Here is a 55,433-nt window from a genome sequence, read left to right on the forward strand (position 1 = left end):
TCCTCCATCGTGCCACGCTTACGGCGGCGGCGCTTCTCGGCGGCGCAGGTCTGCACGAACACGATGGCCGAGGCGCCCTTGGTCTGGCGCAAGGTCTTCATGACGTTGTCGAGCTCGTCGCGATGCGCCAGCTTGACGCCCGGGGCAATGCTGTCGGCCGGATAGGCATCGGGATTTTCCGAGACCAGATAGATCTCGCGGATGCCTTCGGAATGCAGCTGGAAGGTGATCTGCTGCGGCGAAAGATCGCCGTCATGGCGCTGGCCGCCGGTCATCGCGACGGCGTCGTTGTAGAGGATCTTGTAGGTGATGTTGGCCTTGGAGGCGACCGCCTGGCGGATCGCGAGGCTGCCGGAATGGAAATATGTGCCGTCGCCGAGATTGGCGAAGATGTGCTCCTCGTTTGTGAACGGCGCGATGCCGACCCACGGCACGCCCTCGCCGCCCATATGGGTGAAGGTCTCGGTGTTGCGGTTCATCCACAGCGACATGAAGTGGCAGCCGATGCCGGCCAGCGCGCGGCTGCCCTCGGGCACCTTCGTCGACGTGTTGTGCGGACAGCCGGAGCAGAAATACGGCGTGCGCGCCACCGGCGAGACCAATTGCATCTGCGTGGCGTCGCGGCCGTTGAACCAGTCGGCCTTGGCGCGCAGCATCGCCTTGATCTCGGGATTGAGGTCGAGGCGAAGCAGTCGCTCCGTGAGCGAGGTCGCGAGCGAGGCGACGGAGAGCTCGGTCGCGAACGGCAGGAAGCGCTTGTCGTGGTCGTCCATCTTGCCGACGATGCGCGGGCGGACGTCGTCGCGCCAGTTGAACAGCTCCTGCTTGACCTGGTTCTCGACGATCTCGCGGCGCTCCTCGATGATGAAGATCTCCTCGAGACCGACCGCGAACTGCCGCACGCCTTCCGGCTCCAGCGGCCAGGGCATGCCGATCTTGTAAAGTCGAAGCCCGATCTTGGCGGCAACCTCCTCGGTAATCCCCAACTCGCGCAGCGCCTGGCGGATGTCCTCGTAGCTCTTGCCCGACGCCATGATGCCGTAGCGGGCGTTCGGTGAATCCATCGTGATGCGGTTGACCTTGTTGGCTCGCGCAAAGGCGATCGCGGCAAAGCCCTTGTAGTCCTGCAGCCGGCGGTCCTGCTCGAAGCGGTCGTCCGGCCAGCGCAGATTGAGGCCGCCCGGCGGCAGCTCGAAATCTGTCGGGATGACGAACGGCGTCATCTCGTCGTTGAGGTTGATCTCGGCGGTGGTCTCGACTGTTTCAGTGATGACCTTCATGCCGACCCAGCAGCCGGAATAGCGCGACATCGCGATGCCGAGCAGGCCCATCTCGATCATCTCGTGGATCGACGACGGATAGAGATAGGGCATCAGCGCCGACATGAAGGCGTGGTCGGACTGGTGCGGCACGGTGGAGGACTTGGCGCCGTGGTCGTCGCCGGCGAGGCACAGCACGCCGCCGTTCTTGGCGGAGCCGGCCGCATTGCCGTGGCGGAAGACGTCGCCGCAGCGGTCGACGCCGGGACCCTTGCCGTACCAGATGCCGACCACGCCGTCATATTTGCCGCCGGGCGACAGTGCGAGCTGCTGCGAACCCCACACCGCCGTGGCCGCGAGGTCCTCGTTGACGCCGGGCTGGAACTTGACGTTGTACTGCTCGAGATGCTTGCGCGCGGAGAACAGCTGCTGGTCGTAGCCGCCGAGCGGCGAGCCGCGATAGCCGGAGATGAAGCCGGCGGTGTTGAGGCCGGCGGCGCGGTCGCGCCGGATCTGGGCCATCGGCAGCCGGACCAGCGCCTGGATGCCGGTCAGGAAGATGTGGCCGGAGCTTGCGGTGTATTTCTGGTCGAGATTGATCTCGCTCTCGTTGATGCCCATTCCGCCCTCTCGCCGTGCCTCGTCGGGGTGCGCAGCTCACCGCCTTGGCGGAAGCGCGCGTTCTGCCAATCATTTATGTCCGCTTTTGAATAATGCGCATCACAAATCTCGCCTGCGCAGGGCAGCCACCCGAAATCGCAATTTCATGGCGAGGGCCAGCGGCGGCTTTTGCCGTTTATGTCGGAAACGGCCACCGGCGCGAAATGGGATGATGCGCAGCATGGCTTGGCGAGCGCACGGAAACGGTTACCGGAGCATTGCGGCAGGCACGATTCTGGCACCACTTCATTGTGCAATGCGACAACGCGGCGGCTCAGCCGCGCTCCTCGCCCGTGAAGACGAAGCGCGGCATGTTCCATTTGTAGCGGATCGCCAGCAGCCGGAACGACAGCCCGAACACGAAGGTCAGCGCCGTCAGGACGCCGCTGCCGAGTCCGAGCGACAACCCCGTGGCATAGATCAAGCCGGTCAGCAGCGACACGCTGGCATAGAGCTCGGCGCGAAACAGCAGCGGCACGTCGTTGCAGAGGATGTCGCGCAGCACGCCGCCCGCGCAGCCCGTGATCATCCCGGCGACGATGACGATGCCGAACGGCACGTTCATCTGCCAGGCGATGTTGCAACCCGACATCGTGAACACCACGAGCCCGATGGCATCGAGCACGAGAAAAGCGGTGGTCAGCCGGTGCACGACACGCGCCATCGCGATGGTGACGAATGGCGCCAGCAGGGTCAGCAGCAGATAGGACGGCCGCTCGACCCAGGCGAGCGGATAATGTCCCAGCAGAACGTCGCGCAACGTGCCGCCGCCGAGCGCGGTGATGGCGCCCAGCAGGCAGACACCCATCCAGTCCATGCTGCGGCGCCCCGCCGCGAGCGCCGCGGTCATCGCCTGCGCCGCCAGCGCCAACCAGGACAACAGATGCAACACGCTGTCAGCCGGCGGCAGGTTCCACATCGAGAGCTCCAGAATCGCAAATGCGCGCCCGGAACCTTAGCGCGCCGCGACACGATCCAGATGGGGATTTCGTAAGGTTTCGCGGAACGGAGGCAGGGCCGCGCTGGTTGTCCGCAGACAATCGCAAGGAGGATGCAATGGCCAACGAACGGCTTCCGAATGAACGTTATCCCGACGGCATGACCCGGCCGGACATGACGACGCGCCCCGGCATGGGCGCTGCCGACCCGACCGGCGCGGGCGTGACGGGCACCGAGTACGAGCGCGCGGCGCGTATGGATAGTCAGCTGCAGCCGGATCCCGAGCTGTCGGAAGGACGCGCTTCGACCGGCCGCATGGCAGCCTACGCCCTCGGCATCGCGATCCTGCTCGGCGCGGTGTTCTACGGCCTGAACAACATGTCGGCGCGCAACGACCAGGCCAGCACCACGCCGGCGTCGCAATCGGCATCGACGAAAACCGGCACCACGCCCAACGGTTCGCCTGGCGTGACCACGGGCGCTGCCGGTGATCGCACGACCCCGCCGCCGGCGGCACCGAGCGGCCAGAACAACACCGCGAAGTAATCGCGCCCAACAACTCGATCTCGCAGACGGCGACCAGCCGTCAAGACTGGCGGCGGGTGAGCAATCACCCGCCGCTCTTTTTGAGAGAGTCCTCATCAGTACCGGGCGGGCGCCGGCCTAGAATTACGTACCAACGACCTTTGGGGTGGAACCAATCACGCCTTGGCCGATTGGCCGTGCGGCACTTTGACCCACTGACTGGAGGAGACACGTGATGAAGGTTCTAGCTCTCGTAGCCGCAGCAGGCACACTGGTGATGACTGCAGCCTCGGCCGCCCCGCTCTCGCCCGACGTTTCGGCGGTCCCAAAGCGCGACGTCCAGAACGTCCGGATGGTCTGCAACGAGGACGGACGTTGCTGGCGCGAGCGCCGCGAACGTCGCGTCATCATCGAAGATCGCGACCGCGATTCCTACGCCTATTCCCCGCGGGAGCGCCACATCGAGCGCCGCACCTATGAAGATCGCGGCGGCATCGGCATCCGCGCGCCCGGCGTGAGCGTCGGCATTGGGACGGATCGCTACTGAGCGGTTGGAACTGCTGAATTGGAAAAGCCGCGGTAGGTCCGCGGCTCTTCTGCATGCGTGGATCTGATCTCAGCCGAAGATCTTGTTCAGCTCGCCGCCGGGTAAGCCTTTCGACAGCTCAGTGAAGGTGCCCTGCTCTGCCATTTCCTTCGCTGCGCGCATGAAACCAGCCCACGCCATTCGCGCCAGTGATCCGCCGACGCTGATGCGGCGCACGCCAAGTCCCGCGGCCTGCTCCAACGAGAGGCCGGACGCCCCGATCAGCAGGTTCACCGGCTTCGGCGCCACAGCCTTCACCACGGCGGAGATCTCCTCGACCGTCTTGATCCCCGGTGCATAGAGACAATCCGCGCCGGCCTCGGCATAGGCCGTGAGACGGTCGGTCACGAGCCGGAGGTCGGGCTTGCCCCAGAGAAACGCCTCGCAGCGACCGGTCAGCAGCACGTCGCCGCCATTGGCATCGATCGCCTGCCGTGCGGCGCGGATGCGCTCCACCGCCAGTTCGCGCTGATAGAGCGGATCGTCCTTGTCACCCGTGGAATCCTCGATCGATAGGCCCGCGACGCCGGTCGCGACCGCGCGCGCCACGTTGGCGGCCACCCCTTCCGGGGCATCAGCGAAGCCGCCCTCGAAATCGGCGTTGACGGGAATGTCGACGGCCGCCGACAACGCGACGAGATGCGCGAGCATCTCGTCGAGCGTCGTGCCCGTGTCGGCCTTGCCGATCGACCACGCGAAGCCGGCGCTCGTGGAGGCAATCGCCTTGAAGCCGAGATGCTGCAGCATCTTCGCCGTGCCGACATCGAACGGATTGGGCAACACGAAGCAACCGGTCTCATGCAGCTTGCGAAAGGCCGCGCGCTTGTCTGCCGTGGTGGTCACTGCCATGTCATTCTCCCATCTCGCATCAGTCGCAGCAGCATAGTGCCGCCCTCATGGCGCCGCTACGACGCTGCGCAAAAATGTTCGCTCTTCGCCCAGAATGAGCTTGTGCTCCTCGGCGAGCGCGAAGTTCGCCCTACCCTCGGCATCCCCGCGCAAGGTCGCGCGATAGCGTTCGTAAGCGGCGAGATTGTCGAAGGAAATCAGGCCATAGGCGATGTCGTTGGTGCCCTCATGGGGCATGAAATAGCCGATCAGGTTGCCGCCGCAGCGCGGAATGATCGACAACCAGCGCTGCGCGTAGTGCTCGAACACGTCGCGCTTGAACGGATCGATTCGATAGCGGATGAAGACAGTGATGCTCATGACAACCTCGAGTATGTTTGGCTTGACCGAGACTATCTGCTTGCCCGACGATAATGCTTCGGCTAGCATCGAAGTATGAAATCAGGTCCCGATATCGCAATGGTTGCAGCGCTGGTCGGCGATCCCGCCCGCGCCAACATGCTGACCGCCCTGCTCTCAGGCCGCGCCCTGACTGCGACCGAGCTTGCCCAGGAGGCCGGCGTGACGCCGCAGACGGCGAGCTCCCATTTGGCCAAGCTGGAAGGCGGCGGCCTGATCGAGCCGGAGAAGCAGGGCCGCCACCGCTACTACCGGCTCGCCGATCCCGATGTCGCGGACGTGCTGGAGAAGCTCGCCGGTCTCGCGGCGCGCGCCGGCCACATGCGAGTCCGTACCGGCCCCAAGGAGCCGGAGCTGCGGCGCGCTCGCATCTGCTACGACCATCTCGCCGGCGATCTCGGCGTACAGATGCTCGACAGCATGGTCCGGCAGAAGCTCGTTCGCCATCGCAAGCAGGAGATCATCCTCACCGAGGAGGGCGAGCACTTCCTTGCGCGACATCTGAGGATCTCGCCGGAAATGCTGACGCACCCGCGGCGGCCGGTCTGCAAGGCCTGTCTCGACTGGAGCGCGCGCCGGCATCATCTCGCCGGGACGCTCGGCGCAGCCCTGATGAAGCGCTTCACCGAGCTCAAATGGGCCGCGCGCGACACCACGGCCGGCAGTCGCGTCGTGAATTTCAGCCGCGCTGGTGAAAAGCACTTTGCGGCGCTGTTCGGAGCGGCCGGCGACTGACGATCGCGCGCTGCGATCGCCGATGCGGGTTACCTCGTGTTTCGCGAAGCGCCGGCCAGATAAGGCGCGCTGCTGCTCGACTTCCGGAGCAGGTGGATCAGGCGCCGCGGCAGGGATCGCGCTGCTACGCAACCCCTGCCCGACTGTCACGCCGAGGCGTTACCAGTTGCGGAAGCAGCGCTTGCCGTAGGGGCCGGTGTGCCACCCCCGAGGACAGTTGTAGAGCGGCCGGCAGGCGCCACGCGGGCCGCGGTGAAAGCCGGGTCCACAGCCCTGCGCCACCTGAATGATCTCGGCGGACGAGCCGCCCTGCACCATCGCCGGCGTGATCGGTGCGAGTGGCGCAGCCTGTGCGGTGGACAGGCTGAACAGGCCAACGCCGAGAGCCAAGGCAGCAGCAGCAAGAGTCTTCATCGCTCATTCCTTCCTTCAACGCGCCGCGACGCGGCTCCAACGGTAGTCTGACGGTGATGACCAAAGTTCACGCCTCCGACACCGATCACCAATGATGACGACGGTGCCAGCGGCGGCGCCAGTGCCGATGATGGTGACGCCAGCCCCAATGGCGGCGCCGCCAGCCCCAGTGACGCCGGCGCCAACCGCCATGATGACCGTGACCGTGATGACCATGATGTCCATGATGTCCGTGGTGCCCGCCGCGCACCTGCTCCGGAGCAAGCCGACCGGCCTCCTGCTGCGAGGTCACCGCGCGCTCGACATTCATGTCTCTCGCTGACGGAAGCCCACCGTTGAGGGGCGACGGCGCAAGCGGCGCGGCGATCGACTCCGTCGCGCGAAGGGCGGCCCCCGCAGCGGCCACGCAGCCGAGGCCCAATGCCAGTCTGAGGAAATTTCGTCGTTCCATCGCGCGCCTCCATGATCCACGAGCTCAGAGCATGAAGGCAGTATTCGACTGATCACCTGAACGTGAGCTGAACTGTCTCACCACATGACGTGCGGCGCGGATATGGCGCCGCCACGCTTTCGTCATGGTCGGTCGATCACGCGGCTCAGCCGTCGACGGTCTGCGCCAGCGCGAAGCTCTCGCGGGTCCGCGTCACCTCGGGCCAGTCGCGATTGAAGTCGGCGATCAGCCGCTTCATCTCGTCGCCGCCGACGGCCCGCTCCATCGCGGCGACATCGTCGAACTGATACATCGCCTGATGCACTGCGGGATCGCTCAGGCTCCACACCCGCCACGCCTTGCGCACGCCGAAGCTCCTGACAGCATCGGGCATGTGAACGTCGCGATACCAGCGGTCGAACTCCTCGCGTTTCGAAGCATCGGGCACCGTGGCGCGGACGACGAAAATGGCTGGCGTCATGGGAGGCTTCCGGATGTTGTTGGTCTTGTCACCGAGCCTAGCCGCAATCCGCGGTTCAGCGAAAGCCTGCGGCCAGCGACACCACCTGCCCGTCGAGGCCGTTGAAGCCGTGGTGACCGCGGGCTTGACAGGGATCGCCCTGCTCGGCGCCGCCCGACAGCCACTTCACGCGGGCGCGGCCGCCGGCCCATTTGATGAAGGGATCGACGCCGGCGGGCAGCGTCACCTTGCAGGCATCGCTGGTATGGTGAATGACGAGCGTCCGCGGCAGCGTCGCCGGCGAACCCAGGATCGACATCACGTTCGAGGAGCTGCCGGACTCCGGGCTGAGGAAGCCTGATGTCAGCACCAGCGCATCGGGCCGCGCGCCGCGCGCAATTCCCTCCGCCGCGCGCAAGGTGCCGCGGCTGGTGCCGATCACCGTGACCGGACGCTTGATGGCGGCCATGTAGTCGATGGCGGCCTTGAGATCGGTGTTGGCGTCTGCGATCATCACCGCGAGTCCGCGGGCGGCATAGGCGTTGCGCGTGCGCACCAGCTGGTTGCCGAGCAGGCTATGAATGTCGCCGTGATCGCCGACATTGATGGCGCCATCGCCGCCGGGCAGCAGGATCACGCTGGCGCGCACCGCCTTCGGCCTGATCAGGGCCACGCGCGAACCGCCGACCGTGACTGTCTCGTCGGCCCATGCAGCGCTCACGGCAGCGGACAGCACCACCGCCAGCCAGATGCGCACCAGCACGCGACACGACCAAGCCGTTGGTCTGATCATCGTAGCCTTCCCCCGACCGACTCGCGAATGGCGGGAGACTATCAGAAATCAACGAGGCCCGGAGTGCCTAGGAGTCCGGGCCTCGTCACCTGGCGACCTCGCGCGAGCGAGGCCGGTCGGTATTCTTCAAAACTTAGCGCCCGGTCAGGCTGCTCGCATTGAGCTGGCTCAAGACATCAATAGCAGCGCGTGATCGTCACGCTGTGATCGCCGCCGCGGCGTCCCGGCACCGTCACGGTCTGCATCGGGCAGCTCGACACATAGGGCCGGTCGGACGGCACCACGTTCGGCGGATAGCGATGCGCCCAGTCCCAGGGCACGTCGTAGGTATAGGTGTAGCGCACGTCGGCCGAGGTGTGCTCGGGGATCTGCTGAATCACGGGCTCGCCGGTGCCACCATACGCAAAGGCGCCGGCGGCCGGCAGATAGGAGCGAATGCCGCGGTGGTGGTGGCGGACGAAGGGCCGCATGCCCGGCGCCGGCGCAACGACCTGGCCCGGCCCAGCCGCAGCGACTGGCGCAGCCACCGCAGCGCCCGACCCGGCCGAGGCGGTCCCCGCGGACAGCATCAGCGCGGCGGCCCCTGCGCAGGCAACCCAAACTCGGAAAGGAAACGCCGATGTTCTATCAGCCATGATACGCGACCTCTACTCACTCACCAGCCTACCCGTCAAAGCTAGGCCAGCGGCCCAGTTCCCGCAAACCCATCGTTAAAGGTTAGTTAAGCCACGTGCTTAACGCCAGGGTGGCCGGAAGTGCCAGATTGCCGCGGCGGTGAAGATGGGCCGCCACTGGGCTTCGTCAACTCGGAAGCGGGGACGTCTCACGCGCCCGCCTCCCCCGTCGATCTCCCTCCCTCTCACAGCGGCAGGTTGTCGTGCTTCTTGGCCGGCATCTCCATCTTCTTGTCGCGCAACATCGCAAGCGCGCGTGCGATGCGGCGGCGGGTGGAGTGCGGCATGATGACGTCGTCGATATAGCCGCGCTCGGCCGCGATGAACGGCGACAGGAAGCGGTCCTCGTATTCCTTGGTACGCGCGGCGATCTTGTCGGGGTCCGCCATGTCGGCGCGGAAGATGATCTCGACCGCGCCCTTGGCGCCCATCACCGCGATCTGCGCGGTCGGCCAGGCGTAGTTCATGTCGGCGCCGATCTCCTTGGAGGCCATGACGTCGAAGGCGCCGCCATAGGCCTTGCGGGTGATGACGGTGACCAGCGGCACCGTGCACTGCGAGTAGGCGAACAGCAGCTTCGCGCCGTGCTTGATCAGGCCGCCATATTCCTGCGCAGTGCCCGGCAGGAAACCCGGCACGTCGACGAAGGTGACGATCGGGATATTGAAGGCGTCGCAGAAGCGCACGAAGCGCGCGGCTTTCCGCGAGGCGTCACTGTCGAGCACGCCGGCCAGGACCATCGGCTGGTTGGCGACGAAGCCGACGGTGCGCCCGGCGATGCGGCCGAAGCCGGTGACGATGTTCTTGGCGAAGCCTTCCGCGATCTCGAAGAAGTCGCCCTCGTCGACGACTTTCAGGATCAGCTCCTTCATGTCGTAGGGCTTGTTCGGATTGTCCGGGATCAGCGTGTCCAGGGACATGTCGACCCGCTCGATGTCGTCGAAGCTCGGCCATTCCGGTACGCCGTCCGAATTGTTCGACGGCAGGAAGTCGATCAGACGGCGCATCTGCAACAGCGTCTCGACGTCGTTGTCGAACGCGCCGTCGGCGATCGAGGACCGCGTCGCATGCACCGAGGCGCCGCCGAGCTCTTCGGCAGTCACCACCTCGTTGGTCACGGTCTTCACGACGTCGGGGCCTGTGACGAACATGTAGCTGGTGTTCTTCACCATGAAGATGAAGTCGGTCATGGCCGGCGAATAGACGTCGCCGCCGGCGCACGGGCCCATGATGACCGAGATCTGCGGGATCACGCCGGACGCCAGCACGTTGCGGCGGAAGACGTAGGAATAGCCCGCGAGCGCCGCGACGCCCTCCTGGATGCGGGCGCCGCCGGCGTCATAGAGGCCGATGATCGGCGCGCGCGCCTTCATCGCCATGTCCTGCAGCTTGGTGATCTTCAGCGCGTGGGTCTCGGACAGCGAGCCGCCGAACACGGTGAAATCCTTGGCAAAGACGAAGGTCTTGCGGCCGTTGACGGTGCCCCAGCCGGTGACGACGCCGTCGCCGGGAACCTTGGTCTTCTCCATCCCGAACTCGGTCGAGCGGTGCTCGACGAACATGTCGAATTCCTCGAACGAGCCCTTGTCGAGCAGCAGTTCGATGCGCTCGCGCGCCGTCAGCTTGCCGCGCGCATGCTGCGCCTCGATGCGCTTCTCGCCGCCGCCGAGCTTGGCGCCTTTGCGCCGCTCCTCGAGGGTGTCCAGGATGTCCTTCATGCGCGTCCGCCCGTTCCCATGTCGTGAATGTTGGCGGCCTTCTAACACGGCTGTTTCGGAACCGAAAAGCCGCTTTCGGTCGCGCGAGGCGGCCTCCACAGCTCGGAATTGGTCGCGGAATCAGGGTCATGGCCGGCCGGCGGGTCCCGCGACTCCGGATTGGGAACGCTTCGGCCGGCTGCCGAATCCGGCCCTGCACATCGACCAGAAGCCCGCCGAAGGCGGTGTCTCGACGGACGTTGGGGTTCGTGCTCCCCGCTCCAAGCCCAACCGCCACCCAACCGCCCTATGCGATTGCCCTTCCGGGTGCGGCCGTGAGTGGCACCGCCGCCGTCACCGCCGCCCCTGCTCGGAGTCCGCCGCCAGCGCCAGCTCCGCATCGGCGATGACATAGCGCACATAACGGTAGTCGCGAATGACGCTGATGTTGCCGTCGCGCCACTCCAGCCACATGATGTAGCTGGGCTTCGGGTCCGCGCGGTCTTCAAACACGGCGATGACCTCGCGGCCCTCGAGCCAGGCCGGGACCAGCCAGATCCCGTCGATCGTGGCGTAGATGCCGAAGAACATGCCGACATCGGCCGCCCCGACGCGCACGGGATGGGCGGACTGGTGCAGCCTGACGTCGTCGGCAAGCAGCGCGCGCAGGCCGTCCCAATCCCGCCGGTTGAACAGGGCGACGTAGCGCGCCACCGCATCGGATGCGGGTCTGGCCGCCTGCTGCGCGCCGGCCACGGCGTTGATCTCGGCGAGACGCGCGCGTCCGCGGGCGAGATGCGCCTTCACCGAATCCACGGTGAGATCGAGCAGGGCTGCGATGTCGGCCAGCGGCTCATCGAGCACGTCCTTCAGGATGAGGACGCTGCGCTGGGGTATCGATAGCTCCGTGAAGCGTGAAACCGCCGTTCTGACCGCCTCCTCGCGCATCATCATCTCCACGGCATCGGGCGCGCTGTCGTCGGCGACGTCGCCGGCGGCCTCCATCGGTTCGGTCGTCCGGATCGCACGGCTGCGCAGCAGGTCCAGCGCCCGGTTGTGGGCGACCCGGAACAGCCAGGCGCGCAGCATCCCGATGTCCTGCCTCTCATCCGAGGCGGCGAGCGCCCTCGCCAGGGTATCCTGCACCACGTCTTCGCCATCGATGACCGAACCCATCAGGCGTGCGCAGTAGCGATGGAGCTCGGGCCGCAGCTGCTCCGCAAGGGCGGCGATCTCGGCCCGCCGCCCATCGTCGGGAGAATGTCGGCCTGCGCTCAAGCTGCCGCCCCTTCCATGATGGTCAAACCGGCGTCGCCATTGAGCCCGAACGCGACGCCAGCCTTGACGTCGGCCTCCCAGACCATCGAGAAATCCGTCCAGCTCAGCCGATCCAGCCGGCCCACGCGCGGCGTCGTGCCGGCGTTCAGCACCAGGACGTCGGGGCTGACGTCACCGACGATGCGGTGCGCGGCGGCTTCGTCGGTCACGTCGGCCGCGATCGTGGCCACGCCGAGACGGGTCGCAACAGCGTTCAACGCCTCGGCTCCGCGTGCCACCACGGTAACCCTGGCGCCGTGCGCGACGAGCGCCTCCACCCGGCCCAGGGCGAGGCCGCGACTGCCACCGGTCACGACGATCGTCTTGTCTTTCAGGCTCATGATGATGCTCCAATGTCCAGATGAAGTGAAGACGATCGAGGCACGGCAAAAGAGTCAGGCAGCGCCCATGCGCCGGTCCCCCTCGCGCAACGGGCCGCAGGGCTGGATGCTCGCGGCCCATCGCTCATCACGGGAGTCGCGTCATGTCCGTCGACACCGCCGCCGCCACCGAACGCCTCATCTCAGCGTCCAGCGCGTAGCCGGACAGGAGAAGGCGATCGGGGCGGGAGATCAAGGCGGCGTTGAGGCAGGTGCCGGCCGAGGCGGTGGGCCCCCGCCAATGCGCGGATTCCTGGACCGTTCCCCCGCCGCGATGAGGCCACACCCCGTTCAACGACGCGGCACCGTTCGACAACAAATACCGACGCAGATTTCTGCATCGACGCAACTAACAACATTTGCAGGCGCCTCGCAGCGCCATTGCATTTTGTCGGATTCCAGACACCGACTCTTCTTGACCCTCGCAACGTGCACTCCTAGTTTCCGCTCCCGCTTGCGGCAATCAACAACACGGCAAGGGTGGAAACGATGGTTCGCGAATTCGAATACAAGGGCGAAGTGTTCCGGGTGACGGCGCATGGCATTCACGGCCATGAGGAGATCTTCATCGTCCACATCGACGACGGCGTCGAAGGCGGCGAGATCTCGATCGATCGGATGACCGAGGAGAACGACACATCGGCTCCGCTGCAGGACATCATCATCATGCTGTGCGACAAGCTGATTCCGGAATCGGGCATCGTCTGCCGCGATCCCGCCGCGCCCTTCGCCTGGCGTGAGGGCAAGGTGGTCTATCAGGTCCATGACGGCGTGCAGGCGCTGAACCACTGAATTGCACTGCAACTCATCGCGGCGGCCGGCCGACTCGATGCTCGCATCGCGGCCGTTCGCGCCGTTGCCAGCCGGCCACCGCGGGCGGCGATGTGCTGAGACGGGGCCGGACTGGCAACCAGAGGGCGCGCTAAGGGGTGCGCGCGCTCCCTGGACATCGTCACGGCCATCCAATCTCCGACCTGCCGGGCAGCTCACATGGCAAAGCGCTCACGGCGCGTTGCGCCGGGCACCGCTCGCGCTGCATGGGCACCCCCGTAAAACTACCATCTGAGCCGTTCGGACCAGACATTCCCTGTGGTGTCCGCGCATCCTGCGCGACTGACAGCAACCTCTCCTGCTGGCAACAACGCCTCCAGCGTGCGAGCATTGACCGTGCTCTGCCAAGTACGTTTCAGCGTCCCACAGATCGGACTTGCAAATGTCGACGGAGTTCACTGCCCCGCTTAGGCTCAGGCGCATCACGCCGCCCCTGGCCGATCCCGTTGCGCATCTGAGCTGCGAGCAGTGCGGCTCAGAGATGACCCACCTCGGCGACCTGCCCGCCGTGATGGGCGCCGCGGCGGTCCGCGTCTTTCGTTGCTATCCCTGCAACCGGATCGCCTCGATAGGCTGGTGAGACGTCGCATCCCGTGCATCGGCCTCGTGACCGTCGCGCAGGCGTTACCCCGCTTCAAACGACGGCCCCGAACAGCTTCCCGATGCCAGCAGTGAGCGCCAGAGCGAAAGCGCCCCAGAATGTCACGCGGACGGTGGCGCGCGGAATGTTGGCCCCGCCGGCCTTGGCGCCGATCGCGCCGAGCACCGCGAGAAAGGCGAGCGAAGCCGCGGAGACGATCGGCACGAGCGCGTTCGCAGGCGACACGACGACCATCAGCAAGGGCATGGCGGCCCCCACCGAGAACATCAGGGCCGAGGTCAGCGCCGCCTGGATCGGCCGCGCTGCCGTGATCTCCGAGATCCCCAGTTCGTCGCGCGCATGGGCCGTCAATGCGTCCTTCGCCATCAACTGTCCGGCCACCTGCCGCGCGAGGGACGCGTCGACGCCCCGCTTGACGTAGATCTCGGCCAATTCGTCGAGCTCGAACGCAGGGTTGTCGCTCAGCTCCTTGCGTTCGCGCGCAAGATCCGCCTGCTCCGTATCCGACTGCGAGCTGACGGAGACATACTCGCCGGCGGCCATCGACATCGCGCCGGCGACCAGACCCGCGACGCCGGCGATCAGCACGTCGCTTCGCGTCGCCGCCGCCGCGGCCACGCCGACGATCAGGCTGGCGGTCGAAATGATTCCGTCATTGGCGCCGAGAACGGCCGCCCTGAGCCATCCGATCCGGGCAACCAGATGATTTTCGGGATGGACGCGAAGGCGGCTCATGTCTTTCTCCTGATCACGCCGTGGAGCTTCGTTGCGGCCGCCACGGTGTTGGAAATCATCCCATACTTCCTGACGTTCTGATGCAGCAGTTCGAGCCGGCGGTCGTCCTCGTCGGTGTCGACGATCAGTTCGTAGTCGATCGAGGCCATCATCGGCGGGCTGTCCTGACGGACGTCGGTCAGGCGCACGTCGACGCCACGCAGATCGAATTTGAGCATCGGCGTCACGCGTTCGATTCCCTTGATCATGCAGGCGGCCACCGCCGCGAGAAGAAGCTCGGCAGGATTGAACGCGTCCCGCCGTCCGCTGACATCGGTGTCGAGCACCACGGTCGCATCCTTGCAGTCTGCGACGCTTTCATGCGCGTCGATCCGTCGGGCGTTGACGTGATACTCCAGCATGGCGAGTCTCCCGGCCGTGTGTCCGTGTGGCATTGGCGGACCGAAGCCCGAGCGGAGCGATCGATCGGATCGCGATGGTGCGCCGTTCGGCTGCAGCGGTTGAGGCGCGCGGGCCGCGAGCGGTCATTCGCGGCTGACGTGCCGCCTCCCTATTTGTCCGCGTGAGGCAGCATGCGAAGCAGCGTTCGGTCCCGGAAGATCCAGTGATGAATCAGCGCGGCCGCCGCATGCATGGCGGCCACGATGACGAGGGCATGGGCGAGAAGCTCATGGACCTCCTTGACGTTGTGGGCGAACGCGCGGTCCCTGGCCCAGGGCGATGCGATCTCGGCGATACCGAACAACGGCAAGGCATCACCGCGGGCGAACTGCAGCACGATCCCGACGACAGGCACGGCAAAGAGCAGCGCATAGAGCACGTAGTGCGCGACACGCGCCGCCGGATCCTGCCACTTCCCCATCCATGTCGCGAATTCGGTCGCCTCCGGCGGCGGCGATGGATCGGCCAGCCGCCAGGCCAGGCGGACCACAAGAACAATGAGGATCGCGCTGCCGGCCGTCACATGCACGAGCAGACCGGAGTCGCGCGCTGCGCCCTTGGGCAAGATGTCGCCGAAGACACCGAGCGCCCAGGTGACGGCCACGAGCATGACCGTCAACCAATGCAGCGCCTGCGGGATCGCGCCGTAGTTCCTGGTCGAATTGAACAGCTGCATCTAGGGACCTCTCTTTGACTGTGCTCCTCACGCAAGCTTGCCTCGTTGATGTGGATCAAGCGCGTGCCGGCGTCCGCCCGGTGCGACGATCCGCTGCGATAACGTTGGGGTCGACGGGATCGTCGGCATGGCAGGCAACTGACCGGCGGCTGTCCCCGTCACGTGGCGCATTGCCGTGCTGCAGCGGCTCTCCTTGCACAGCGCCGCCGCGGGAGCGATGCTGGTCCATCACGCTGAACCAGGGATTCGTCATGTCCGTTGACACCGCCGCCGCCACCGATCGTCTGATGCGCTTTCTCGCCGTGCCGGGTGTGACCGGGCAGGAAAAGGCGATCGGGCGCGAGATCATGGCGGCGCTGAAGCAGGCGGGCGTGCCGGCCAGAGCGATGCGGCTCGACGATGCCAATACGCGCATTCCGCTGCCGACCGAGACCGGCAATCTGATCGTCGAGCTGCCGGGACGCGGCAGCCAACACAACCAGCCACGCATCATGTTCATGACCCACATGGACACGGTGCCGCTATGCGCCGGCGCGCAGCCAAAGATCGCGGGTCGTAAGATCGTCAACCAGGCCAGGACCGCCCTCGGCGGCGACAATCGCTGCGGCTGCGGCATCCTCGTAACGCTGGCGGCCGAGCTCGTCCGACAGAAGCTCGATCATCCGCCGATTACGCTGCTGTTTTGCGTGCGCGAGGAGAGCGGGCTCTATGGCGCGCGCCACGTCGACACCGACGACCTCGGCGGGCCGGAGATGGCCTTCAATTTCGACGGCAGCTCGGCCTCGTCCGTCACCATCGGCGCCGTCGGCGCCGACCGCTGGGAGGTCGAGATCTTCGGCCGCGCCTCGCATGCCGGCGTTGCGCCGGAGCGCGGCATCAGCGCCACCATGATCCTGGCGCTCGCGCTCGCCGACGTCAAAGCCGGCGGCTGGTTCGGCAAGGTGGTGAAGGGCAAGGGCAAGGACGCCAGGCTCGGCACCAGCAATGTCGGCCCGGTCACCGGCGGCGAAGGCCGCCCCGCGGGCGACGCCACCAACGTCGTCACCGACTACGTCCATGTCCGCGGCGAATGCCGCAGCCATGACGCCAAGTTCATCCGCGAGATCACCAAGGCCTACAAGGCGGCGTTCGAGAAGGCCGCCAGGCAGGTCACCAACAGCGAGGGCAAGTCAGGTCGCGTGAAGTTCAAGGCCGAGACCGACTATCATCCGTTCCGGATGAAGGACACCCTGCCCGTCGTGAAGCGCGCCACTGCTGCCGTCACCGACATCGGCGCCACGCCGACCTTGCGCGCCGGCAATGGCGGCCTCGACGCCAACTGGATGGTCCGCCACGGCATCCCCACCGTCACCTTCGGCACCGGCCAGAACGAGCCGCACACGATCGACGAGTGGATCAACCTCGACGAATACGACCGCGCCTGCGCGCTGGCGGTGCGGTTGGCGACCATGGGGTGAATTGCGCCACGCCTCGCTGCGATCGCCATGTCAGACGGCGGTAAGCTTCACCGCGTTCATATCGCCGCGCCCGGCGGCGGATCGCACGGGGCCCATTGCAGCGAGGACTGGTTTTGCAACACGACAGCGGAGACGGCCACGTGACCCTCGAGGTCGCCGACGAGCGGGATCTGCCGGCCTTCAAGCAGGAACTACAGGAGGCCTTCTCCGCCGCATTGACGGACGAGATCGGCTCGGTCCCGGAGCAGGCGATCCCCTCCGGCGACGATATCGAGCAGTCGTTCACCGCACCGGGCGCGGCGACCTATCATGTCCTGCTCGACGGAAGACGCGTCGGCGGCGTCGTCCTGAGCATCGATCCGGTGTCGCATCACAACTCGCTCGACCTGTTCTACATCTCGCTCCGGCAGCATGGCCGCGGCATCGGGCAGCGCGCGTGGCGGGCGATCGAGGCGCGCTATCCCGAAACCAAGGTCTGGCAGACGTTCACGCCGTATTTCGAGAAGCGCAACATCCACTTCTACGTCAACAAATGCGGCTTCCGGATCGTCGAATACTACAACGCCCACAATCCGCTGCCGCACCGGCCGCCGCTGGAGGGCATGCCCGACGACGGCGACTTCTTCCGCTTCGAGAAGATCATGCAAGAGGAGCGTTGAGGCGGCAGGACTTCACGCGGCCTCCGGCGGAATGACTCCCTTGCTGAAGATGAAGCAGCCGTAGAAGCGGCGCTCGCCGGTGGCGATCACGCAATAGGCGGATCTGGCCATCTCGTAGAACGCGTAGCGTTCGACGCCAACCAGCGGCCACGGCTTGCCTTCGGCACGGTCGATCACCGCCTGAACCTCCTGCTGCACCTCGGTCACCTGCTCCGGCTGGCCGACGACCTGCATCCGCAGGGCGGCATCGTCGATAAAGGTGTCGAGCGGCAGCACCGAGAGCACCGCCTGAACCGCGCGCGCCGCACTGACATTGTCGATGCGCAGCAACTCGCCGAACACGGTCTGCCGCGCGATCGCGTCGGCCGGGAAATTGGTGTCGCAGATCACCAGACGGTCGCCGTGCCCCATCGCCCGGAGCGCATAGAGCACGTCGGCATTGAGCAGCGGATCTAAACCCTTGAGCATGGCGTCTTCCTGTCATTGTCGATCGACTGGACCCTAGAGGCTGCCCTTCGGCAAGATGCGACGGCCGCCAAAGCGGGCTTCACCGCACCGGCGAGCTACGCTCCGAGTCGCCTGGCGTCGCGGAACAGGCGAAGGTCGATGCGGCCGATCAGGTCCGAGCGCAGCGCTTCGGCTTCGGCCATCGCCGCCGTTGTCTGCCGCAACGTGCTGACGTTCGATCCGAGCGACACGATGCCGCCCAGCACCGCAGCGATGGCGCCGAGCAGCGCGACCGCATTGGACCCGAGCAGGCCCAGCACCGCGCCGAGCAGCAAGGCGGCGCCGGCAGCGATCAGGACCTTCGAAGCCAGGATGAACTTTCGACACCGCTCGGCCATCTCGGCAAGCTGCTCGATCCGCGTCTCGATCAGGGCGATTTGTCCGCTCCGGTCGTCCTCATCCATCACCCGCGCCGTCCTCCGCGATATCAGCGCCAACATCATGTCCTGAACCGCCCCGGTCCACCATCATGCCCGTCGCTCGGCGCGCGAGCCTACGACGACGCCGTACCCCGGGCAACCACCTGCGACGACGTGAGCGTGTGCAACGACTCCGATCGCGCGGACGTCATCCACCCCCGTGGCGGAAGGCAGCAGCCCCGGAACAAAGCCGGCGAGTTCGGATTGTCCCCATCGAAATTTCCACACATCAGACACGACAGACCCGCGAGGCGACAATGGCTGCCGACCGCCTGAAGACACTGCACACGTCCCTGATCGATGCGCGCAACGGCTATCAGGAGGCGGCCGCAGACGCCGAGACGCCGGCGCTCAAGGCGCTGTTCGCCGAGATGATCGCGCTCAAGGAGCGTGATCACGCCGAGCTGCATGACGCGCTCCGGCGGATGGGCGAGACGCCGGACGAGGCCGGCTCCTTCATGTCGACGGTGCACCAGACCGTCATCCGCGTCCGCTCCGTCCTGACGGGCCTCGGCACCAATGCGCTGTCGTCGTTCGTCAACGGCGAGGAGCAGATCCTCGGGCAATATGACGACGCGCTGAAGGACTGCGCTGATGATGCCGCCACCACGGCCACGCTGACCCGGCAGCGTCAGAGCCTGCAGGCGAAGATCGCCCAGATGAAGCAGCTGGCAGCCTGAGCGCCCGATCGTGCCGAACCTGAAAACCGACGAGCATTTCATGCAGGAGGCGATCAAGGTCGCCACGCAGGATGGCGCCGATCCCTCGCTGTCGCCGATCGGATGCGTGATCGTGCTGGGCTCCGACATCATCGCCGCCGAGCGCAACCACGTCGCCGCCAAGCATGACGCCACGGCGCATGCCGAGATCGAGGCGATCCGCGCCGCCGGCCGCGGCTTCGACGACGGCGAGCTGCGCGGCGCCACGCTCTACACCACGCTGCAGCCGTGCGGCATGTGCACGATGGCCTCGATCTGGAGCAAGGTCGGCCGCATCGTGTTCGGCGCCGGCCGCGACGACGTGCACCAGATGTATTTCGAGGCGCGCCATGTCGACACGCTCAAATTCGTCGCGAACGCCTATCGCGACGACATCACAATCGAAGGCGGCGTCCTGCGCGAGGCCTGCAGCAAGCTGTATTATCGCCCCTGGGACGACGTTCCGATCGAGGACCAGGGCAATCGCTAGAGCGGGCCGCGTTCTCCGCAGCCGATGCAGGCGGCACGACCACAGATCCAGCCCGCCGCCGTTCAGCGAGAGCCATCAGGAGGCCCGACCATGCGACGGCATCTGCTCACGACCGCGATCCTGCTGGGACTCATCGCCATGCCGCACCTGAGTGACGCCTCCCCGCTCGACCGATACAAATGGAAGAACCGCCTTCTGATCGTGACCGGCCCCGACGACGCCGCAGCACAGCAGCAGCGCCGGATCTACGACGCCGCCAGAGCCGGCATGTCCGAGCGCGCGATCGTGCTGCTCGACGCCGTTGACGAGAGCGCCGCCTCTCGCGAGCTTCGCGCGGCGCTCGGGGCCGAAGGCCGCCGGTTCAAGGTGTATCTAATCGGCAAGGACGGCCACACGGCATTCGCATCGGATACGCCTGTTTCGGCCGACGCGCTGTTCAAGCGCGTCGATGCGATGCCGATGCGGCAGGACGAGATGCGGCGCGACAGGCCGCGATGAAACACGCCGCGCGGCGGCGCCGTTGCATCGAGCCAAGCGAGCTGCAGCGCCAGAGCCTCGGTGTCTTGTGTCTTGTGCACCGTCAACGTCCCGCCCGACGGACGTGCAGAAGGATCGGATGATCCTACTTATTCCCACTCGATACGCTCGATGCCTTCAAGGGACGATCTCCGGGTTGAGCGACAGCATGGCGATTGCCTTCTTGAACGCGGCCTCGCGGACCTCGGCCGCCAGCGCCACGTCGGGGATCGTCCGGGCGAGAACCATCCCGCCGACACTCAACGCGGCCAGTGCCCGGGCTGTGGTCCGACGGTCCTCGCGCGCCTCGGGCATGGACCGCTCATAGAGCCCGATCATGGCCTGCAGCAGATCCTGGTAGGCCGTTTGAACCTGTGGCTCCGCCCTCGCGACATCCGACGGCAATGCGATCATCGGGCATTGGCCCTCGAGATCATCGAGGTGCGCCGGTGAAAGATAACTGCGCAGCATGTTTGCGGCGTCCTCCAGCGCCGGATCGACAGAATTGACCCCAGCCTCGGCGCGCCAGCGCGCGCCGCGCCCCATCAGGAAGCTGGAGACTGCTGCGGCAAATAGCTCCTGCTTGTTTCGAAAGTGACTGTAGAACCCTCCGCGGGTCAGCGACGCGGCCTCCATCACCATGTCGATGGTCACGTTGTCGTAGCCATGCCGGTTGAAGAGCAGGCGCGCATTCTCGACGATGCGCGCGCGTGTTTCCGCCTTGTGTTCCGGTCGATAGGGCAAGGTGAGACGTCTCCCGTCGCAGCATTAGCACCATGGCAGAATATGTTCTTGAACATATTCTGCGGGAAGGCATTTGTGGGCGTCCACCAATCGAACCTCGAACGGGAGGTCAAGCCTTGACGACAACATTTTCCGGAGGCTGCCTCTGCGGCGCCGTCCGCTATAACTGCACCGCCACGCCGATGATGGCGGGCCACTGCCATTGCGAGGATTGCCGCCGCAGCAGCGGCACGGGACATTCTTCACATCTGGCAGTTTCGGCGGATGCAGTCACCATGACGGGGGTGACGAAAGCCTATGTGCGGTCGTCCGACAGCGGCAATCCCGTCACGCGCGCGTTCTGCCCGGAATGCGGGGCGCCGGTGTTCTCGACAAATCCCGCACTGCCCGGCCTGCTGTTTCTCCGCGCATCGAGCTTGGACGATCTCGAGGTATTCAAGCCGCAGATGCACGTCTGGACGATGCGGGCGCCAAGCTGGGATGCGCCGTTTGGCGGACTTCCGGCATTCGAGAAGATGCCGCCGGGGATGTGAGGCCCCGGCGGGGAGCGTTTCGCGACGACAAGGCTTGCGGCAATCCCTCCCGGGATCAGAAGATCACTTCCCGGCCACGAACGCCAAGGCGATAAAGATCACGAAGATCACCAGGGCCACGAAGAACAGCCATTTGGCAATCCGGGCGGATCAGGCAGCGATACCGCTGAATCCGAGAAAGCCGGCGATGACCGAGATGACGCAGAAGATGAGCGCCCATTTCAGCATGGAGCCCCCGGAGCAACCGCGCTTGCATGCAGGAACGTAGGACGAGTAGACGACCGCTGCCCCGGCGCCGAGCCTTCCAGGCGCTGCCGCGCCGTCCCACGGCGCCGCGGCAACGCCGTCTGGCACGCCGTGGTGACTGGCGCAGGCGGTCTGCAGTGCTACTTGCTGCTATTGGCCTTCGAGCTGCTGCCTGAACCGTCGTGACTGGCGCCGGCCGCGCTGCCCGTGGTCTGGGCCTGGTTGTCGATCTCTGTGAACATGGTCAGGGAGTGCGGCCCGATCACCATCGTGACCGGATCATTGTTGCTGTCCTTCGCGCTGACCAGGAACGAGCCGGGCACGACCTTGATGTCGGTGAAGCCCTGCTTCTGCAGTTTCTGCTTGATCTGCTGCGGCAGGGGCTGAGCCTGGTTCGACGCCTGTGCGCCCTGGCTGCTCGGTTGCGAGCCGGCGCTTGTTCCCTGCGCGAAAGCCGGAGCCTGAAGGGCCGCAAGCACCAGCAACGATGATCCGACGAGTCTGATGGACATTGGATGTCTCCTCTGTGAGGTTGCACTAAGCCGATGTTGAACGGAGCGAAAGCCTGATGGTTCTCTTTTGTTCGAGCCGGTCGGTGCGCCGCCGTACCACTCGACAGCGCCTCCATGAGCCACCCGCGTCACGATCGGACATAGATCGTCCGTCAACATCCGCGCGATCGCGGCTCGCAATCGAGAAAGTCGGCGAGATAGAGGCGCGTTCCCAGGGCGAGCAGCACAGCCGCGACAGGCGTGGCCAGCGCCAGCTCCAGAATGCCGAACAGCGAACACTAGTTGCATCGATAGTGTGGTCGCGCCGACCGCAAACATGGACACGACTCTCTGCGACATGACTATCCTCTTCTCAAGCAGGCCCGATGCGCGATCGCGTTGATAACGCAACACGGGACGACGCAGAGTCGACGCACGCCGCTTTCATTTTTCGGATCTGCGGGCAAGTACGGACGCGTACCAACAACCAGTGTGCAATCGCTTCCAAATCAGTGCTGGATTGTTGAAGAACGATCGGCGCCAAGGACCTTCATCGGAGCGGCTTGGGACGCCGGTCTCGACTCAATGCACGATGATGACAAGGAGCGAAAGATGCGCAGTCTCGGCTTCGCACTATCCTTTTCCACGGTGATGGCAATCAGCCCCGTCGCCGGCACCTACGCCGCCCCGCTGACTCCACTGTCCGCAGCCGTCAAGCCCACCGCCCACCCGTCTGGTCGTCTAGGCGAGATGACCGAAGTCCGCTGGCGTGGCGGTTGGGGAATTGGAGCCGGCCTCATCGCAGGAGCGCTCATCGGCTCCGCGCTTGCCACGCCCTATTACTATGATCCTTATCCGGCCTATTATGGCACTGGATACGCGTACGGCCCGGCCGGCTATTATCCTCGCTACGCGTATACGCCCTACTGGGGCGGATATGGGTGGGGCACGGGCCCTGGTTTCTATACAGCCTACGGCTACGCCCCTGCGCCCTGGGGCTACACGATGCGCCATCACTGGCGGCACAGCGATGGCTGGCAGCCGGGGCGGTGGCGGCATCACCATCACGGCGTCATTCGCACGCGCCATCGCTGGTGAGCATCCGAACGGGAACTTGCCCTCGCATCAAGCGCCTCGCACCGTCCGGCTCCGCTCATGCGCGGCGGTGTGACGGCGCCAGAGATACCCCGCCGGGAGTTGGTACGGCCGCGTACCAACTCCAACGCGCGACAGCGCATCAGGCTGAGGGCACAATGGTGGAACCACACTGCCGCCTCGAGCACATGTGAGGCTGCTTGATCCGCTCGCCGATTTCCACCAAGGTGCGGGCAAACCAGATCTCGTCGCTTCATGCCCAAACAGCCACTAGCCAAGTCAATTCAGGACTTCATCCTGGATCACATTCACACTGTTGCTCAAATGGAAGCATTGCTGTTTCTCCATGCTCAGCCACGGGAACGTTGGGCGGCCGCGGAGATGGCAAAACGCCTCTATGCCACTGAACGCGAAATCGTCATCGCGCTGGCCGCACTACATCGTGATGGCTTTCTGAGCGAAGCTGACGGGCACTACCAATTCGACGCGTCTCCGGAGCGAGCCGCGCTCGTCGAGGAACTCGCCGAGGCCTATCGACATCAGCTCATCCCGATCACGAATCTCATCCACGGGAAGCGACGCAACATCAATGCATTCTCGGATGCCTTCAAGCTGCGCAGGGACCGCTAGCATGGCTGCCGTCATCTACACCCTCTGCGCGCTGACGAGCGGCTTGTGCACGGGCCTGCTTGCGCGCGCCTATGTTCGCTTCAGGTCGCGCCTTCTGCTCTGGAGCGCGATCTCGTTCCTCGGGCTGACGTTGAACAACATCGCACTTTGGATCGATAAGATCATCCTGCCCGAAGCAGATCTTTCGTCCGTTCGCAACGCGATCGCGCTGATCGCGATGTTGATCCTGATCTACGGCCTCGTTTGGGAATCGGAGTAGATGACACATCTTGGCCAAGCGCTCGGCGGCAGCGTTGCCGCCTGCTCTCTCGTCGCCGCCCTGTTCTTCCTCAAGTTCTGGAGCAGGACCGGTGACCGCTTCTTCCTGCTGTTCTCGGCCGCGTTCACAGTCGACGCGGGATCTCGGTTCCTGCTTGCGGCGGTCGCCGTCTCCGATACGACGGAGCCGATGTACTACGTCTCTCGGCTGGTCACCTTCGGCCTCATCCTGACCGCGATCATACAGAAGAACGCAAGCCGCAAGGCGCAAGATCCCCGAAATCCAGACTAGGAGATGGCCACATATCCCGCCGCACAGTGCTTCCGGGAGGAAGAATGATCCGGTCCGCAGGTCAGTTCATGCGCCGCCCGGCGGCGAGATATCTCGCTTTGACCGCCGTGGCCGTCGCGATCGTCGTGGCCGGACTCGTCATTCTGGCCTCGGTCCTGATCGAGAGCTGGTCGCGACAGGATGTGGACCTCCGTTCGCGGCTGGTGTTTCGCTCGGTGCGGGATCGGATCATCGCGGCCGCCGACTCCCCGCAGCAGGCCGACATTGGCGCTCTGTTCGAACGCATTACCGAGGACGAACGCATTCTGGCGCTCGGGTTCTGCACGCCGGAAGGTGAACTGCGCTACGCGACAAAAGACTTTCCGCGCTCCATCACCTGCCAAGCCGTCGACCGGGACAAGCGCCGCACCTTTGACACGACCAGCTCAGGCCGCCGCGTCAGTGTTGGAATTTTTCCCGTCAACGCTCCGCAGGCCGCCGGAGATCTCCTGGTCATTCACGATCTTGCCTATGTCGACGAGCGGGCGGCCGAGGCGCGCGTCTACGCCGGACTTGCCCTCGGCGGAATCGCAGCCGGACTCGGCCTGTTCGCCTTTGCGGTGGTGTCCGCTCTGACACGCTCCTGGGCGCGATCCATTCGAGGCATTCTGCAAGGCACGTCCGCCGGCGCCGAGGCAGCGTCTCCGTTCAGCGGCTCGCCGATCGGGCGTGCCGTGCACGCCACGCTGGCCGAGCTCCGCGCCGAGCGCCGCTTCGGCAGCGACATCAACGTCGACTGGTCGCCCCAGACACTGCATCGGCTGCTGGTGGAGCGATTGCCGGACTCGCAGGTGATGGTCGTCTCCAACCGTGAGCCCTACATCCACAATCGTTCGAGCGAGGGCATCGTTCTGCAAAACCCCGCAAGCGGCCTCGTCGCCGCGCTCGAGCCGATCATGCGGGCTTGCGGCGGCGTCTGGATCGCGCATGGCTCCGGCTCCGCCGACCGCGACACGGTCGACCGGCACGACCGCCTGCAGGTTCCTCCTGTTGATCCGGCCTATACGCTTCGCCGGGTCTGGCTGAGCGAGGAGGAACAGACGGGCTACTACTATGGTCTCGCCAATGAAGGCCTCTGGCCGCTCTGCCACATCGCATTCGTTCGTCCGACATTCCGGGAGGCGGATTGGCTGCAATATTGCAAAGTCAACGAGCGCTTCGCCGAGACGGTCGTCCAGGAGGCCACACGCGACGATCCGATCGTTCTGGTGCAGGACTATCACTTCGCGCTGCTGCCGCGCATGATCCGTGACCGGCTGCCGAAGGCGACAATCATCACGTTCTGGCACATTCCGTGGCCGAATGCGGAAACATTCAGCATATGCCCTTGGCGAAACGCCATCATCGAGGGCCTGTTGGGCAGCACGATCCTGGGCTTTCATACGCAGCTTCACTGCAACAACTTCCTCGAGGCCGCCGACCGGTTCATGGAAAGCCGCGTCGACCGGGAGCACATGTCCGTCACCTATCGCGGCCACGAGGTGCTGGTGAGGCCATATCCGATCTCCATCGAATGGCCGCCAGCGGCGCTGGCGAACCAGGCTCCGGTGGCTTCCTGTCGCGCATCCGTGCAACGGCAGTTCGGCCTGTCATCCGACGTGCGGATCGCCGTGGGTATCGAGCGTTTCGACTATACGAAAGGCATTCTCGACCGGCTCAAGGCTGTGGACGATCTGCTGACCCGCCATCCCGAATGGAGCGGCCGGTTTGTGTTCATCCAGGCTGCGGCGCCGACACGGAGCAAGCTCGGCGCGTACAGCGCCTTGCAGGAGGAAGCCGAGACACTCGTCAACTGGATCAATGCGAAACATGGAACGCGCGATTTTGCGCCGATCCGTCTGGTCATTCGTCACCACGAGCCCGATGAAGTCTTCGAGCTGTTCAGGGCCGCCGACATGTGTGTCGTATCGAGCTTGCATGACGGCATGAATCTGGTGGCGAAGGAATTCGTCGCCGCGCGTGACGACGAACAGGGCGTGCTGATCCTCTCGACCTTCGCCGGAGCCTCCCGCGAATTGTCCGAGGCCTTGCTCGTCAACCCCTACGACACGCACGGCATGGCAGACGCGCTGCAGACTGCGTTGCAGATGCCCTCGCCCGAACAGCGCAACCGCATGCGGCTGATGCGGGAGCTCATCAGGGAGCGCAATGTCTATCGCTGGGCGGCGCAAATGCTGCTCGACGCATCCCACATTCGCCAACGTCAGCGTATCGGCTCGGCCGAGCCGGACTCACAGCGACGGTCGGCCTAGATCGGTCTCATCTGGCAATTCGGCGCGGCCTGAATGACATGCCGCGCTCAGCACGAGGCCGATGCCGTCCGACGCAGCAGCCAAAGCCGCAACATCGCCAGGGCCAGTGTCGCCACGCCGCTCAGCCCCACCGTGACGGCCGCCGATCCAGGCAGATCGATAAAGGCCGGCGACAGAATGGCCAGAGCCGACGCCAGGACGAGAATGTATTCCTCCCACGCTTCGAACGCCGCCAAGGCCGCCACGCTGGTGACACCGATGAGAGCCCCCAGCACACCGGCCGTCTGAGTTGCGGTGTTTGTGACCGGACCGCCGAAGCCGAGGACCCAGGGCGACGAGAACAGGAAGGCCCCGACAACCAAATTCGCGACGTCGCACCAGCCCCCGTTGAAGAACGCCGCCCTCGCCGTTCTCCTGAACGACATGTTATCAAAGCGCTTCAGAGCTGGTGCATGGACGCCGGCTCTGTGGGTACGCCACGCGTTGCTTTCAACCGTCATTGAGCTTCCCTCCGGGTCGTTGCCGCAGGACCTTGCGGCAAGGCATATGCGACGACAGCATCACCGATCGGGGTCTCCATGAAATGGTGGCCACCCGCCATGATGACGAGATACTGACGGCCGTCGGCCTCGTAGGTCATTGGCGTCGCCTGGCCGCCCGCCGGAAGAGTGTCGCTCCAGACCGTCTTTCCGGTCCTGATATCGATCGCGCGGATCAGGTTGTCGGTCGCGGCCGCAATGAACACCAGTCCTCCTGCTGTCACGACCGAGCCGCCATTGTTGGGCGTTCCAATGCGGATGGGCAGCATCGACGGGATGCCGAACGGCCCGTTGGTCCGGGCCTGGCCCAAGGGGCGGTCCCACAACGTCTTGCCGGACTTCAGATCGATGGCGCGGATGCCGCCGTAAGGTGGCTGCTTGCAGAGCATGCCCGTGAAAGGCAGACGCCAGCCGGCGTTGACGTTGATGGCGTACGGTGCTCCCTGCTGCGGATCTCCGGCTCCTTCCGGACCACCGATCGTCCCGCGCGCCTGCTCCCGCGGAGCCCAGCCTCTTCGATTGGCCTCGTCGCGCGGAACCAGCCTGTTGTAGTTCGGCATGTCGTTGTAGTTGGCAACAAGGATGCCGCGGACCGGATCGAGCGCGACACCTCCCCAATCCGAGCCGCCGTTGTAGCCGGGGTATTCGATCCAGTGCCGTGTGGCGCTCGGCGGAGTGAACATCCCCTGATAGTCAGCGCGCCTGAACTGAATGCGGCACACCAGCTGATCAATGGGGGAAATGCCCCACATGTCGCGTTCGGTGAGATCGGGCCGCCGAAGCGTGTGATAGGTCGAAAACGGCTGCGTCTTTGCACGCTCTTTCGGCTCGACGCCGCCTTGTGGCACGGGGCGCTCCTCCACGCCGACGAGCGGCTCACCGGTCCGGCGGTCCAGCACGAAGATGTCTCCTCGCTTGCTGGGCAGAACGAGGGCGGGAACAGACTGGCCCGTCTTGTCCGGGAAGTCGGCCAGCGTGGCCTGAGAGCCCAGATCGTAGTCCCAGACGTCATTGTGAACGGTCTGGAAGTGCCATGCCGGCTTGCCTGACGTGACATCGATGGCCACGAGGGACGTGGCAAATTGTTTTTCGACCTCCGAGCGGCTGCCGCTCCAATAATCGACCGCCGAGACGCCGAGCGGGAGATAGACCAGCCCGAGTTGCTCGTCGCCGGACGCGGTCGTCCACATATTCGGCGTGCCGCGGCTATAGGTCTCGCCGAGAGCCGGGGGCGCAGCTCCATCCGGCCTCGCCATGTCCCAGGCCCAGCGCAGCTTGCCGGAAACCGCATCGTAGCCCTGGATGACGCCTGAGGGAGCATCGCGCTTCTGTCCATCGAGGATCTGATGTCCGACCGCGACGACGCCGCGAACGATGGTCGGCGGCGACGTGATCGAGTACATGCCGGGATCATGCCGCCCGATCCCCGTCGCCGTGTCGACCTGACCTCCGTAGCCGAACGACAAGCAAGGTTTGCCGGATTCGGCATCGACCGCGACGAGACGTCCATCCAGCGTTCCTTCGAACACCCGGGTCGCGCAAAGCTGCGCGGGATCAGCATCCGGCACAGCGAAGTACGCGACACCGCGGCAGGCGGCCGTATAGGGGATGAACGCGTCAGGGACGCGAGGGTCGTAGCGCCAGCGCTGCTTTCCGGTCGACGCCTCGACGGCGATCAGAATGTTCTTGGGCGTGCAGACATAGAGCAGATTGCCGATCTTCAACGGAGTCGTTTCGGCACCATACGTGTTTCGTGTTTCATGGGATGGAAGATCACCGGTGTGGAACACCCATGCCTTGGTCAATTGGGCCACGTTCTTGCGGTTGATCTGGTCAAGCGGCGAATAGCGTCGTGCGCTATAGCTGCCGCCATAGGCGGGCCAGTCCGCGCCAGACTTGAGCAGCGAGGGATCGCTCATGGCGGAGCCGGCCGCCATCCCCGGTACCGATACGGCAGCCGCTGCATTGGAGGACACGAACATCAGATAGCCCGTCGCCACCAGCATCAGCATGCCCACTGCGACCGTCGCCGGGAGCTCGAACGCATGGCGGTAGGCACGCAAGGTCGGCGCCAGGAGGATGACACAGACGAGCAACACGGCAGGACCGACCGTCCTGGGCACCAATGCCCATCCGTCCGCACCGACCTCCCACCACGCCCAGACGACCGTGACGAGAAACAGCAACGAGTACAGCCACGCCCCCTCGGCACGGCGGCGCGCCAGCAAATAGCCGGACAGGATCAGGGCAATGCCGGAGGGAAGATAGTAGAACGAGCCGCCAAGGGCGATGAGCCAGGCGCCGCCGATGCCCAGGACGATCCCGATGACGATCATCACGATGCCCAGGAGGAGCGCCATCCAGTCAGCTGCCGACTTGCTACGCGACATGCTCGTTCTCGCTGTCTATCGATTGAAAAGCAGCTGCTGCGGCCCAGCCGGAGCGGCACGCACGCCGCTCCGGATCGTCGTCGCTCACATGTTGCTCGGGTACTTGAACGACGGGGCGGCCTTCAGCTGCTCTGCCGTCGTATCCATCGAGGCATGCCATCGCCTATCGTTCTGATCATATTTGATCTTGATCGCCGACGGACGCACGGCCACGTACTGATCGCCGATTCCGAGAAAACCGCCGACCGACAGAATGTAGCCGTCGACACCATTCTCATTGAAGGCGATATCCTTGATGGTGCCGATGTTCTGCTTGGCCATGTTGAACACGTCGAGGCCGATCACCCGCGATCCGAGCCCGTCCTTGGCCGGCACGGATGTAAAGGCGCCGCCGGGCGCTGCATCCGAGCCGGAGCCCGCCGATGCGCCGGTGTTCGCCCCGACCGTCGCGGGTTCGTCCATCGCATTCGCTCCGACGAACACCATGATCGGATTGCCCGACCGGTCCTTCGCCTGGATGACGGTCGGGGCGGAGATCACCCGCACATTCGTAAAGCCGGACTGCTGGAGGTTGGCGACGATATCCTGGCGTCCGCTCTGGTTTGCGGCCGGTGCCTGCGATGCCGACTCGGCAAACGCTGCCGTCGATGCCAGGGCTGTCAGCGCGAGCGCTGTCGTTAGATTTCGCATGGAATTCACCTTCTTGAAGTAAGTGTTCGATCTCGAGCGACCGCCGACGTGATGAGGAAGACCCCTCCTCACATCGCGCCGCGGCTTACGGACAGGGGTGGCGCTGTCCGTCGTAGCCGAGATAGGTGCCGGAGCTCGGGTCGTAGGACCTGAAGCGCTGGGAACAATAGGCGTCGGTCTCTGCCGCCTGCGCACGGCTGTTGGCGATCGCTCCGCCGATCACCGCGCCTGCTGCCAGACCGCCGATCGCCGGTCCCCAGCCGTAACCGCGTCCATACCGGTGATGCCCGCCATATCCCCGATGCCCGTAGCGCCAGCCGCCGCCACGCCAGCCCGCCTCGACCACGTTCATCCCGTTGACGCTGCTTCCGGCTGCGATCGGCGCCTTGGGGGATATCACGGTCGCCGCGGATGCCGTGTCGGCGCCCGAGAGGATCGCCACGAATGCAACGGCTGCAACTGGAACTGCGCTTCTGATTGGCATGGAGTTTTCCTTCGTTTCGATGTGCGAAGGACCAATCCGAGCCAGCCGCCCGAGTTCTCCCGAAGTGTACCGTTGCGTACCAGTGATGGAGTAGCGACGAGAGATACGCGCCACCATGCCGTCAGCGGCAATCTGTCGCGATCATCAGCCTATTTGGCGAGATCGCCGAGCCATCCTTGCGAAACGCCAAAACGCACGATGTCGGCTCTGGTGGACAGGCCGAGCTTTTCGACCGCCCTCGATTTGTGCGTCTCGATGGTCTTCACGCTCACGTCCAGGCGGCCGGCAATTTCCTTGTTGCTGAAGCCCTGCGCGATGAAGCGCAGCACTTCGGTCTCGCGCGGCGTCAGCTCGTGTTGCGACGCCTTGCCCGGAGTCGACTCGTCGACCCGTGCGGCCGGCAGCACCTTCTCCGCGACGGCGGGATCTAGATAGACGCCGCCCTCGGCAATGGCCCTGATGGCGCGCACCAGATCTTCGGCCGCGGAGCGCTTGAGTAGATATCCACGCACGCCGGCCTGCATCATCGGTTCAACATAGGCGCGATCCTCGTGGACCGTGAGCGCGAGCATCCGCACCGACGGCACCTTGTCCGCAATCCTGTGCGCCAGCGCGATGCCGCCGATGACGGGAAGCGAGATGTCCAGAACCGCGATATCCGGTGTCTCTCGTGCGATGACTTCGAGCGCGGTCTCGGCATCGGTGGCCTCGCCGACCACCTCCATGTCACCGACGCGCTCGAGCAGCGCCTTCATCCCCGCAAGCACGAGAGGATGATCATCCGCGAGCGTGATCCGGATCGGTATCAAGAACTCACACTCCCGTTGGTGACCGGGACGGTCATGAAGAGCGTCGTTCCGTGCCGGGGCTCTGTTTCGATGGCGAGCGTCCCTCCCAGGAGAGACATTCGTTCTTCGATGAACGAAAGCCCAAGCCTTTGGCTCCCGCCGTCGGGACTGGCGCGGCGATTGGAATCAAATCCCTCGCCATCGTCTTCGACAATGACACGGAGCTCTTCTTCGCGCCGGTCCAGCACGACGCTGACATGCCGCGCCTCCGCGTGCTTTGCCACATTGGTCAGGGCCTCCTGGATGGCGCGATAGATCGCGCTCTCGACCTCGGGCGGAAGCCTGCCCGTCCGTCCCAACGTCTGGACGTCCGTGCTCACGCCGAATCGTCGAGACCATTCCGAACAGAACGCCTCCACCGCCTTGTACAATCCGAGATCGTCCAGTGCGGTCGGACGGAGATCCGCAGCAATCTGGTGGATGTCACGCCCGATGTCGCTCGCAAGCGCCTGCAACGCGTGCAGGCTGTCGAGCTGCCCTTCCTGCCCGGGGAGTTGTGCAATCGCCTGCTCGACGTTCTTGAGGCCAAGCAGCAGGCCGGTCACCGTCTGGCCGATCTGATCGTGCAATTCCCGCGACAGGCGCTTGCGCTCATCCTCCTCCGCCTTGCCAAGGCGTCTCAGCAGACGCTGCCGGTCGAGCTCTGCACGCTTGCTATCATCGATGTCGACGAGAACGGCGACCACGACCTCTCCTCCTGTATCAGGCCGATGCGAGCAGCGGCCGTTGACACGCAGCCAGCGCGCTTGTGGCGACGCCGTCCTGAAGTCCACCGTGACGGCCTGATCTCCGCGACAATGCAGCAGAGCGTTCCTGACCGCAGCGCGGTCGGCGGGCTCGATGGCGTCGACGACGCGATCGAGTGCGAGAGTGAGGTCCTCATGGCCGGCCTCGTCGCTCAGCTGCAGCATCTGGAGGGCTCGCCCGGAGGCAATGACCTCACCCGTCGACACGGTCAGACTGAAGACGCCGAGGTCCGCGGCATCGACCATGATGCGTCGGCGCTCTTCACTGGCCTTCAGCGCCAGCGCCGCCTGGGCCTCCTGCTCCAAACGCCGCTGCGAGATATCGCGGGCGGTGAACCACACGAGCGCCATGCCCAGCGTCAAGCTGACGGCACCTCCACTGGCAAGAACGATGGCCGAGCGGCGAACCGGGGCATCAAGCTGATCCGTCGGGATTCCGAGATGCACCGACCAGCCGCTGGTGCCCGGCAGCTCCTTGAAAATCGAATCGACGCGGACGCCGTCCGGAGTCGCCCCCGTGTAGTTTCCTTCCGAGCCCTCTGAAATCGCCCGCCTGACGGCAGCGCCGGCCGGACGCCCAAGCTCGAAAGGCTCGCCGATCGTCCGTGCGACGATGTTGCCCTTTGCGTCGACGACGACGCCGACCCATCCCGGTGGAGCACCGGCCCCCTTTAGAATCTGGCTGACCGCATCCGGCACCAGAGCGACCGTCAGCACGAATTTCAGTTCACCGTGCCGTTCGACCGGCGCCCTCAGCGCGACCAGCCGTTTGCCGGAAATGGGGCCGATCGGCCCGATGCCGCCAATGGCTGCCTTGCGGGTCGTCAATATCCGCTCGAAGTTCTCGCGGTCCGCAGTGGCTCCGAGGTCAGCCCCGATGGGCCGCAGCAGATTGAGCACCTGATTGCCTCTGGGATCGACGAGCTCGATCGTCTCCCAGAGCGGCCTTGCCTGTTTGATGCGGAGCGCCTCGATGTAGAACGAGTCCAGATCCGGCGCATCCAGGCTCGCAGATGTCGCGAGTGTCTCCGCAATTTCGACCTGAAGGCCCAGCTCGGAGGAGAGACGGCCGACAACGCGGTTGAGCGTCTCGAGCGCAGCGAGGCGCGAATCGGTTCGGGCCTGGCGGGCATTCAGGAAGACCACCCAGCCCGCAAACAGGATCAGCGGAATTGCGGCGGCCATGACCAGGAGCACCAGGGATCGCCGGGCGGCACTCGCTTTCTGACTGGTCAACCTATCCCTCAAAAACCAGGTTCTCTCGGAGTCAGGTTTTTCCTGACGGAGCCTCACCGTCAGCCCGACTGGGATCAGCCTCCAGCACTCACCATCAATAGTCAAATGGCGATGGTGAGGACGGTCGACATGCTGAAATCCGAGACGATAGACGATCGCGCGTGGGCCGTGGGACCGCCGCGGAGCATCAACCGCAACGGCCTGCTCTGCCCCGATCCGCAGGAGACCTGCAATGCGCTGCTGAGCAGGCTTTCGCATCGCTCCCGCCAGAACCTGCTCGAACGCTGCGAGAGCGTCGATCTTGCCGCCAGAATGCGTCTTCAGGATCGCGGAGTTCCCATTCAGTACGCCTATTTCATCGAATCCGGCGCTGCATCCGTGAGCACCCGGGCCGGCGACTGCCTGCAGGTCGAAATCCAGACCCTCGGCAAGAAGGACTTCGTCGGTATTCCGCTGGTTCTCGGCATGCGTATTTCACCACATACATGCACCGTGCAGATGCCGGGAACCGCGCTGCGTATCCGCGCAGAGGCGCTGATCCACGTGATGACCACCGACCGCGAGGTCGAAAAGATACTGCTGCGGTACGTCCAGGCGACCCACATTCAGAGTTCCCAGCTCGTGGCCTGCAACTCGCGGCACAGCCTAAATCAGCGCGTCGCGCGATGGCTGCTGGTCGTCCGGGACCGCACGGACAGCCCGGAGATCGGCATCACCCATCGCTCGATCGCGCAGGCCCTCGGCGTGCGGCGTGCAAGCATCACCGACACGTTCGCCGAAATGGAGGCGGCCGGGCTCATCCGCCGCAGCCGCAAGCACATTGCGATCATCAACGAGCCCTGCCTGGCGGAACTGAGCTGCAACTGCCACCGCGTCATTCAGGCGGCTCACGAAAACTCCCTGTTCGGCAATCCCGGCCTGCACATCGAGCGGTGGTGACGTCGCGTCACCACCTGGAACTCGTGAGAGGAACGAAACCGCGCGCGACGGATTTCTCGAATCACTCCTTCGGCCCCATTCGCCGGTCAGGGTCGGCGGTCCGAGCGGCTGACTGCGTCGATCATCAGGTCTGGCTTCGCATCATGACGCCCCCCAAGCAGTGAGAGCGACTTGGCGTTTTCCCTCCTGGACCTGAGCGCAATCCTGCTGGCCCTCTCGGCGCTGTTCGGCTGGCTGAACCAGAAGTACAGCCCACTGCCGCACACGATCGGCCTGCTGTTGATGAGTGTCGTCGTCTCCGGCATTCTGGTTCTGGTCGATGTTGCCGCGCCGTCTCATCACCTGTTCGCGCCGTTGACGAACGCGCTGCTGCAGATCGATTTCACCTCGGTGGTGATGAACGGGATGCTGGGCTTTCTGCTGTTCGCCGGCTCGCTGCACGTCGATCTCGAAAAGCTCAGGCGACGGGCCATTCCGGTCGTCACGCTGGCCCTGCTCGGCACGGGGATTTCGACAGTGGTGGTCGGTCTGGGCTTCTACGGCGCATGCACGGCCATCGGCCTGCCGGTCTCCCTCCCCTGGTCCCTGGTGTTCGGCGCCCTCATCAGTCCCACCGATCCGGTGGCAGTTCTGAGCACCCTCAGGAACATCCGCGTCCCTCCGGATCTGGAGATCGAGATGCAGGGCGAGTCGCTTTTCAACGACGGCATCGGGATCGTCCTGTTCACCATTCTGCTCCGCTATGCCACGGGAAGTGGAGATGTCGGTGCCTCCGAGATTGGCCAGTTGCTGCTGTTTGAAGCGGGCGGCGGAATTCTGCTGGGTCTGGCGGGCGGTTACATCGCCTACAGGGCCATGCATGCGATCGATGACTATGCCATCGAAGTTCTGCTGTCGCTGGCGCTCGTCACCTCGGTCTATGCGGTTGCCCTGCGGCTTCATTGCAGCGCGCCGCTCGCGGTGGTTGCCGCCGGATTGCTGATCGGAGACCGCGGCCCGCGATACGCCATGAGCGAGCAGACCCAGCGCTATCTGTTCGGACTGTGGACCCTGATCGATGAGATCCTGAACTCCGTTCTCTTCCTGCTGATCGGTCTGGAGGTTCTTCTGCTCCGCTTCGGCACCCCGGCGCTGCTGGGAGCAGCGACGGCCATCCCCATCGTGCTGCTGGGCCGGCTGACCGCCGTCAGCCTTCCGCTCCTATTCCTTGCGCGGACCACGCTGGTCTCGGCCCACAACATCCCGTTCCTGACCTGGGCCGGCGTGCGAGGCGGCATCTCGGTCGCCCTGGCGCTGTCGCTTCCGGAAGCGGATGCCAAGGCGCCCATTCTCGCGGCCACTTACGCGGTCGTCGTATTCAGCGTCATCATTCAAGGCTCGACGCTCGGTCTCGTTGCGAGGCGGACGTTGTCCCTTCCGAGCAAGGCCGAGCGGTGAGAGGTTCGTTCCTGCCCTGCTCTTTCGACGACGTCACGATCGCCCACCCGTCCCCGTTTCAGAAGTGCAGCCGAGCACCAGCTCCGCATCGGCAACGACATGGCCGACGTAGCGATAATCGCGAATGAATCCGATCTTGCCGGCGCGCCAGCCGAGCCACATCATGTAGCTCGGCCGCTGATCGTCGCTTCGCTCGAACACCGCGATGGCTTCGCGCCCAGCGCGCGCAGACCGTCCCAGTCACGCCGGTTGAACAGATTCACATAGCGCGCCACGGCCTCGGACGTCGCTCTCGATGCGGGCCGCGCGCCTGGCGTCGCGTTGATCTTCGAGAGCCGCGCGGGCGCGGACGAGATGGGCCCTCACCGAGTCGGCAGTCAGATCGAGCAGCGCCGCGATGTCGGCGAGCGGCTCATCGAGCACGTCCTTCAGAATGAGAACGCTCCGCCGGGGTATCGGAAGCTCCGCGAAACGCGATACCGCCGTCCTGATCGCGTCATCGCGCATCATCAGCTCCACGGCATCGGGCGCGGCCGCATCAACGACACCATCAGCCGCCTCGATTGGTTCGGCGGCGCGGATCGCACGTGCGCGCAACAGGTCCAGCGCCCGGTTATGCGCGATCCGGAACAGCCAGCCGCGCAGCATCGTGACGTTCTCCATCTCGTCCAAAGCGATGAGCGCTTTCGCCAGGGTGTCCTGCACGACGTCCTCACCATCGCCAACGGAGCCCATCAGGCGCGCAATCGCGATGCAGCTCGGGCCGGAGCCGCTCGGCCAAGTCCATGACGTCCCTCCTGCGCGCCTCATGCGCCGCCTGGTAGCCATCGCTCAAGCCGTCTCTCCTTCCATCACCGTCACGCCGGCGTCGCCATTGAGGCCGAACACGAGCCCGTCGGCAAAGCGTGGGTCTTCCAGCACCGAGATCACGCGATCGCCAAACGCGCGCGGCGGCATCGGCGAACCGAAGCGTGCGACGAAGGCTTCCGGCGTGATGCCCATGGACCCGGCATAAGCGCCCGCCGCCGTGTCCCCCACCCCTGTACCAAGGATCATCATGCGCGGCACGATGGCCTGGAAACGGATGCCGAGCTTGGCCTCTTGCGACACGCCATTGGCGTATTTTGCCATGAACCAGAGCATGCGCTTGGCGCCGCCGTAGCCGCCCGACATCTGCGAGCCCGTCACCGCGGCGCCGCTCGATCCGACCAGGACGCGGCTCCCCTGCCGGAGCGGAAGCTTGAGCGACGCCTGCATCCAATACAAGCCGGCCCTGACGTCCGTCTCCCAGGCGACAGAAAAATCCGTCCAGCTCAGCTGATCCAGGCGGCCCATCGGTGGCTTCGCGCCTGCGTTCAGCACCAGAATGTCAGGGCGGATCTCACCGAGAATGCGCCACGCGGCGGCCTCTTCGGTGACATCGGCCGCGATCGTGGCGACGCCTAAACGCGCGGCGACAGCGTCGAGCGCCTCGGTTCCGCGTGCGACCACGGTCACCTTGGCGCCGTGATCGACCAGGGCCTCCACCAGTCCGAGGCCCAGACCGCGGCTTCCGCCGGTGACGATCACACTCTTGTCCCGCAGGCTCATGATGATGCTCCACTCTCCTGATGAAGTGAAGACGATCGAGCCATGGCAAAAGAGTCATGGCAAAAGAGTCATGCCATCGGTCGGATCGATGGGCCGACGAGGACCGCGGGCACGGAGGCGTTTCCCTCCGCCGCGATCACGCCCCTGCCGACCACGAAGCCCTGACAAAGCTGACGCTCGCCGGCCGCGGTCCCATGCAGCACCGGCTCGGCCGCCTTTCGCGAGCTAGTCCTTGATCCCCGTCGCGCGCTCGAGCCAGCCCATGCCGAACAGGACCAGCAACGTGATCGTGATGGCCGCTCCCACCAGCAGCCAGGCGCCCATGGCGCACGCAATGCCGAGCCCGGCGGCAATCCAGACGGTCGCCGCCGTGGTCAGTCCACGGACCGTCTGCGCGCGCTGGTCCCGCAAGATCACGCCGGCACCGATGAATCCGACCCCGCTGATCACGCCAGTCAGAACGCCCTGTATCACTCGTGAAATGGCATCGGGGTGATCCCGCAAATCCTTGAACTCGATCGCGGCGATCGACACCAACGCAGATCCGAGCGAGACCAGCGCAAGCGTCCGCATGCCCACGGCCTTCCCACGCATGTCTCGATCGATCCCGATCAGCAGGCCGGTCGCGGCCGCTGCCAAAAGGCGCAGAACATCGTCGAGCTGATCCATGTGGCCTCCGATTACACGCCGGCTTTCTCCTACGGTCAGCAATGGCGTACGCGCAGGCAAGTTCATCCATTCGTCACCGGACGGAAAACGAGCGAAGCCTCTTCCTGGCCGCGCCCCTGGTACGGCACCGGACCGTCAGCGGTCGTCGATCGACAGCCGCTTGGAACAGCGTCTTCGTGAGTACGTTCGGCGAGCACGCCTGCAGGAGTACGTCATGGCTGAGAGCATCCGACGGCAGCACGTTGCCGGCGTCGCAAAGGCCTCGTCTGGGTCGCTCTGCTGCTCCTGCTGTTCGGCAGCACGGCGATTGCCTACGTTCCCATGGGCTGGCTGACGACGGCAGCGGGCATCGTGATTACCGTGTCAAAAGCGCATTGGTCATGTTCTTCTTCATGGAGCTCACCGACTCCAAGCCACTGATACGGCTCGCCGCCGGTCTGGTCTTCGTCGCCGTGTTGTTCACACTCACATTCGCTGATGTGCTGACGAGGCCGGGTTAACGCCACCACATGTCCTCACCCGCTCCCGAGCAGGTGCACAAGCCCGAGAGCCAATGCATCAGATGCGGCCTCCCGGGGCGGCCGTCCGCGGCCTCGTCGAACGCCAAGAGCGGCCGCTCAACTAAGTCTGGATGATGAACCGTCTGCTTCAGCAATCGGTCTCGCCAACGGAGGCACGGCTGAGCCGTTCGATGTTCTGTCCGACTGCGTACCAAGAATACTGTTTCATCGGACGGCAAGGCCGAACTCGTGATCTCCGCTCGACGTTGATCGCGGACGTACAGTGCAGGCAACCGTCAGAAGCGACCTTCGCGACATCTCGATGGACCGGCTTATCTTTCAAGACGAAATGCTGTCCGGATCTTTCGTTCCGTTGCCGGGCTTGGGAGCGTCTCATGCTGAAATGGGCGTTAATCTTCTTCATCATTTCGGTCGTTGCCGGCCTCCTTGGCTTCAGCGGCATCGCAGCAGGAGCGTCGACCATCGCGAAATGGCTATTCTTCCTGGCGATTGCGATCTTCCTGATCTTTCTTGTCATGGCCTTCGTCGCCGGTGAGGTGCTGCTCTAACCGCGCCGACATTCGAGAAGGTTGTCTGCCATGCGGAACGGCACGACCACGAGGCAGGCAATTGAACGTGTAAGAGCAAAAAAGGAGATGATATGAAGTCTACTCTCACTGCGGTCGCGGCGACGCTCCTGTGCCTGTCAGTTTCGTCGGTGGAGGCCAGCCCTGCCCGAGTGCTCAACATGGCCGCGATGCGTGCGTCTCCGGGCACGAGCTATGCGATTGTCGCCGTGGTTCCACGTGGCAAGATTGTCAACGCGCGTTACTGTATCAGCAACGGCTGGTGCCGGGTCAAATGGCGTGGAAGGCTCGGGTGGATCAACGGAAAGCTGCTCCGCACCCGGCTGATCCACCGTCGCGGCTGATGGACACGATCGCCCCTGTTCTCTGTTGGCCGCAGACGATCGTCGCACGGTCCGTCGTTTCCATGAGAACGTCAGCTACGAAGCGCGCGGATCACACCTTGCAATCCGCGCCGAACCGGTCCCTGATGATCGATGGGAATACTTGCTGCCTTGACCGCTGCAGCTCTGCATGTTGCCGGAATGCCCGGCGCCGGCGGCGCTTCCGGTCGTCTGCCCCTGTGGACCGATCTCACTGAACATGGTCAGAGAGCGGTCCGATGGCCATCATCACCGGCTCGTTGTTGCTGTCCTTGGCGCTCACGATGAAGGACCCCGGCACCACGTTGATGCGGACTGAGAGCTGCTGCCGGTCTCCTGAGAGAAGGCAGGCGCTTGAAGCGCAGCAAAGATCAACAGCGAAGATGCGATGTGCCGTCCGGACATGTCTGATCCTCCTGGGTTGGACATGATGCGGAGCTCGAACAGGCACAAGGGAGGATGGTTCAAATGGCCCGACTTGCTCGGCGGTCTCGTACTCCGATCGCCGCGCATGAACATTGCCGTGCGCACTCGGGATGGCGACGTCCACCAGCTCCGGCCTTCCGGAGTTCGACGACGGTCGGCCGGCGACCCGTTCATTCGGCGCAACGTCGAGCATGCTCTCGCCCAGCAGCATGCGGAACCTTCCGAGAGTGGACCCATTAACAGCCGGCGGAACCTTTGCTCCGACACAGCCAGCCCAGGCGTTGTTGCCTGGCGCGGACCGCTTCTGACCGCCCACCCATGAGGAGCCATGACCGCGCGTTTCCGCAAGATGCTCGACGATCTCGCAGAGACGTTCTGGCTGGTCCCGGCCCTGATCGTCCTGCTCGGCATCGGCATCGCGTTTCTGGCGATCGAGATCGACCGCGGCACCATCGTTGCTGACTGGCTGCGCGACGAGTGGCTCTACAATGGCGGCGCGACCGGCGCCCGCACCCTTCTCGGCGCCATCGCCTCCTCCACGATCGGCGTCGCCGGCACGGTGTTCTCGATCATGATCGCGGCACTGTCGCTCGCAGCCGGGCAGATGGGGCCGCGGCTACTGCGCAACTTCACGCGCGATCGCGGCAACCAGATCACGCTCGGCGTGTTCCTCGCCACCTTCTGCTACGCGCTCATCGTGTTGCGGAGCGTGCGCACCCCGGCGGAAGGCGCGTTCGTACCGCACCTCGCGACCACGATCGGCATCGTGCTCGCCTTCCTCTCCGTCGCCACTCTCGTCTATTTCGTGGGTCACATGTCCGGACGGATCAATGTCGACACGGTCATCGGCCTGGTCAGCGACGACGTGCAGTCCATGATCCACTCGCTCACGCGCGAGGACAGCCAACCTGCACCTCCGCCTGCGCGCTTCTGGCAGAATGCCGTTCCGATCATCGACGCGCGGCAAGGCTATCTGGTCCAGTTGGACGAGCGCGGGCTGGCGACGTGGGCGTGCGAGCATGACACCGCCATCCATCTCCTGGTGCGGCCGGGAGACTACATTTTCCCGGGTGCGCCGATTGCAATGGCAACCATGCCTCGTGATGGAATTGAAGAGGCGATCCGCAATGCGACAGCGCTCGGCCCGCAGCAGGTCACCTCGGCCGATCTCCGCTTCGCGGTTCGACAACTCGTCGAGGTCGCGGTGCGTGCGCTTTCGCCCGGCATCAACGATCCGCATACGGCGATCACCGTTCTCGACCGGCTCGGCGCGGCCCTGTGCGAGATGCAGCCGCTGCGATTGCAGACGGGCGTCTGGATCAAAGAGGGAAAACCAGCGCTGGTCGTACCGCATCTCCGCTACCACGAACTGGTCGCCGCCATGTTCGACATGATCCGGCAGAACGCGGCGGACGCGCCTCCGGTGCTCATCCGCATGATCGAGGTGATGATCCAGGTCGTGAGCTGCGAGCGCGACCCGCAGCGGATCGACTGCGTCCGCGAGCACGCCGATCTCGTCCTCGCGGACGCCGAGCGATGCATTCGCAATCCCAGCGATCTCGACGCCGTCCGCAACCATCATCGCCGCTTCACCGCGGTGTTCGAGAAAGGCCCAATTGGGCGCTTCCTGACGTGACACGCGTCCGCAAGGCTCCCGTAAAACGATTGGAACGCGGGACCGAGGACGTCGTTTGCCTGCGAAGAAGCGGAGCCCCTCGACATCGCGAAGCTCGTTCTTCCTCTTGATCACCGTCACGTGGATGCGTCCCTTGGTCCCCGGTTGGCTGCACATTCTTTCGCTGGTCTGTCTGGTCCTGGGCGTGCTTTGCGCCCTTGTCATTACGATCGACGTGATCCGGCATCCGCAGCAGATGTGGATCATGGACGTGGTGTGGCCGACAACAGCGCTGTTCGGAAGCGTCTGGGTCGTCTGGCAGTACTTCTCCTACGGGCGGCTTGCGACCCGGGAGAAGATGCGAGCGGCCAAGAGCCATGACGCGCAGCCGCTGAACAAACGGCAAACTCCGTTCGCCATCATGGTCGCCAACGGCTCGCTTCACTGCGGCAGCGGATGCACGCTCGGCGACATCGTCGCGGAGTGGCTGGCGTTCGGTTTTCCTGCCATCGCCGTCGCTTTCGGCTGGACGAGCATCTTCTCTGAGAAGATGTTCGCGGTGTGGATCCTCGACTTCCTGCTCGCCTACGGATTCGGCATCCTGTTTCAGTACTTCACGATCGCGCCGATGCGGGGCCTGTCGTTTGGCCAGGGGCTCATCGCAGCCGTCAAGGCCGACACGATCTCGATCACCTCGTGGCAGGTCGGCATGTACGGCTTCATGGCGTTTGCCAACTTCTATATTTTCCGGCATGAGCTCGGCGTGCGATTGGAGGTCGACAGCCCCGAGTTCTGGTTCATGATGCAGATCGCCATGCTGTTCGGGTTCGCGACGTCGTATCCGGCCAATTGGTGGCTGCTGTCTCGCGGCTTGAAGGAAAGGATGTAGCGGCGTTCGCGGCAGGCTCGTCCAGCCGCAGGGCGTTCGCACAGCCCCCCGAGACAGCTGAGCCCCACAAAACGTGTACGGTCGCGGACAAGGTCTGTACCGACCCGCTCCATGCGGGCGACGGCGGATGGAACCAGCGCGTCGACAGAACATTCCTTCCCTGCTCGTTAGAAACGCTGCTGCCGCAAAGGCAGGCCATGAAGCTTGGAAGTGTCGACTTGACCTCATCCCACCGCTACCCGCTCGGTCCGATCATTGTCCTCGTTGCAGCTGCCGCAGGCGTGCTGCTCGGACTCTACTACTATTTCACACCTCTGACGGGCATCACCGGAGCACCCGGCGTGCTGCTCGTCATCGGCTCGAGCGTGGCCCTCGTCCTCGACGCCTTCATCCTGTGGTTTGGCGGGCGCGGATGGCTGTTTGGGATGTTCTGGGTGCTTGGACTGCTCGGCGCGCTCGGCACGATCATCGCCGCCTGGTTTCTGCACGCGTGGTGGCTGGCGGCGGCGATCGTCTTCGTCTTCGCCGGATTGATCGTGACGCTTGCCGGCCCCTCCCAGCCCCGGAGGGCCGCCGCATGACGGCCCTCATGCTCCTCCGTGCCGTCCCGGCTGCGGCGCTTGGCCTGGCGCTGGTGGTCGCACTGCCGGCGGCCATCGCACAGAACGACACGAACAGTCCGGGCGCGACCTCGGGCGGCATCCCCGGCCTGGAACAGAATCGGCCATCGGGCCCAGGCTCGGAGCCGCCGCGCGGCAATGTTGTCGCCCCGTCGTCTGCCCCGGCCAGCAACCCGTCGTCGACCACCGACGCCGCCGCTCAGCAGCCGTCCGGAAACCTGCCCGCACCGAAACAGATCCCGCTCGTGCCGGCCCATTCCACCTGGAATACGTTCCACGGCCAGCTCAACGCGCAGAAATATTCTCCGCTGACCCAGATCACAGCCGACAACGTCAAGTCGCTGGTGAAGGTCTGGGAGTATCACACCGGCGATATGTCGGACGGTTCGGGCGACCGGCCGACCAGCGTCTGGTCCGCCACGCCCATTTTCGCCAATGACACGCTCTACATCGGCACGCCGTTCTATCGCGTGATTGCGCTGGATCCCGGGACCGGCAAGGTCAAATGGACCTTCGATTCCAAGTCGACGCTGAAGGCGTTGACGCAGCCTGCGCTGAAGAACCGCGGCGTCGCCTACTGGCAGTCGCCGAACCCCGTTGCCGGCCAGCCGTGCCAGAAGATCGTCTATCTCGGCACCATGGACGCGCAGCTGTTCGCGATGGACGCCGACACCGGCAAGCTCTGCAGCGGCTTCGCCAACAACGGCGTGCTCAACGTCGATCAGTGGAACGACGTCAACAACAAATATCCGCTGTCGCTACTGCAGCCGCCGACCGTCGCCGGCAATCACGTGATCATGGGCTGGGCCGGCAAGGACTGGGCCTACGCCGAAGCCCCTCCGGGCACTGTCTTCTCCGTCGATCCGCAGACCGGCCAACGGCAATGGTCGTTCGCCGCGCTGCCGCCCGAGATCGCGCCGCGTACCGGCACCGCCAATGTCTGGACGGGCATGTCGGTCGACGAGGGACTGGGACTGATCTATCTTCCGGTCTCCAGCCCCTCCCCCAACTACTGGGGCGGCAACCGCACCGAGAAGATCCCGCTCGCCACCTCGACGACGGCGCTCAACCTCGAAACCGGCGAGGTCGTATGGTCGCGCCAATGGGTGCATCACGATATCTGGGACTACGACATCAACTCCGCGCCGACCTTGATGGACATCACCGTCAACGGGCAGCAGATCCCGGCCTTGATGCAGGCGACCAAGATGGGCTTCCTGTTCGTCGTCGACCGCCGCACCGGCAAGGACGTCTGGCCGATCGAGGAGCGCAAGGTGCCCGGCGGCGACGGTTCGATCCAGGGCGAAGTCTACGCGCCGACGCAGCCCTTCCCGACCAAGCCGGCGCCACTGCTGGATCAATCCAAGAAGCCTCCGATCTGGTGGGTCGCCGACGCAATCGGGCTCGGCCAATGCTCGCGGCTGTGGAAGAGCCTCGACTACGCCGGCATGTACTCGCCGCCGACGCACAACAACAATGGCGTGCTCGCCTATCCCGACTCGGCCGGCGGCGTGCAATGGGGCGGCGTCGCCTTCGATCCGCGCGGCGAGACTGCCATCGTCAACTTCTCGCACGTCGTGCAATCCATCAAGCTGTACCCAAGGAAGGAATATGAGAAGCTTGCCGGCGGCTCGGGCAACGAGCAGGGCTTCTATCCGCAAGAAGGCGCGCCCTACGGCATGTCGCTCGACAACGCGCTGAACTGGCTCGGCATGCCCTGCTGGGCCCCGCCGTTCGGCGAGATCGCCGCCATCGACATGTCCACCGGCGACATCAAGTGGCGCCGTCCGATCGGTGCCTCGCAGAAGTGGGGCTTCTACATGCCGGAGTCGATGGGCTCGGTGACGATCGGCGGTCCCGCGGTGACGGCCGGAGGCGTGATCTTCATCGGCGCCTCAATGGACGCCAAGGTCCGGGCCTACGCGCTCGCCGACGGCAAGGAGCTCTGGTCCGACATCGTCCAGGCGCCCGCGGTCGCCAATCCCGCCGTCTACGAGTATAAGGGCCGCGAATACGTCGCCTTCATCGCCGGCGGAAATACGATCCTCAAGGACCAGGTCGGCGATCAGGTCGCCGTCTATGCCTTGCCGAAATAGCATCGTGCCCCGACCGGACGATCGAGGGCGTATCGCGTGTTCATCAGAGCGTCTCCTTTCGAGCCTTGAGACCGTTGGACGCGATGCGACGTTCCGGCGGCCAATCATTGTGTTGCGAGATCCCAGGTAGGACATGCCGAGCTCTTTCCCGCTTCGTGAGGGATGCGTCGGATCGCCGCGGTTATTGTCGGACATACGATGAATTCCTATCCATAGGACCGGATCCGCTCGTCAGAAAGTCGAGCACAGGTAGGCGATCGTCGCGGGGGGCACGTTGTGGAGACCAAACGTGATTTGCGCCTCGACTTCTTCCGAGGGCTCGCGTTGTGGCTCATTTTCCTCGACCATATTCCCTCGAACGTCGTCAACTCGTTTACGATCCGGAACTTCGGATTCAGTGACGCCACCGAGATATTCGTCTTCATCTCGGGCTATACCGCTGCCTACGTGTACGGCGCAGCGATGAACCAGCATGGTTTCCTCGTGGCTGGCGCGCGAATCCTGCGTCGCACCTGGCAGATCTATGTCGCTCATGTCTTCCTGTTCTGCGTCTATCTGGCGCAGATCGCCTATGTTGCCCGCAGCTTCAGGAATACGCTGTATTCCGAGGAGATGGGCGTGTTCGAGTTCCTGCGCGACCCGGACGTAACGCTGATTGAAGCGCTTCTGCTGAGATTCAAGCCGGCCAACATGGACGTGCTGCCGCTCTACATCGCGCTCCTGGTGGGGTTCGCCCCGCTGCTCTGGCTGCTGCTGCGCCGTCCCACCCTCGCACTCCTCGGCAGCATCGCGATCTACGGCGTGACGCGGATGCTTGATCTCAACATTCCGGCCTATCCGAGCGGCCACTGGGTTTTCAATCCTTTTGCCTGGCAGCTGCTGTTCAGCTTCGGTGCCTGGTGCGCGCTCGGCGGCGCCGACCAGCTTCGCGGATTGCTCCTGTCACGTGCCGTCCTGGCCGCTTCGGTGGCCTACCTGTCGGTGTCCCTGGCGATCGTCGTCACATGGCATGTTCCGGCCTGGACCGTTTTCGTCCCGAGGTGGCTGGCCGAATGGATGTATCCGATCGACAAGACCAGCCTCGACCCGCTGCGCATCCTGCACTTCCTGGCCCTAACGGTATTGGTCGTGCGTCTTCTGCCGCGCGACTGGCCCTACTTGCGTTCATCCTGCCTCCGTCCCCTCGTACTGTGTGGCCAGCACTCGCTCGAAATCTTCTGTTTCGGCGTCTTCCTGTCGTTTGCCGCACACTTCATCATCATCGAAACGCACGGCGGCATCGTCCTGCAGCTGTTCGTCAGCTTTGCCGGCATGCTGCTGATGACCATAGCGGCGGCAGTCATGGACTGGTTCAAGCACATTGACGGGCGGAGCCGAGCAGTGCAATCGACCCGCGCCGGACCGGCAAGGAGTTCGCCATGAGACGCGTCATTCTGCTTGCGGCGAGCCTCTCTATGGTTGCGGCGCTTCCGCTGCCAGCGACAGCCGCCGCCGGCGGGCAAGCCGCCTGCCCCGTTGCGGACGATCTGGTTCAGGCGACGTTCCCGATGCCGAATGCGAGATCAGCGGCAATGGCGCAGCGCCTCGACATCGCCGTGGTCGGAAGCGGCTCATCCATGCTCGCGGGCAAGGCTGGACCAGATCGCGCGTATCCGAAGCAGCTCGAGTCTGCTCTTGCGGCCCAACTGCCGGGAGTCGCAGTCGACGTGATCGTGTATGCGCGATCGCAGGAGAGCGCGTCCGAGCAGGAGCGCAGCATCGTCCAACTGCTTGCAGCACGGAAGCCCAGTCTGGTGATCTGGCAGACGGGCACCGTCGACGCTATCCGGGTTGTCGACGCCGAGGAGTTCGGTAGCGCGGTCGAACGTGGTGTCGCAGCCCTTCAGGCCCAAAACGTCGACGTGGTTCTCATGAACATGCAGTTCAGCCCCAGAACCCAGGCCATGATTGCGCTCGGTCCGTATGCCGATCAGATCCGGCACCTCGCGCTACAAAACTCTGCGAACCTGTTCGATCGTCTTGCCGTGATGAAGGACTGGAATGAACGGGGCACGTTCGACCTTTCTGCGGAGACCCACAGCACCGACGTGGCCGAGGAGGTCCACGCCTGCATCGGCAAGCTGCTGGCCCGCCTGATCGTCCAGGGTATGGCCACGGCGTCCCATTCCAATTCGCCGGCGACCGAATAGCGCGGTGCTCTCCAAGCGAGCGAGGCCTCACGAGACGCCTCGATGGATGACTGCCGGACATACCTCCTGACGACACGGACCACGCATGACACGGATTGCGATCCACACACTTGGGACCCGCGGCGACGTGCAGCCCTTCGTCGCGCTCGGACGTGGCTTGCAGAACGCCGGGATCGACGTTTCGTTCGCGACGGCACCGCAGTTCAAACCGCTCGTATGCGCTCATGGCTTGCCGTTTCACGCCTTGCCCGGAGATCTAGTCGATCTCGTTCATACTCCGCTCGCCCATGCCGCGATGTCCGGCCACCACAAGCTACTCGCCAGCTTTCGGCTGATGGCGGGATTGGGTCCGCTGTTTCGATCGCTGCTCGACGCGCAATGGGATGCGGCGCAGGACACGGACGCCATCGTCTATCATCCAAAAGCCATAGGCGGCGTGCACATCGCCGAGAAGCTCGGCATCCCCGCTTTCGTCGCGCTGCCGTTGCCAGCCCTGTCGTCAACAGGGGCCTTCCCCAGTCCTCTCTTGCCGTTCTCTGACCTGGGGCCACTGAACCGCGCGAGCCACGCTCTGGTGATCCGTTACGGCGACCTCCCCTTTCGCAGGACGGTCGCCAGATGGCGTGAGCAGGTTCTCGGCTTGCCGCCGAAATCGGATTGGCTGACCTTGCGCGGCCGCCCCATCGCCAGGCTCTATCCCTACAGCCCTGCCGTGGTGCCAGTCGCCAACGATTGGGACAACACGGCTCACGTTACGGGATACTGGTTTCTCGATGACGTCGGAGGATGGACGCCGCCGCCCGAACTCGCTGCCTTCCTCCAAGCCGGACCGCCGCCGGTGTATGTCGGTTTCGGCAGCTTGCCCTCTCCGGACGCTGAGCGGATCACCGCCGTCATCATCGACGCCCTGACTCGTGCTGGCCAGCGCGGTATTCTGGCGACGGGATGGGGCGGAATGGCAATGCGACGAACGCCCGAGCACATCCACATGCTGAACGAGGCGCCGCACGCCTGGCTGTTCTCCCGCATGGCCGCGGTCGTTCATCATGGCGGCGCAGGCACCACTGCGGCCGGTCTCCGCGCCGGGCGCCCCAGCGTCATCTGTCCGATTTTCGGCGATCAGCCATTCTGGGGCCGTGCGGTCCATCGGCTGGGCGCCGGACCTGCTCCAATTCCCCATCAAGAGCTGACGCCGGAACGTCTCGCCACCGCCATCAGCCGCGCCGTCAATGACCCCATCATGCGACGCCGCGCCTCGGGGATCGCGAGGATCATCCAGCAGGAGGACGGCGTCGCCGAGGCGGTCGGGCTGATCAAGGCCCATGGGGTCCGTTGAAGCGGGAGCACACAGTCCAAGCAAAATGCTCGCGCTCCAAGCGAAAGCATTGTCCACAAGGACACCGCCCGAGGCACTCTCCACAGCATCGCCGGCATCGAGCCGCAACAATTGGCCGCATCTCCTCGGGGCGGCATGATTTGATTGCCTGCGCGGCGAGTGTCATACACGACACAATGTCACGTTCATTGCCCTCTGCGTTCCATCGTCTCGTCGCGAGCCAGGCCGGCGCTGGCATCATCCTGATGATTTCAGCCACCGCTGCGCTGATCGTCGCCAATACTCCGGCTTCAGAAGTCTACTTCGCTTCACTCCAACGCTACGTCGCCGGACTTTCGATCCTGCACTGGATCAACGACGCGCTGATGGCGGTGTTCTTCCTGCTCGTCGGGCTCGAGATCAAGCGGGAGTTCCTGGATGGGCAGCTCTCGACCTGGCCGCGGCGGGTGTTGCCGGCATTCGCAGCAACCGGCGGCATGGTCGTTCCAGCGCTTGTCTACATCGGCTTCAACCTGAACACCGCGGAGACCTTTCGCGGATGGGCAATCCCGACCGCCACCGACATCGCGTTTGCACTCGGGGCGCTGGCCCTGCTCGGCTCGCGCGTGCCGAGCTCGCTCAAGGTCTTCCTGACCGCGCTGGCCATTCTCGACGACCTCGGCGCCGTCACGGTCATTGCGGTGTTCTACACGGATCACCTCGCGCTCGGATGGCTTGCCGCAGCGGGCGCCGTTCTGGCTGTGCTGATCGTCTTGAATCAGACCGGCGTCGCGCGGCTCTCGGCCTACCTCGTTCTCGGCGCCGCACTCTGGATCTTCACGCTGAAGTCCGGCGTCCACGCCACGCTCGCCGGTGTCGCGCTGGCCTGGACAATTCCGGCCTCCCCGAGCAAGCACTCTCCGCTCCTCACGCTGGAGCACGCGATCCAGCCCTGGGTCGCCTTCGCGATCCTGCCCATCTTCGCTTTTGCCAATGCCGGCGTCTCCCTGGCCGGGATGAGCTGGGATGTCCTCAAGCAACCCGTGACCCTCGGCATCATCGCGGGCTTGTTCGTCGGCAAGCAGACCGGCATCTTTGCCACAACGTGGCTTGCGATACGTCTTCAGCTGGCGCGCCTGCCCGAAGGGGCCGACTGGCGCCAAGTCTACGGCATCGCGGTCCTCTGCGGCATCGGCTTCACGATGAGTCTGTTTATCGGATTGCTGGCATTTCCCGGTGCCGAAGCCCTTCAGAACGAGGTCAAGGTCGGCGTCCTCCTGGGCTCGCTGCTGTCGGGCCTGTTCGGCATGGCGCTGCTGAGTTGGCCTGGACGTGGCAAAGCCGCCGAACAGACGATATGAGATCTGGACTCCTGCGGCGTCGGGAGGTTGCTTCCTGGGATCGTCAACCTCGCACAGCCACCATGCTGCGCGCGAGGGCCGCCCGATGCGGACCGCTGCTGGCCCGACTCTTGCTTTTCCTTCTGCGAGGAGGACCGCAATGCTCGGCATTCCCCGTCGCTACAGCCACTTCGTCTTTGCGGCTATTCAGTCCGGACTGACCTGCTTCGTCGCCGCCGGCATCGCCAGCCTTCCATCCTTTGCGATGGGCGACTTCCTCTCGAACTGGCTGTCGTCATGGCTGATGGCCTGGGCCACGATGTTGCCGATCGTCGTCATGGCTGCGCCAGGCATCAGGTCGCTGGCCGTCGTCCTGACGCGGGACGAGCAGCCAGACCCGAAGTAACGCCGGCCTGAGGGGGCGCACCGACACCTTCCCAACATCGTCGCCATCGACGTGCTGAACGCGGGGCTGGTCGCAACGCCGTCGTGAGACATCGTCATCGACACATCTCTCCACATGTCAAACAGCGGGCATCGCTGAGCCGTCTCGCGGCCGCATGCGCCCGAGCTTTGCCGGCCTCGATGCAGCGTCGAGCGGAGAACACGAGAAACTGGTGGGCGAGCTCGGCAATCACGCCGAGAGGCCATGGGTGATCAGCGGAATCGTTGTCACGGCACTGCAGGTCGAAAATTCCAGCCCCCAGACACCAATGGTGCTGCTGCACATCGAACCGCGGCTTCGAAGCGGCCCTGCAATCGGCAGCTACTGCCAACACAACACCTGACCGCGAACACGTCGCGTCCTTCATCCCTCCGCAAGTCCAAAGATCAAAACTAGGAACGCGTCCCCTCTTGGTCTTGCTGGCCGGGTCCGCTTCAGCTCTTCAGCAAATTCTCCTTTGCCTCTGGCACCCTGCCATCCTTGGACCGCTCGGACACCTCAGCGCTCTCGTTCCGCAACCCGCCTTCGCCGATCGTCGCGGAATGCCATTCCTCTGCCGGATCGCTCGGAACCGGATGCTCCGACATCTTTTCTCCCTGCCCATCCCCCATCTGGACGAGCGGCACGCCGCGGGGAAACACCACTTCGCGAGCCGCATCCGGGAGCTCGATTCCTCCACCAAGCAATGCGTCCTTGGTGAGGCGAAGGAGCGCCGAGTTGATCTTGATCGGAGAGTATGTCGCGCTGACGAACCAGTAGTAGATTCGAAGATTCACGGTCGCCATGCCGAGTTCCTCGACCAGAACCAACGGCTCGGGGGTGTCCAACACCGCAGGATGCTGTTTCAGCACGTCCGCGACGAGGATCTGCGCCCTCGTGGTCGAGGATTCGTAGCTGATGCCGACCGCAAAATTCGCCCGCCGACACGACGCGCTGCTGTAGTTCGTAATGGTGCTCTTGAAGACGATGGCGTTCGGAATCTGCACATAGATGCCGTCGAGCGTGAGCAGGACCGTACTTCGCATATTTAGATTCTGAACGATGCCCATATTCCCGGCGACCTCGATGAGGTCGCCGGTCCCGAACGGATTTCGGATGCTGAGAAGAATGCTCGAGAGAAAGTTCTCGGCAATGTCTCGAAAGGCGAAGCCGACGATGATGCCGAAAAGCCCGGTCCCACCCAGAACGGTGAGCGCGAGCCTTGTCAGACCTGCCACTTGCAGTACGAAATACGCTCCAAGAAGAAATACCGGGATGGAGAACAGGCGCGCAATGACGCCGAGCAAAAGAGACGACGAAATCCTGCTTGCGAGGAAGCGTCGGGCGAGATGAGCAAACAGGCGGCCCACGAGCCATGTGATCAGCATGATCACGCCCGCGATCAGGATCCAGGGCCAGAGCAGCAACGCCTGCCGATAGGTTTTTACGAACTCTTCGCCCGCTCGCCCAAACGTCGATCCAGCGTCGCCATCGATCTCGATGCGGTTGACAACGGCAACGGTCCCCTTGGTATTCCGCGCCAGAGCGCTGGCCCAACGTCCATGCGCCTGGGTTTTCGTGGTCCCCTCCAAGAACACGACTCCGTCCCGCACCGAGACGCGCGGATTCTGGAACCAATCTGTCGATCGCAAGATGCGCTGGATCCGGTTCGCAATTGCCCTGTCGTCGGCAACCGGCGCGACCTCGACCTGCTTCGAAACCGCCTGGTCATCCGCGCCAATCGTAGGAGGTACGGGTTCTGCCGTCTGCGCCGTCGCGGCGGACGCCGTTAAGACAAAGACGCACCAAAACCGGCCGACCGATCCCGCGGCGCACGCCGGGATTTGGTTTCGCCAACCCGCATCCTCGAGAGATCGCCTCGCCCTTATGTCGACCTCCCGATCACGTCCGCAATCTCGTGGGCCGGATGGTTCGTCAGATCCTTCGCAATGGTCAGAACGATACTGTCTCGGACATCTTTGTGCATGACGTTGCGAAGCTGCCCAAGCGTCTGCGGATCGGCGACGAGGACAAGGCTATCGAATTCGTGCGCATGCTTCATCCCTTCAATTGCCTCGGCCAGCTGCTTTGCGAACGTGGCTTCGTCCGTCTGCCGCAACGTCTGCTCTTCCGGGCGCGAGCCGGACGGACCGTCGTCACTCAAATGCTTTGTTGACAATCGCTGCTGTTCCTTCAGGGAGATCGCGTCCCCCGTACCTTCGAGTCGGAAGGCAATCGCCTTTCTTCCATCCGCCACGATGACCAGCGCGTTCTGCGGTATCTTTTTCAACGCGTTCTCTCCACTGTTCGCTGTTGTCACGCCGCTGAAGACCGCGCCTGGCGGCCTATACCTTTCAAGCCATTCACCCAACCGTCTCAAGAGGCAGGGCCACGTCCCAGTTGATCACGAACAGCGACAAAATATAGATTCGGAAACTACTCAGCTCACACGATTCCCGAGCCTCGTGCCGCCCGACAAACTCGGCCACCGCTCGCAAATCCGCGGGTTAAACGAAGAAAAACGCCAAACCGAACAGGACATAAACGCCGACCAGAAGAACGCCCTCGAACCAAGTCGTTTCGCCGTCGGCCGCAATTGCGTTGACGATGAAGGCCGTCCCGACAATGGCGAACAGGTCGAGCGGGCTCGAAAAGACCAGCGTCATCGGTTGACCTATCAGCCACGAGATGAGAACCAACGACGGCGCCACCACCAGCGCGATCTGGATCGCCGAACCGACGCAGATGTTGAGGACCAGCCCCATCTTTCCTTGCCGGGCGAACCAGGATGCCGCGAACAAATCCGAGGCAGTGCCCACGAGCGAAAGTATGATGACGCCCAAAAACAGTGGCGACAGACCCGAACTCTCCGATGTCGCCTCGAGAGCGCCGGAGACCAGATGCGCTTCGAGAGCGATGACCGCTGTCGTCGTTACCAGAACCGCGAGTGACGCAAGAAGTGACCAAGACGCTTTGGATCCGCGAGGTTCGTCCGACGCGAAGACGTCGCGGTGTGTGATCAATGTGTAGACAAGGTTGGCAGCGTACAGGGCGATCAGCACAATTGACACGCCGATGCTGAGCTGCTCGTCGGTCACCACAAGTCGACCTGACGCAGTACTGCTCCGGCCGGTGTAGTCGAAGACGGCGGGCAACAGCAGCGCGATGACCGCCAGGATCAGCAGGCTCGACAGTTGCCCAGCCCGCTCGCGCTTGAACAACTGCTTTTCACGTCCAATACTCCCCACGACGATCGCAAGACCGAGCCCGAACAGGCTGGTGCCGATAATCGATCCCGTGATTTGCGCGCGCACCACGTCGGCTTTGCCGGAGGTCAGGACAAAGATGGCCAGAATCAATTCAGCGAGGCTGCCGAAGCTGATGTTCAGGAGCCCGCCGATCGCCGGCCCCACCTGATCTGCGACCTGCTCGGTGGCTCGCCGTACCCAATCGGCCAGCACGGCGATCGCTGCGGCCGCTGCGAAAAAGATCCACAGTTGCGGTGCCCCCACCAGATAGTGCAACGCAGGCGCAATCGGAACGATGAGGAGAAGCGCGGCCGGCCATGAAACGAGTTTACCCATCAGCACTCCTGGCTCTGTTGCCGTGCGCCGCGGTCCTCAAACCGACCGGATCGATGCTGCGCGCCACGGCATCCAGCACTTTCCGACGAGCCTTGTTCCGGACGCCAGCCAGATCGTCGCTTACGCACAGTTCGTCGGTTGCTCGAGCGGCTCCAGCGCGCCGAACGGCCCGTGGATCTTCATCGCGACGAAACGGGCATGGCGGGCGCGAATATCGGTCAGATCGGCAGGGGTCGAGATGTGGCGCTCGGCGTCCCCAAGCACAAGATCGGCGTGCCCCTGAAGGGACAGAACGCGAAGGGGTTCATGCTCGCAACTCACCACGGATGCAAGGACATCCAGCAGCCGGATCAATACAGCCGTACTATTGACTGCATTCTGCCGGATCATGTGAAACATCGCATTTGTGACGCCCGTGTAATCAGGATTCGCAACCACCAGGACAGGTCGATCCTCTCGCAGATAGACCCCGGACGTCAGCGTCCTCGGCGCCAGTTCGCATAATGCGGCGCCGAGCCTGTCGAGTACACTCATTGCAGTATGCGGATCATTGATCCCCGGCGATAACGCCCGAACGGCGACTTCGACCAGTTGACGGATGGAGAATTCCAAATCAGCGGTGCTGCCCCGGCGTGATCCGAGCGCCGTGGCAGCACGAATGGCTTCCCCGGCGCCGTCCACCATTGGGCTGATCAAGGCGATCGGCGCATCCGGAAAGACATAGTCTCCGGGCCGAACCAGCAAACGAATCGCGGTCGAATGCTCAGCGGCCCAGTCCGCGAGGCCATCGCCATCGAACTGCTGCAAATATCCATAGCGCGCGTCTAAAACCGGCTCCGCGTTCCGCCAAATTGCCTTCGGCGGTGGCAACGGCTGCTGCTTTTCGGTCGTCAGATTGGCGATTGCCGCACGCACGTCTTCGCTTACCAGCTCGATCACAGTGTCGACGTTGATGCGGCTCGCCATGTGCCCTACGAAATAGACCAGGGTGGCAACGCATACGAATGCCAAGACAATACTGACGCTCAACGCGAGGTGCGGAACGAATGCTCCCTCGTCCTGCGTTCTCACGCTACGAAGCACGATCAAAGCGTATGAGAACGTCCCTAGGAATATGCCCAGTGTAATCTGATTACCGCGATCGCGTGTGAAATTCCGCAGCAGTCGCGGGCCCATCTGGCCGGCCGCCAG

At 64.4% G+C, this 55,433-nt stretch carries 62 protein-coding genes and 2 pseudogenes (2 of these 64 cut by a window edge); 30 read left to right on the forward strand and 34 right to left on the reverse strand.

Features of this window, described 5'->3' with window-relative positions; genetic code table 11:
* Positions 1-1,880 carry the 5' portion of an indolepyruvate ferredoxin oxidoreductase family protein gene (locus HL666_RS20145; protein ID WP_172183198.1) on the reverse strand. 1,612 nt of this gene lie to the left of the window's left edge, so the window shows 1,880 of its 3,492 coding nt (coding positions 1-1,880); its start codon is at positions 1,878-1,880; its stop codon lies off the left edge, out of view.
* Positions 1,881-2,193: 313 nt separating this feature from the next.
* The gene (locus HL666_RS20150; RefSeq protein WP_172183200.1) at positions 2,194-2,838 is read right to left on the reverse strand and encodes a trimeric intracellular cation channel family protein; all 645 of its coding nucleotides are present in this window, start codon (positions 2,836-2,838) and stop codon (positions 2,194-2,196) included.
* Positions 2,839-2,975: 137 nt separating this feature from the next.
* On the opposite strand from HL666_RS20150, the gene HL666_RS20155 reads away from it, so the two are divergent.
* Both HL666_RS20155 and HL666_RS20160 read left to right on the forward strand, forming a co-directional pair.
* Positions 2,976-3,404, forward strand: coding sequence for a hypothetical protein (locus HL666_RS20155; protein ID WP_172130655.1), 429 nt, complete (start codon positions 2,976-2,978; stop codon positions 3,402-3,404).
* 214 nt (positions 3,405-3,618) lie between these two features.
* Positions 3,619-3,930, forward strand: coding sequence for a hypothetical protein (locus tag HL666_RS20160; RefSeq protein ID WP_172183202.1), 312 nt, complete (start codon positions 3,619-3,621; stop codon positions 3,928-3,930).
* A gap of 69 nt (positions 3,931-3,999) precedes the next feature.
* On the opposite strand, the gene HL666_RS20165 is transcribed toward HL666_RS20160, so the two are convergent.
* On the reverse strand, positions 4,000-4,818 hold the full coding sequence (locus HL666_RS20165; protein WP_172183204.1) for an isocitrate lyase/PEP mutase family protein: 819 nt from the start codon (positions 4,816-4,818) through the stop codon (positions 4,000-4,002).
* Positions 4,819-4,863: 45 nt separating this feature from the next.
* On the reverse strand, positions 4,864-5,178 hold the full coding sequence (locus HL666_RS20170; protein ID WP_172183206.1) for an NIPSNAP family protein: 315 nt from the start codon (positions 5,176-5,178) through the stop codon (positions 4,864-4,866).
* A gap of 99 nt (positions 5,179-5,277) precedes the next feature.
* On the opposite strand from HL666_RS20170, the gene HL666_RS20175 reads away from it, so the two are divergent.
* Positions 5,278-5,952, forward strand: a complete 675-nt coding sequence (locus HL666_RS20175; protein WP_172183208.1) for a metalloregulator ArsR/SmtB family transcription factor — start codon at positions 5,278-5,280, stop codon at positions 5,950-5,952.
* Between the two features lie 159 nt (positions 5,953-6,111).
* Here the strand turns inward: HL666_RS20175 and HL666_RS20180 are convergent, their stop codons facing one another.
* Positions 6,112-6,366, reverse strand: coding sequence for a GCG_CRPN prefix-to-repeats domain-containing protein (locus HL666_RS20180; protein WP_172108348.1), 255 nt, complete (start codon positions 6,364-6,366; stop codon positions 6,112-6,114).
* 190 nt (positions 6,367-6,556) lie between these two features.
* Between HL666_RS20180 and HL666_RS34615 the strand changes: the two genes are divergently transcribed.
* Complete coding sequence (locus HL666_RS34615) at positions 6,557-6,688, forward strand: hypothetical protein (protein ID WP_376698604.1); 132 nt, start codon at positions 6,557-6,559, stop codon at positions 6,686-6,688.
* A gap of 274 nt (positions 6,689-6,962) precedes the next feature.
* On the opposite strand, the gene HL666_RS20185 is transcribed toward HL666_RS34615, so the two are convergent.
* The 6 genes and pseudogenes from HL666_RS20185 to HL666_RS20210 all read right to left on the reverse strand — a co-directional run.
* The gene (locus tag HL666_RS20185) at positions 6,963-7,277 is read right to left on the reverse strand and encodes an EthD domain-containing protein (RefSeq protein WP_172108344.1); all 315 of its coding nucleotides are present in this window, start codon (positions 7,275-7,277) and stop codon (positions 6,963-6,965) included.
* 55 nt (positions 7,278-7,332) lie between these two features.
* The gene (locus HL666_RS20190; protein ID WP_172183209.1) at positions 7,333-8,049 is read right to left on the reverse strand and encodes an alpha/beta hydrolase; all 717 of its coding nucleotides are present in this window, start codon (positions 8,047-8,049) and stop codon (positions 7,333-7,335) included.
* A gap of 176 nt (positions 8,050-8,225) precedes the next feature.
* Entirely contained in the window at positions 8,226-8,684 is a 459-nt protein-coding gene (locus HL666_RS20195; protein WP_172108340.1) for a hypothetical protein, read from the reverse strand.
* Between the two features lie 224 nt (positions 8,685-8,908).
* Complete coding sequence (locus HL666_RS20200; RefSeq protein ID WP_172108336.1) at positions 8,909-10,441, reverse strand: acyl-CoA carboxylase subunit beta; 1,533 nt, start codon at positions 10,439-10,441, stop codon at positions 8,909-8,911.
* 333 nt (positions 10,442-10,774) lie between these two features.
* On the reverse strand, positions 10,775-11,698 hold the full coding sequence (locus tag HL666_RS20205; RefSeq protein WP_172183210.1) for a sigma-70 family RNA polymerase sigma factor: 924 nt from the start codon (positions 11,696-11,698) through the stop codon (positions 10,775-10,777).
* A 53-nt stretch (positions 11,699-11,751) separates the two neighbouring features.
* Positions 11,752-12,078: pseudogene (locus tag HL666_RS20210) on the reverse strand (SDR family NAD(P)-dependent oxidoreductase); the annotation flags it as partial.
* Positions 12,079-12,606: 528 nt separating this feature from the next.
* Here HL666_RS20210 and HL666_RS20215 point away from each other — a divergent pair.
* Complete coding sequence (locus HL666_RS20215; RefSeq protein ID WP_172108332.1) at positions 12,607-12,909, forward strand: hypothetical protein; 303 nt, start codon at positions 12,607-12,609, stop codon at positions 12,907-12,909.
* Between the two features lie 673 nt (positions 12,910-13,582).
* On the opposite strand, the gene HL666_RS20220 is transcribed toward HL666_RS20215, so the two are convergent.
* From HL666_RS20220 to HL666_RS20230, 3 genes are all read right to left on the reverse strand, one after another.
* Positions 13,583-14,284 (reverse strand): VIT1/CCC1 transporter family protein, encoded by a 702-nt coding sequence (locus HL666_RS20220; RefSeq protein WP_172108330.1) that lies wholly within the window; start codon positions 14,282-14,284, stop codon positions 13,583-13,585.
* Positions 14,281-14,685, reverse strand: a complete 405-nt coding sequence (locus HL666_RS20225; RefSeq protein WP_172183211.1) for an OsmC family protein — start codon at positions 14,683-14,685, stop codon at positions 14,281-14,283. The genes HL666_RS20220 and HL666_RS20225 overlap by 4 nt, the downstream gene beginning before the upstream one ends.
* A 149-nt stretch (positions 14,686-14,834) precedes the next feature.
* The gene (locus tag HL666_RS20230) at positions 14,835-15,401 is read right to left on the reverse strand and encodes a cytochrome b (protein ID WP_172130663.1); all 567 of its coding nucleotides are present in this window, start codon (positions 15,399-15,401) and stop codon (positions 14,835-14,837) included.
* Positions 15,402-15,652: 251 nt separating this feature from the next.
* Between HL666_RS20230 and HL666_RS20235 the strand changes: the two genes are divergently transcribed.
* Together HL666_RS20235 and HL666_RS20240 are read left to right on the forward strand one after the other, a co-directional pair.
* Positions 15,653-16,858, forward strand: a complete 1,206-nt coding sequence (locus HL666_RS20235; protein ID WP_172183212.1) for a M20/M25/M40 family metallo-hydrolase — start codon at positions 15,653-15,655, stop codon at positions 16,856-16,858.
* Between the two features lie 113 nt (positions 16,859-16,971).
* Positions 16,972-17,517 carry a GNAT family N-acetyltransferase gene (locus HL666_RS20240; protein WP_172108322.1) on the forward strand — a complete coding sequence of 182 codons (546 nt, stop codon included), beginning with the start codon at positions 16,972-16,974 and terminating at the stop codon, positions 17,515-17,517.
* A gap of 12 nt (positions 17,518-17,529) precedes the next feature.
* Here HL666_RS20240 and HL666_RS20245 read toward each other — a convergent pair whose 3' ends face one another.
* Complete coding sequence (locus tag HL666_RS20245; protein ID WP_172108320.1) at positions 17,530-17,985, reverse strand: RbsD/FucU family protein; 456 nt, start codon at positions 17,983-17,985, stop codon at positions 17,530-17,532.
* A gap of 95 nt (positions 17,986-18,080) precedes the next feature.
* Entirely contained in the window at positions 18,081-18,428 is a 348-nt protein-coding gene (locus HL666_RS20250) for a hypothetical protein (RefSeq protein WP_172183213.1), read from the reverse strand.
* Between the two features lie 272 nt (positions 18,429-18,700).
* On the opposite strand from HL666_RS20250, the gene HL666_RS20255 reads away from it, so the two are divergent.
* The 3 genes from HL666_RS20255 to HL666_RS20265 all read left to right on the forward strand — a co-directional run bounded on the left by HL666_RS20255 (position 18,701) and on the right by HL666_RS20265 (position 20,129).
* The gene (locus HL666_RS20255) at positions 18,701-19,123 is read left to right on the forward strand and encodes a ferritin-like domain-containing protein (RefSeq protein ID WP_172183214.1); all 423 of its coding nucleotides are present in this window, start codon (positions 18,701-18,703) and stop codon (positions 19,121-19,123) included.
* A gap of 10 nt (positions 19,124-19,133) precedes the next feature.
* A complete protein-coding gene (locus HL666_RS20260; RefSeq protein WP_172130669.1) occupies positions 19,134-19,631 on the forward strand; it encodes a nucleoside deaminase in 498 nt (165 codons plus the stop codon).
* Positions 19,632-19,721: 90 nt separating this feature from the next.
* A complete protein-coding gene (locus HL666_RS20265) occupies positions 19,722-20,129 on the forward strand; it encodes a DUF4174 domain-containing protein (RefSeq protein WP_172108312.1) in 408 nt (135 codons plus the stop codon).
* A gap of 156 nt (positions 20,130-20,285) precedes the next feature.
* On the opposite strand, the gene HL666_RS20270 is transcribed toward HL666_RS20265, so the two are convergent.
* Positions 20,286-20,891, reverse strand: coding sequence for a TetR/AcrR family transcriptional regulator (locus HL666_RS20270; protein ID WP_172183215.1), 606 nt, complete (start codon positions 20,889-20,891; stop codon positions 20,286-20,288).
* A 32-nt stretch (positions 20,892-20,923) separates the two neighbouring features.
* On the opposite strand from HL666_RS20270, the gene HL666_RS20275 reads away from it, so the two are divergent.
* Entirely contained in the window at positions 20,924-21,424 is a 501-nt protein-coding gene (locus HL666_RS20275; protein ID WP_246741579.1) for a GFA family protein, read from the forward strand.
* Positions 21,425-21,487: 63 nt separating this feature from the next.
* Here the strand turns inward: HL666_RS20275 and HL666_RS20280 are convergent.
* Positions 21,488-21,652 (reverse strand): annotated as a pseudogene (locus HL666_RS20280) (DUF1328 domain-containing protein).
* 158 nt (positions 21,653-21,810) lie between these two features.
* Positions 21,811-22,182: a hypothetical protein gene (locus HL666_RS20285; RefSeq protein ID WP_172108308.1), complete on the reverse strand. Its 372-nt coding sequence runs from the start codon at positions 22,180-22,182 to the stop codon at positions 21,811-21,813.
* Positions 22,183-22,773: 591 nt separating this feature from the next.
* Here HL666_RS20285 and HL666_RS20290 point away from each other — a divergent pair.
* The 5 genes from HL666_RS20290 to HL666_RS20310 all read left to right on the forward strand — a co-directional run bounded on the left by HL666_RS20290 (position 22,774) and on the right by HL666_RS20310 (position 26,727).
* A complete protein-coding gene (locus HL666_RS20290) occupies positions 22,774-23,259 on the forward strand; it encodes a hypothetical protein (RefSeq protein ID WP_172108306.1) in 486 nt (161 codons plus the stop codon).
* Positions 23,260-23,511: 252 nt separating this feature from the next.
* Complete coding sequence (locus HL666_RS20295; protein WP_172183216.1) at positions 23,512-23,886, forward strand: hypothetical protein; 375 nt, start codon at positions 23,512-23,514, stop codon at positions 23,884-23,886.
* Position 23,887: 1 nt separating this feature from the next.
* Positions 23,888-24,145, forward strand: coding sequence for a DUF5985 family protein (locus tag HL666_RS20300; protein ID WP_172108302.1), 258 nt, complete (start codon positions 23,888-23,890; stop codon positions 24,143-24,145).
* Positions 24,146-24,436: a DUF5985 family protein gene (locus HL666_RS20305; protein ID WP_172130673.1), complete on the forward strand. Its 291-nt coding sequence runs from the start codon at positions 24,146-24,148 to the stop codon at positions 24,434-24,436.
* Positions 24,437-24,480: 44 nt separating this feature from the next.
* Positions 24,481-26,727, forward strand: a complete 2,247-nt coding sequence (locus HL666_RS20310) for an alpha,alpha-trehalose-phosphate synthase (UDP-forming) (protein WP_246741580.1) — start codon at positions 24,481-24,483, stop codon at positions 26,725-26,727.
* Positions 26,728-26,774: 47 nt separating this feature from the next.
* Here HL666_RS20310 and HL666_RS20315 read toward each other — a convergent pair whose 3' ends face one another.
* From HL666_RS20315 to HL666_RS20340, 6 genes are all read right to left on the reverse strand, one after another.
* Positions 26,775-27,227: an SPW repeat domain-containing protein gene (locus tag HL666_RS20315; RefSeq protein WP_172108300.1), complete on the reverse strand. Its 453-nt coding sequence runs from the start codon at positions 27,225-27,227 to the stop codon at positions 26,775-26,777.
* The gene (locus tag HL666_RS20320) at positions 27,224-29,656 is read right to left on the reverse strand and encodes a membrane-bound PQQ-dependent dehydrogenase, glucose/quinate/shikimate family (RefSeq protein WP_210261985.1); all 2,433 of its coding nucleotides are present in this window, start codon (positions 29,654-29,656) and stop codon (positions 27,224-27,226) included. The genes HL666_RS20315 and HL666_RS20320 overlap by 4 nt, the downstream gene beginning before the upstream one ends.
* Positions 29,657-29,740: 84 nt before the next feature.
* The gene (locus HL666_RS20325) at positions 29,741-30,346 is read right to left on the reverse strand and encodes a PRC-barrel domain-containing protein (protein WP_172108298.1); all 606 of its coding nucleotides are present in this window, start codon (positions 30,344-30,346) and stop codon (positions 29,741-29,743) included.
* Between the two features lie 85 nt (positions 30,347-30,431).
* Positions 30,432-30,830 (reverse strand): BA14K family protein, encoded by a 399-nt coding sequence (locus HL666_RS20330; protein WP_172130677.1) that lies wholly within the window; start codon positions 30,828-30,830, stop codon positions 30,432-30,434.
* A gap of 149 nt (positions 30,831-30,979) precedes the next feature.
* Entirely contained in the window at positions 30,980-31,639 is a 660-nt protein-coding gene (locus HL666_RS20335; protein WP_172108294.1) for a response regulator transcription factor, read from the reverse strand.
* Entirely contained in the window at positions 31,636-33,660 is a 2,025-nt protein-coding gene (locus HL666_RS20340; protein WP_246741581.1) for a sensor histidine kinase, read from the reverse strand. Before HL666_RS20340 ends, HL666_RS20335 begins: the two co-directional genes overlap by 4 nt.
* A 129-nt stretch (positions 33,661-33,789) precedes the next feature.
* On the opposite strand from HL666_RS20340, the gene HL666_RS20345 reads away from it, so the two are divergent.
* Complete coding sequence (locus HL666_RS20345) at positions 33,790-34,599, forward strand: Crp/Fnr family transcriptional regulator (protein ID WP_172183219.1); 810 nt, start codon at positions 33,790-33,792, stop codon at positions 34,597-34,599.
* A gap of 171 nt (positions 34,600-34,770) precedes the next feature.
* Positions 34,771-36,036, forward strand: a complete 1,266-nt coding sequence (locus HL666_RS20350) for a cation:proton antiporter (RefSeq protein ID WP_172108290.1) — start codon at positions 34,771-34,773, stop codon at positions 36,034-36,036.
* 33 nt (positions 36,037-36,069) lie between these two features.
* Here HL666_RS20350 and HL666_RS34620 read toward each other — a convergent pair whose 3' ends face one another.
* The 4 genes from HL666_RS34620 to HL666_RS20365 all read right to left on the reverse strand — a co-directional run bounded on the left by HL666_RS34620 (position 36,070) and on the right by HL666_RS20365 (position 38,295).
* Positions 36,070-36,237 carry a hypothetical protein gene (locus HL666_RS34620; RefSeq protein ID WP_376698605.1) on the reverse strand — a complete coding sequence of 56 codons (168 nt, stop codon included), beginning with the start codon at positions 36,235-36,237 and terminating at the stop codon, positions 36,070-36,072.
* Between the two features lie 39 nt (positions 36,238-36,276).
* Positions 36,277-36,741 (reverse strand): RNA polymerase sigma factor, encoded by a 465-nt coding sequence (locus HL666_RS34625; RefSeq protein WP_376698606.1) that lies wholly within the window; start codon positions 36,739-36,741, stop codon positions 36,277-36,279.
* Between the two features lie 126 nt (positions 36,742-36,867).
* Positions 36,868-37,626, reverse strand: a complete 759-nt coding sequence (locus HL666_RS20360) for an SDR family oxidoreductase (RefSeq protein WP_172183221.1) — start codon at positions 37,624-37,626, stop codon at positions 36,868-36,870.
* 225 nt (positions 37,627-37,851) lie between these two features.
* Positions 37,852-38,295: an MgtC/SapB family protein gene (locus tag HL666_RS20365; RefSeq protein ID WP_172108286.1), complete on the reverse strand. Its 444-nt coding sequence runs from the start codon at positions 38,293-38,295 to the stop codon at positions 37,852-37,854.
* A gap of 895 nt (positions 38,296-39,190) precedes the next feature.
* On the opposite strand from HL666_RS20365, the gene HL666_RS20370 reads away from it, so the two are divergent.
* Together HL666_RS20370 and HL666_RS20375 are read left to right on the forward strand one after the other, a co-directional pair.
* Positions 39,191-39,364 (forward strand): DUF1328 domain-containing protein, encoded by a 174-nt coding sequence (locus HL666_RS20370; protein WP_172108284.1) that lies wholly within the window; start codon positions 39,191-39,193, stop codon positions 39,362-39,364.
* A gap of 92 nt (positions 39,365-39,456) precedes the next feature.
* Positions 39,457-39,726 (forward strand): SH3 domain-containing protein, encoded by a 270-nt coding sequence (locus HL666_RS20375; RefSeq protein ID WP_172108282.1) that lies wholly within the window; start codon positions 39,457-39,459, stop codon positions 39,724-39,726.
* A gap of 229 nt (positions 39,727-39,955) precedes the next feature.
* On the opposite strand, the gene HL666_RS20380 is transcribed toward HL666_RS20375, so the two are convergent.
* Positions 39,956-40,381 (reverse strand): hypothetical protein, encoded by a 426-nt coding sequence (locus HL666_RS20380; protein WP_172183222.1) that lies wholly within the window; start codon positions 40,379-40,381, stop codon positions 39,956-39,958.
* Positions 40,382-40,498: 117 nt separating this feature from the next.
* Here HL666_RS20380 and HL666_RS20385 point away from each other — a divergent pair, with 117 nt between their 5' ends.
* From HL666_RS20385 to HL666_RS20430, 10 genes are all read left to right on the forward strand, one after another.
* Positions 40,499-41,806, forward strand: a complete 1,308-nt coding sequence (locus HL666_RS20385; RefSeq protein WP_172183224.1) for a DUF2254 domain-containing protein — start codon at positions 40,499-40,501, stop codon at positions 41,804-41,806.
* A 133-nt stretch (positions 41,807-41,939) separates the two neighbouring features.
* The gene (locus HL666_RS20390; RefSeq protein WP_172108278.1) at positions 41,940-42,674 is read left to right on the forward strand and encodes a DUF4396 domain-containing protein; all 735 of its coding nucleotides are present in this window, start codon (positions 41,940-41,942) and stop codon (positions 42,672-42,674) included.
* 218 nt (positions 42,675-42,892) lie between these two features.
* Positions 42,893-43,255 (forward strand): hypothetical protein, encoded by a 363-nt coding sequence (locus HL666_RS20395; RefSeq protein WP_172183226.1) that lies wholly within the window; start codon positions 42,893-42,895, stop codon positions 43,253-43,255.
* Positions 43,252-45,390, forward strand: a complete 2,139-nt coding sequence (locus tag HL666_RS20400; protein ID WP_172108274.1) for a pyrroloquinoline quinone-dependent dehydrogenase — start codon at positions 43,252-43,254, stop codon at positions 45,388-45,390. Before HL666_RS20395 ends, HL666_RS20400 begins: the two co-directional genes overlap by 4 nt.
* Positions 45,391-45,666: 276 nt before the next feature.
* Positions 45,667-46,812, forward strand: a complete 1,146-nt coding sequence (locus HL666_RS20405; protein WP_172108272.1) for an OpgC domain-containing protein — start codon at positions 45,667-45,669, stop codon at positions 46,810-46,812.
* Positions 46,809-47,579, forward strand: coding sequence for an SGNH/GDSL hydrolase family protein (locus HL666_RS20410; RefSeq protein ID WP_172183227.1), 771 nt, complete (start codon positions 46,809-46,811; stop codon positions 47,577-47,579). The genes HL666_RS20405 and HL666_RS20410 overlap by 4 nt, the downstream gene beginning before the upstream one ends.
* Positions 47,580-47,664: 85 nt before the next feature.
* Positions 47,665-48,915: a glycosyltransferase gene (locus HL666_RS20415; RefSeq protein WP_172130698.1), complete on the forward strand. Its 1,251-nt coding sequence runs from the start codon at positions 47,665-47,667 to the stop codon at positions 48,913-48,915.
* A 176-nt stretch (positions 48,916-49,091) separates the two neighbouring features.
* Positions 49,092-50,255: a Na+/H+ antiporter NhaA gene (gene nhaA / locus HL666_RS20420; RefSeq protein ID WP_172131095.1), complete on the forward strand. Its 1,164-nt coding sequence runs from the start codon at positions 49,092-49,094 to the stop codon at positions 50,253-50,255.
* A gap of 139 nt (positions 50,256-50,394) precedes the next feature.
* Positions 50,395-50,640, forward strand: a complete 246-nt coding sequence (locus HL666_RS20425; RefSeq protein ID WP_172108264.1) for a DUF2798 domain-containing protein — start codon at positions 50,395-50,397, stop codon at positions 50,638-50,640.
* Between the two features lie 154 nt (positions 50,641-50,794).
* Complete coding sequence (locus HL666_RS20430; RefSeq protein WP_172108262.1) at positions 50,795-51,022, forward strand: hypothetical protein; 228 nt, start codon at positions 50,795-50,797, stop codon at positions 51,020-51,022.
* A gap of 91 nt (positions 51,023-51,113) precedes the next feature.
* On the opposite strand, the gene HL666_RS20435 is transcribed toward HL666_RS20430, so the two are convergent.
* From HL666_RS20435 to HL666_RS20450, 4 genes are all read right to left on the reverse strand, one after another.
* Positions 51,114-52,502, reverse strand: coding sequence for a mechanosensitive ion channel domain-containing protein (locus HL666_RS20435; RefSeq protein WP_172183286.1), 1,389 nt, complete (start codon positions 52,500-52,502; stop codon positions 51,114-51,116).
* Positions 52,503-52,543: 41 nt separating this feature from the next.
* Entirely contained in the window at positions 52,544-52,948 is a 405-nt protein-coding gene (locus tag HL666_RS20440) for a host attachment family protein (RefSeq protein ID WP_172183229.1), read from the reverse strand.
* Between the two features lie 217 nt (positions 52,949-53,165).
* The gene (gene cax, locus HL666_RS20445) at positions 53,166-54,242 is read right to left on the reverse strand and encodes a calcium/proton exchanger (protein ID WP_172183231.1); all 1,077 of its coding nucleotides are present in this window, start codon (positions 54,240-54,242) and stop codon (positions 53,166-53,168) included.
* A gap of 120 nt (positions 54,243-54,362) precedes the next feature.
* On the reverse strand, positions 54,363-55,433 hold the 3' portion of the coding sequence (locus HL666_RS20450) for a DUF2254 domain-containing protein (RefSeq protein WP_172183232.1). 264 nt of this gene lie beyond the right edge of the window; the window shows 1,071 of its 1,335 coding nt (coding positions 265-1,335); the start codon falls outside the window, past its right edge — the gene reads right to left on this strand; it ends in the stop codon at positions 54,363-54,365.

Origin of the sequence: Bradyrhizobium aeschynomenes, assembly GCF_013178945.1 — a bacterium.
GTDB classification, from domain to species: Bacteria; Pseudomonadota; Alphaproteobacteria; order Rhizobiales; family Xanthobacteraceae; genus Bradyrhizobium; species Bradyrhizobium aeschynomenes.

Coding starts and splice junctions, on each gene's coding strand:
- HL666_RS20150 (WP_172183200.1), bottom strand. CDS start 2,838: ATGTGGAACCTGCCGCCGGCTGACAGCGTGTTGCATCTGTTGTCCTGG.
- HL666_RS20155 (WP_172130655.1), top strand. CDS start 2,976: ATGGCCAACGAACGGCTTCCGAATGAACGTTATCCCGACGGCATGACC.
- HL666_RS20160 (WP_172183202.1), top strand. CDS start 3,619: ATGAAGGTTCTAGCTCTCGTAGCCGCAGCAGGCACACTGGTGATGACT.
- HL666_RS20165 (WP_172183204.1), bottom strand. CDS start 4,818: ATGGCAGTGACCACCACGGCAGACAAGCGCGCGGCCTTTCGCAAGCTG.
- HL666_RS20170 (WP_172183206.1), bottom strand. CDS start 5,178: ATGAGCATCACTGTCTTCATCCGCTATCGAATCGATCCGTTCAAGCGC.
- HL666_RS20175 (WP_172183208.1), top strand. CDS start 5,278: ATGGTTGCAGCGCTGGTCGGCGATCCCGCCCGCGCCAACATGCTGACC.
- HL666_RS20180 (WP_172108348.1), bottom strand. CDS start 6,366: ATGAAGACTCTTGCTGCTGCTGCCTTGGCTCTCGGCGTTGGCCTGTTC.
- HL666_RS34615 (WP_376698604.1), top strand. CDS start 6,557: ATGATGACCGTGACCGTGATGACCATGATGTCCATGATGTCCGTGGTG.
- HL666_RS20185 (WP_172108344.1), bottom strand. CDS start 7,277: ATGACGCCAGCCATTTTCGTCGTCCGCGCCACGGTGCCCGATGCTTCG.
- HL666_RS20190 (WP_172183209.1), bottom strand. CDS start 8,049: ATGATCAGACCAACGGCTTGGTCGTGTCGCGTGCTGGTGCGCATCTGG.
- HL666_RS20195 (WP_172108340.1), bottom strand. CDS start 8,684: ATGGCTGATAGAACATCGGCGTTTCCTTTCCGAGTTTGGGTTGCCTGC.
- HL666_RS20200 (WP_172108336.1), bottom strand. CDS start 10,441: ATGAAGGACATCCTGGACACCCTCGAGGAGCGGCGCAAAGGCGCCAAG.
- HL666_RS20215 (WP_172108332.1), top strand. CDS start 12,607: ATGGTTCGCGAATTCGAATACAAGGGCGAAGTGTTCCGGGTGACGGCG.
- HL666_RS20220 (WP_172108330.1), bottom strand. CDS start 14,284: ATGAGCCGCCTTCGCGTCCATCCCGAAAATCATCTGGTTGCCCGGATC.
- HL666_RS20225 (WP_172183211.1), bottom strand. CDS start 14,685: ATGCTGGAGTATCACGTCAACGCCCGACGGATCGACGCGCATGAAAGC.
- HL666_RS20230 (WP_172130663.1), bottom strand. CDS start 15,401: ATGCAGCTGTTCAATTCGACCAGGAACTACGGCGCGATCCCGCAGGCG.
- HL666_RS20235 (WP_172183212.1), top strand. CDS start 15,653: ATGTCCGTTGACACCGCCGCCGCCACCGATCGTCTGATGCGCTTTCTC.
- HL666_RS20245 (WP_172108320.1), bottom strand. CDS start 17,985: ATGCTCAAGGGTTTAGATCCGCTGCTCAATGCCGACGTGCTCTATGCG.
- HL666_RS20250 (WP_172183213.1), bottom strand. CDS start 18,428: ATGGATGAGGACGACCGGAGCGGACAAATCGCCCTGATCGAGACGCGG.
- HL666_RS20255 (WP_172183214.1), top strand. CDS start 18,701: ATGGCTGCCGACCGCCTGAAGACACTGCACACGTCCCTGATCGATGCG.
- HL666_RS20265 (WP_172108312.1), top strand. CDS start 19,722: ATGCGACGGCATCTGCTCACGACCGCGATCCTGCTGGGACTCATCGCC.
- HL666_RS20275 (WP_246741579.1), top strand. CDS start 20,924: ATGGCAGAATATGTTCTTGAACATATTCTGCGGGAAGGCATTTGTGGG.
- HL666_RS20285 (WP_172108308.1), bottom strand. CDS start 22,182: ATGTCCATCAGACTCGTCGGATCATCGTTGCTGGTGCTTGCGGCCCTT.
- HL666_RS20290 (WP_172108306.1), top strand. CDS start 22,774: ATGCGCAGTCTCGGCTTCGCACTATCCTTTTCCACGGTGATGGCAATC.
- HL666_RS20295 (WP_172183216.1), top strand. CDS start 23,512: ATGCCCAAACAGCCACTAGCCAAGTCAATTCAGGACTTCATCCTGGAT.
- HL666_RS20300 (WP_172108302.1), top strand. CDS start 23,888: ATGGCTGCCGTCATCTACACCCTCTGCGCGCTGACGAGCGGCTTGTGC.
- HL666_RS20305 (WP_172130673.1), top strand. CDS start 24,146: ATGACACATCTTGGCCAAGCGCTCGGCGGCAGCGTTGCCGCCTGCTCT.
- HL666_RS20310 (WP_246741580.1), top strand. CDS start 24,481: ATGATCCGGTCCGCAGGTCAGTTCATGCGCCGCCCGGCGGCGAGATAT.
- HL666_RS20315 (WP_172108300.1), bottom strand. CDS start 27,227: ATGACGGTTGAAAGCAACGCGTGGCGTACCCACAGAGCCGGCGTCCAT.
- HL666_RS20320 (WP_210261985.1), bottom strand. CDS start 29,656: ATGTCGCGTAGCAAGTCGGCAGCTGACTGGATGGCGCTCCTCCTGGGC.
- HL666_RS20325 (WP_172108298.1), bottom strand. CDS start 30,346: ATGCGAAATCTAACGACAGCGCTCGCGCTGACAGCCCTGGCATCGACG.
- HL666_RS20330 (WP_172130677.1), bottom strand. CDS start 30,830: ATGCCAATCAGAAGCGCAGTTCCAGTTGCAGCCGTTGCATTCGTGGCG.
- HL666_RS20345 (WP_172183219.1), top strand. CDS start 33,790: ATGCTGAAATCCGAGACGATAGACGATCGCGCGTGGGCCGTGGGACCG.
- HL666_RS20360 (WP_172183221.1), bottom strand. CDS start 37,626: ATGAGCCTGCGGGACAAGAGTGTGATCGTCACCGGCGGAAGCCGCGGT.
- HL666_RS20365 (WP_172108286.1), bottom strand. CDS start 38,295: ATGGATCAGCTCGACGATGTTCTGCGCCTTTTGGCAGCGGCCGCGACC.
- HL666_RS20370 (WP_172108284.1), top strand. CDS start 39,191: ATGCTGAAATGGGCGTTAATCTTCTTCATCATTTCGGTCGTTGCCGGC.
- HL666_RS20375 (WP_172108282.1), top strand. CDS start 39,457: ATGAAGTCTACTCTCACTGCGGTCGCGGCGACGCTCCTGTGCCTGTCA.
- HL666_RS20380 (WP_172183222.1), bottom strand. CDS start 40,381: ATGCTGCTGGGCGAGAGCATGCTCGACGTTGCGCCGAATGAACGGGTC.
- HL666_RS20385 (WP_172183224.1), top strand. CDS start 40,499: ATGACCGCGCGTTTCCGCAAGATGCTCGACGATCTCGCAGAGACGTTC.
- HL666_RS20400 (WP_172108274.1), top strand. CDS start 43,252: ATGACGGCCCTCATGCTCCTCCGTGCCGTCCCGGCTGCGGCGCTTGGC.
- HL666_RS20410 (WP_172183227.1), top strand. CDS start 46,809: ATGAGACGCGTCATTCTGCTTGCGGCGAGCCTCTCTATGGTTGCGGCG.
- HL666_RS20415 (WP_172130698.1), top strand. CDS start 47,665: ATGACACGGATTGCGATCCACACACTTGGGACCCGCGGCGACGTGCAG.
- nhaA (WP_172131095.1), top strand. CDS start 49,092: ATGTCACGTTCATTGCCCTCTGCGTTCCATCGTCTCGTCGCGAGCCAG.
- HL666_RS20425 (WP_172108264.1), top strand. CDS start 50,395: ATGCTCGGCATTCCCCGTCGCTACAGCCACTTCGTCTTTGCGGCTATT.
- HL666_RS20430 (WP_172108262.1), top strand. CDS start 50,795: ATGCGCCCGAGCTTTGCCGGCCTCGATGCAGCGTCGAGCGGAGAACAC.
- cax (WP_172183231.1), bottom strand. CDS start 54,242: ATGGGTAAACTCGTTTCATGGCCGGCCGCGCTTCTCCTCATCGTTCCG.